Here is a 57,671-nt window from a genome sequence, read left to right as displayed (position 1 = left end):
TCGACCGTCGTGCGGATCAGCTTCTCGCCGAAGCTGACATTCGAGGCGGTACGTACCTCGCCGAACGAGAAGATCACGGTGTTCGCGCGGCCGGCCACCACCTCGCGTTCGACAGCGGCTTGCACACTGACCCCGTCGGGAAGTGTGTCGGCAACGATCTCGAAGGTGTAGGTGCCCGGTGCCACGGCCAGTTCCCAACGGCCGTTCGATGCCGATTCTCCGGTGGCGACTTCCGTGCCGGAAGAATCGAGCGCACGGACGGTGACGCCCTCGAGGCGTGTGCCGCCGTTGTTGAGATTGCCGCTGACGGGGACAGCGTTGTCGGGAACCGGTGCTGTCGGTGTTGCGGATGCTGTCGGGGTCGGCGGTGTAGGGGAAGTGGTCGGTTCCTGAGCCGAAGCAGTTCCGGCCAGGCTGAGTAATGCGAAGAACGTCAGTAATGCAAAGGCCAGTAGTCGGCTGAGTGTCGCGAGGGTCTGCCGTTTCACTACGGGTGGGGCCACGTACGTCCTCCGAGCGGGTCGGGAATAGCGCGTCTGGACAAAGGTGCCGCGCAGCAGAGGGATTGTTTCGCTGCTGCGATTTCCGGACTCTAACGGCTCCGTTCGCTTCAGATGGGGTTCTGAGATTTCCGGGATGTTTCGGTTCCGTATCGAAGGCCGAAGGCTGCATCAATTGTCCGATTCTTGTGTCTGTTCCTGCGTAAACAACGGCGAAGGCGTCGATGTCGGTCGCGATCCCTAGACTGATGAACCGTGAGCCCCGCAACCACAACTCGGTCCAGCACGTCCACCGCTCCAGCCGGCACCACCGGCAAGGCGGACGATCGCCCTCTTCTGATGCTTCTTGACGGGCATTCGTTGGCGTTTCGCGCCTTCTACGCGCTGCCTGCAGAGAACTTCAAGACGCACAGTGGGCAGGCCACCAACGCGGTGTACGGCTTCACGTCGATGTTGATCAACCTTCTTCGTGACGAGCAGCCCACCCACTTGGCCGCGGCTTTCGACGTGTCGCGTCAGACGTTTCGCGCCGACCTGTTCCCCGAATACAAGGCGCAGCGCGCGAAGGCTCCGGACGAATTCAAGGGCCAGATCGACATCACCAAGGACGTTCTCGGCGCGCTGGGCATCCCGGTCATGGCCGAGGAAGGTTTCGAGGCCGACGACGTGATCGCCACCTTGACCACGCAGGCGGAGGCACTCGGATACCGGGTTCTCGTCGTGACCGGCGACCGCGACTCGCTGCAGCTGGTGACCGACAACGTCACTGTGCTTTACCCGAAGAAGGGTGTCTCGGAGCTCACCCGATTCACGCCGACGGCCGTCGAGGAGAAGTACAGCCTCACTCCGTCGCAGTATCCGGATTTTGCTGCCCTGCGCGGCGACCCGAGTGACAACCTCCCCGGTATCCCCGGCGTCGGCGAGAAGACCGCTACCAAGTGGATCCGTGAGTACGGCGACCTGCAGGGACTGGTCGACAACGTGGACAAGGTCCGCGGCAAGGTGGGCGACTCACTGCGGGAGAACCTCGCGAACGTCCTGCTCAATCGTCAGCTCACCGAAATGGTTCGCGACGTTCCCTTGCCGTACACGCCCGAGCAGTTGGTGTTGGCCCCGTGGGACCGCGAGAAGATTCATGCGTTGTTCGACGATCTCGAGTTCAAGGTTCTCCGCGATCGACTGTTCGCGACCCTGTCGTCGTCCGAGCCCGAAGCAGAGGAAGGGTTCGAGGTCAGCGGCGACGCACTCGCCCCGGGTGCGGTTGCCGCGTGGCTCGACGCCCACGCACGAACCGGTGAGCGTCACGGCGTGACGGTGCTCGGAACCAGAACTCCGTTCGCCGGCGACGTCACTGCACTCGCGATCGCGGCCTCCGACGGTGAATGTGCATACATCGCGGCGTCGACGGCAACACCGGAAGACGAAGCAGCTCTCGGTGATTGGCTCGCCGACGCATCGCAGCCGAAGGCGCTGCACGAAGCCAAGTGGGCGATCCATGCTCTGCGTGGGCGTGGTTGGACGCTCGGTGGACTGACCAGCGACACTGCTCTGGCCGCGTACCTCGTCCGGCCGGGCCAGCGCAGCTTCAATCTCGACGACCTCTCGCTCCGCTACCTCAAGCGTGAACTGCGCGCCGAAACATCCGGCCAGGAACAGCTTTCACTGCTCGACGACACCGAGCAGCTCGATGCCGAAGCGGCCGAGACCGCGATGCTCAGCGCTCAGGCCGTTCTCGACTTGGCAGCTGCACTCGACACCGAGTTGGAGTCGATCGAGTCCAAGTCGCTCCTCTCCGACATGGAACTGCCGTTGACGATCGAGCTCGCTCAGATCGAGGCCACCGGCATCGCCGTCGACAGCGCGCATCTGCACGATCTTCAGAGCCGTTTCGCCTCCCAGGTCGCCGACGCCGCAAACTCCGCCTACGAGGTGATCGACAAGCAGATCAACCTGGGTTCGCCGAAGCAACTGCAGGTGGTCTTGTTCGAAGAACTCGACATGCCCAAGACGAAGAAGACGAAGACGGGCTACACCACCGACGCCGAGGCGTTGCAGGGTCTGTTCGACAAGACAGGACACCCGTTCCTCGAACACCTTCTCGCGCATCGTGATGCGACGCGTATGAAGGTGACCGTCGACGGTCTTCTCAAGGCCGTAGCCGAAGACGGACGCATTCACACGACGTTCAATCAGACGGTTGCCGCGACCGGACGCCTGTCGTCGACCGATCCGAACTTGCAGAACATCCCGGTGCGAAACGACGCGGGGCGCGAGATTCGCGACGGATTCGTAGTCGGGCAGGGGTTCGACGTTCTGCTCACTGCCGACTACAGCCAGATCGAAATGCGCATCATGGCGCACGTGTCAGGCGACGAGGGGCTGATCGAGGCATTCAACACCGGTGAGGACCTGCACAGTTTTGTCGGCTCGCGTGCATTCGGTGTACCGATCGAAGAGGTGACTCCTGAACTGCGTCGCCGGGTCAAGGCGATGTCGTACGGTCTGGCCTACGGGCTCAGTGCCTACGGATTGGCGTCGCAGCTGAAGATTTCGACCGAAGAAGCGAAGCAGCAGATGGATGCGTACTTCGCTCGTTTCGGCGGCGTGCGGGATTACCTCCACGCGGTGGTCGAGCAGGCACGTAAGGACGGCTACACCTCGACGCTCTACGGTCGTCGTCGCTACCTGCCGGACCTCAACAGCGACAACCGTCAGCGTCGTGAGGTTGCCGAACGTGCTGCCCTCAATGCGCCGATCCAGGGCACTGCGGCCGACATCATCAAGGTGGCGATGATCAACGTGCAGAAGGCTCTCGCCGACGCCGGATTGAAGTCGCGCATGCTGTTGCAGGTGCACGACGAATTGGTGCTCGAAGTGGTTGCCTCCGAGTTGGAGGAGGTCACCGCGCTGGTCAAGGACAAGATGGCCACAGCCATCGAGCTGTCGGTACCTCTGGATGTTTCGGTGGGAACCGGTCGAAGCTGGGACAGCGCGGCTCACTAGGGAGCAACGAAAAAGGCTGGGCCGGAATCGACTTCGATTCCGGCCCAGCCTTTTCACGCTATTCAGCAGATGCGGTCTGCTCTGCGATCTGCTTGCGGACCTCGTCCATGTCGAGTGCCTTGACCTGAGTGACGAGCTCCTCGAGCTGAGCGGCGGGAAGCGCGCCGGCCTGGTTGAACACGAGTACGCCTTCGCGGAAGGCCATGATCGTGGGGATGGAGCGGATGTTGGCGGCCGCTGCGATTCCCTGCTCGGCCTCGGTGTCGACCTTGGCGTGAACGACGTCGGCATGCTTCTCCGAAGAGGCTTCGAACGTCGGTGCGAACTGGCGGCACGGGCCGCACCAGGAGGCCCAGAAGTCCACGAGGACGACGTCGCTGCCGTTGATCGTTTCGTCGAAGTTCTGCTGGGTGAGTGTCTGGGTGGCCACAGGGGTCCTTTCCATTGTGCGGGCTGTTGGTGTGTGCAACGCCCCGGAACCGCTGATTCTTCCCTGAGCCGATTTCAGCTTGCGTTCTCGGTCGCCCGAAACGTCCGGCGGTAGGCCTGCGGCGTGGTGCAACGCAGACGAATGAAGTGCTGGCGAAGCACGGCACCGCCGCCGAATCCGACGCGTTCTGCGATGACGTCGACGGAGAGGTCGGAATTCTCGAGGAGATGTTGGGCGGCCAGTACTCGCTGATCGCTGAGCCAGCGGGCGGGGGTTGTTCCCGTTTCCGCTTGGAAACGGCGCGCGAACGTGCGCGCGGACATGTTCGCGCGGGCTGCGACCATGCCCACAGTGAGGTCGAGGGCGAGGTTCTCCGTCATCCAGTCGAGGAGCGGGGCAAGGGTTGCACTCGGCGTCGAGGCGAGGGGAGTGGCAACGTACTGGGCTTGCCCACCGTCACGATGGGGCGGCACCACCATCCTTCTCGCGATGCCATTGGCAACGCGAGAACCCTGTTCTTTTCGGACGATGTGCAGGCACAGGTCAATTCCTGCCGCGGTGCCTGCGCTGGTGAACACCGGATCTTCGTCCACGTACAACACGTCCGGATCGACCTTGGCTTCCGGATACGTCTGGGCAAGCCTCTCTGCATGCCGCCAATGCGTCGTGCATCGCCTTCCGTCCAGTAGTCCAGCCGCCCCGAGGACAAACGCTCCGGTGCACAGACTCGCCACCTTGGCGCCCCGGGCTACGGCCTCGTTGAGTTTGACCAACAGGGGATCGACACTCGAGTCGGGACTCGGTGAGCACATGTACGCGTCGCCGGCGTCGTAGGTTCCGCCGGCGGACACGACGATGAGATCGGCGTCGTCGAGAGAATCGAGGTTGTACGGAACATCGATGTTGTACCCGAACCGCGTTCGGATCGGACCCGGAACTGCGGCGATCAGAGAGAAGTCGTACGTGGGGAGGCCGTCGTCGGATCGGTCGAAGCCGAAGACTTCACATGCCACGCCGAGTTCGAACGCCTCGGTCATCGGCATCAGTGGGACCACCACTTTCGCGAGCATCTTTCGAGTGTGACAGAAAAACAGGAAAGTGGCAGAAAATCGTCCAAGTCTGGCTTTTCTGCCACTACTGCCACGTGGGACATTCCGTCAGGCTGGACACATGGCAATCATCGTCGTCAGCGTCTTGGTCCTACTGGTCCTGAACGTACTAGCTCTTGCCGGCCGAACGCCCGACACTCGTCACGACGTCAGTCCGCACGGAGACTTCACCCTTTGAGGGCAAGTCTGGCCTTTCAATACACCGCAGCTGCGGTGGTGTGGGGAGCCAGTTTCCTCTTCATGAAGATCGGGCTCGAAGGTCTGTCCTTCACGCAGGTAGTTCTGTGGCGCTTGGTCTTCGGTGCGCTCGCGCTGGTTCTCGTGTCAGCGGTCAGCCGGATCGGCCTACCGAGGGACTTTCGCGTCTGGAAACACATGGCTTTTCTCGCAGCGACACAATGCATCGTGCCGTGGCTGCTGTTCAGTTGGGCGGAGCAAAACATGTCCTCGGGACTCGCGAGCATCTACAACGCCACCACACCACTGATGACTATGGCTGTCTCCCTTGCCTTTCTGCCGGGGGAGACGCTGACGCGATACAAATCGCTGGGGTTGCTTCTCGGATTCGGTGGGGTGCTGATCGTATTGGCGCCGTGGAATCTCGGCGTCGGCGGAAGTGTCAGTTCTCAGGTCGCTTGCCTGGGAGCGACTGCATCGTACGGGATTTCGTTTGTCTACCTCAGACGTTTCGTGCTTCCTCTCGGCGTCGACACCCGCACAGTCGCGCTATTACAGATCAGTATCGGAGCTTTCGTGATGGTTCTGGCCTCACCGGTCATCGCGAATACACCGATGCACCTGACGCCGGCAATTGTCCTGTCGATGATCGCTCTGGGCGCACTGGGGACCGGGCTCGCATTCATCTGGAACACCAATGTCGTTCAGGAGTGGGGGCCGACTGCGGCGTCCACCGTCACTTATCTCAGTCCAGTGGTGGGCGTCGCTCTCGGCGCAATAGTCTTGAACGAAAGCGTTGGCTGGAATCAGCCGGTTGGTGCACTCGCGGTGATCGCGGGAATCCTGGTGACCCGACGTGCAACCCGCTCTGTCACAGCGGCGGCGTCAGTAACCATTCCGTCTTCTGTTCGCCGTCCCAGCGCCTGATCGCGCCGCAGCGCCCTTGAATCACGTCGGTGCCCAGCAGGGCGATGGCTTCACCCAGACGTGCAGGTTCGACGCGTCGGGCGAGCGTTACATGAGGCGTCCACGCGCCGGGCTCGACGTGGGCGGGAAGTGCCGTCGAGCCAACTGTTGACTCGGCTATTTCTCGGTGCAGGTGAAGGAGTGCGCGCGAAGGAATGACCGAGCGCGCCAAGACCATCTGCTTGCCGCCGAACACGACGTAGCCACCGAGTCGGACCTCGAAGTCCAGGGCCGAGAAGCGCCGCTTCAACAGTTCGTCGATCTCCGCGGGGATCTCACGGGCGACGAACAGCGTGATGTGCGGACGGTTGGACGGGCTGTGATGAGAGGCCTGACTCGGTAAACCGGCGTCGGCGAGTAGCTGCCATTGTGCTCGCACTGCCGACTCACTCACTGGATCGAGGAGCAATTCCACCGACTGGACCATGGTGAGCAATGATTGCCTGATGACAGGTGCGAGCGCAATCGGTACTTCGGCCATGCGGCTGGGGCTCATGCACGGCGACGGAATCGGCCACGAAATCGTCCCGGCGACACGGCAGATCGTGGATGCGGCGTTGTCAGCGGTTCATGCTCCGCCCGTCGAGTGGGTCGAGCTTCCGCTCGGGAGTACGGCCATAGACAGCCACGGCACGCCGATTCCCGACGAGACCATCGATGGGTTGGGGCAGCTGCAGGGTTGGATTCTCGGACCCCACGACAGTGCGTCCTATCCGGAGAGGTTTCGCGGACAACTCACACCCGGCGGCGTCATCCGGAAGAAGTTCGAGCTGTTCGCGAACATTCGGCCGGCAGCGGCGTTCCCCGGTGTCAAGGCAATGGTCCCCGACATGGATCTGGTGATCGTCCGCGAGAACACCGAGGGGTTGTACGCGGATCGGAACATGGCAGTCGGCAGCGGCGAGTTCATGCCGACGCCCGACATCGCGCTGGCCGTCGGTGTGTTCACCCGCGCTGCGTGTGAACGGATCGCACGCACTGCCTTCGCGTTGGCGTCGCGACGGCGCAATCACGTCACGATCGTCCACAAAGCCAACGTCCTCACACTGACCACCGGCCTGTTCCGTGACGCCTGCCGAACCGTCGCTGCGGAGTACCCACACGTAGTCGTCGACGACGAGCACGTCGACGCGATGGCGGCGCACCTCGTTCGACGCGGCGGAGACTTCGACGTCGTGGTGACCGAAAACATGTTCGGCGACATTTTGTCGGATCTGGCGGGCGAGCTGTCCGGTTCACTCGGAACCGCGCCGTCGATCAACGCTTCCGAGACGCAGGTCATGGCTCAGGCTGCGCACGGTGCAGCACCCGACATCGCCGGGAAGAATCGGGCGAACCCGACGGCACTGTTCCTCTCGAGTGCAATGATGCTCGACTGGCTCGATGATGCGCGTGGCGATCGGTTGTTGTCTGCGGCAGCACGCCGCATTTCAGACGCGGTTCGCACGACCATCGCGTCGGGCATCGCGACCGCCGACCTCGGCGGTTTGGCATCGACCAGCGAATTTTCCGAAGTCGTGTACGCACACACTCTGCGTCGCTGATTCTTGTACGACAGGCCGGAATCTTGCGAAGTCGGCGACGGTGGAACTCCTGCCGTAACCTACCGTTCGACTGAATTTCGGATGGACGTTGCAAGTGCGGCGATCGACGAGTGGAGAGCAGAGTCGTGGTCGATGAAAACGCACGGGCACCAAGGCCACGTGGCGTGAGTTATGGCTCGAGCAGTGGCGGGCGTATCCGCGCCAACGTGGTGCGAGTCCTGTTGGTGGGCTTGATCGTCGCATTGTGCGGCGGATGTGTCACCAACAACGAGGGTCTCGTTCCGGAAGGGCCGCCACTTGATGTCCAGAAGGTGCCCGAGATCGCCGCACTTCTGCCGTCCAAGGTCACGGATTCGGGCAAACTGCAGGTCGGGGTCAACATTCCTTACGCGCCAAACGAATTCAAGGACGCGGACGGCAACATCGTCGGTTTCGACGTCGACCTGATGAATGCCGTTGCCGCCGTGCTCGGGGTCGAAGCTGTCTTCAACCAAGCCGACTTTGACAAGATCATCCCCGCTATTCAGTCGGGAAGCTACGACCTCGGCATGTCTTCGTTCACCGACTCCAAGGAGCGCGAGAAGACGGTCGACTTTGTCACGTACTACAGCGCGGGTATCCAGTGGGCCCAGCGGCCGGACAAGCCAGTCGATCCGAACAATGCGTGCGGGCTTCGGGTGGCGGTGCAGACCACGACCACCGAGGACATCGACGAGGTGCCTGCCAAGAGCGAGGCCTGCGTGGCCGAGGGCAAACCCCCGATCGACAAGATCAAGTACGACAGCCAGGACGACGCGGCCAACGCGCTCATTCTCGGTCGAGTCGACGCGCTGTCCGCTGATTCACCAGTGACCGGCTATGCGATCAAACGGAGCAAGGGCCGGATGGAAGCTGCGGGAGAACCCTTCGATTCGGCGCCTTACGGCTGGCCGATCGTGAAGGGCTCCGCCCTCGGTCCCGCCCTGCAGCAGGCAATGCAGTACCTGATCGACAACGGTGTCTATCAACAGATCGCGCAGACCTGGAGTGTCGAGGCCGGCGTCATCGAAGTATCCAAGATCAACGGCGCGGAAAGCTGATGAACATGACAACAACTGAGACCGGCGATCCGGTGCCGATCAAGGCGATTCCACTACGCAGACCTGGTCGTTGGATTGCCGCGGTCGTCGTCGTGGTCCTCTTCGGACTGTTCGTTTACGGCGCGGCGACCAACGAAGCCTTTGCATGGGGGACTTACGGTCAGTATCTGTTCGACAAACGCATCTCCGCTGGTGCGTGGACAACGATCCAGCTGACGGTGCTGGCAATGGTGATCGCGATCGTCCTCGGTGTGATTCTGGCAGTCATGCGACTCTCTCCCAACCCGGTGCTTCGCGCCGCGGCTTGGGGCTATCTGTGGATCTTTCGAGGAACACCTGTCTACGTGCAGTTGGTCTTCTGGGGCCTGTTCCCGTCGATTTACAAGAGCATCGATCTCGGTATTCCCTTCGTACATCAGTTTGCGCACATCAATCTCCAGGACTTGCAGGCAGCGTTTCTGTTTGCCGTGATCGGTTTGGCATTGAACGAGGCCGCCTACATGGCCGAGATCGTCCGCGCCGGCGTGAGTTCGGTCAACGAGGGCCAGACCGAAGCATCTGTTGCATTGGGTATGACGTGGAGTCAGACGATGCGACGAACCGTTCTACCGCAGGCGATGCGCGTCATCATTCCGCCGACCGGTAACGAGGTCATCAGCATGCTCAAGACCACCTCGCTCGTGACGGCGGTCCCTTACAGCTTCGAGTTGTACGGTCGAGCGCGCGATATCTCGGGCGCCAACTTCGAGCCGATTCCCCTGTTGATGGTGGCGGCGACGTGGTACCTCGCAATCACGAGTCTGCTCATGATCGGGCAGTACTACGTCGAGCGTCACTATTCGAAGGGCGCAACCCGAGCACTGACCACACGCCAACTTCAGGCACTGGCCGACGCGCAAGGAAAAGCTACGGTAGTGGAAACGCTTCCGGATACCCCCGGAGGAGAACGCAAATGACCCCCATGGTGAAAGCAGACCGAGTTTGTAAGAACTTCGGCGCATTGGAGGTCCTGAAAGGGATTTCGCTCGAAATCGACCCCGGTCAGGTCCTGTGTCTCGTCGGGCCGTCCGGGTCGGGCAAGTCGACGTTCTTGCGCTGCATCAATCACCTCGAGCAGGTCAACGCCGGCCGACTGTACGTCGACGGCGACCTGGTGGGCTACTCGGAGAAGAACGGAAAACTGTACGAACTTCACCCGCGAGCAGCGGCCAAACAACGCCGCGACATCGGGATGGTGTTTCAGCACTTCAATCTGTTCCCGCACCGCACCGCTCTCGAGAACATCATCGAAGCGCCGACGCAGGTGAAGCGCGTCAGTAAGAAGAAGGCTGTCGAACGAGCGAAGGACCTCCTCGATCAGGTCGGGTTGAGCGCCAAAGCCAACGCCTACCCGGCCCAGTTGTCGGGTGGTCAGCAGCAAAGAGTTGCCATCGCCCGCGCCCTCGCGATGGACCCGAAGCTCATGCTGTTCGACGAGCCGACGTCCGCGCTCGACCCCGAACTGGTCGGTGAAGTTCTCACCGTGATGAAGCAGTTGGCCAAAGAAGGTATGACGATGGTGGTCGTCACCCACGAGATGGGATTCGCCCGCGAGGTCGCCGACCAGTTGGTGTTCATGGACGGGGGAGTTGTGGTCGAGGCAGGCGAGCCGCGGGAACTCCTGGCCAATCCTCAGCACGACCGGACCAAGGCTTTCCTGTCGAAGCTGCTGTAGCCGTCAGGGTTTGACGGCGCTGAAAATTGCAGTGCCCGGAAAGAGTTGGCCGCGCAGGGGACTCCACTGTCCCCATTCGCGGTCCAACCACTCCGGCCATTCGGGCTCGATGATGTCGCGCACCTGAAGTCCGGCGGCGACGATCTCACGAACCCGGTCGCCGATGGTGCGGTGATGCTCGACGTAGGTGGGGACTCCGTTGTCATCGACCTCGACATACGGGGTGCGGTCGAAGTAGGGGAGGGTCGCGGTCAAGCCCTTCGGCCCGGGATCGTCGGGGAAGATCCATCGAATCGGATGGTTGACGGCAAAGACCCACGATCCGCCGGGACGCAGAACCCGGGCGACTTCGTTCATCACTCGCTGCGAATCGGCAACGAACGGGACGGCGCCGAACGCGGAACAAACGATGTCGAAACTCCCGCCGGCAAACGGCAGGAGTTCCGCACTTGCCTGAATCAACGGGACTGCCGGTCCGCCGGCATTCATCGCGTCCTGCCCGCGGGCGAGCATCCCCATCGAGATGTCGAGACCGACGGCCCGAGCACCATGTCCGGCGAGCCATCGGGCACACGGCGCCGAGCCGCAACCGACTTCCAATATGTCTTTGTCGACTATGTCGCCGAGCAAGTGGTGATCGCCCTCGTGCAGCCCTTCGGGGCACCAGACGAATTCACCTTCCGCGCTGTTCACGCCCAGAAACTCGCCGTGGGTTCGGTGGTAATCGTCGGCGTCGGCGTCCCACCACGCACGGCTGGCGCGGTCGCTGGAACTCGAATCGACACGGACTCGGCCGACGCCGCTGGTACCGAGAATGGAATTGGCAGCGGCATGGCGCTCGTCAGACATGAACAACACAGTAGAACGGGTGATGCGGGCGCAGGGTACCCGGGTTTGCCCGGCAAGATAGCCGACGCGTAGTCTTACTCACGCGAGTGTCTGTCATCCGACCGATTGTCTATATGAGATCTTTACCAAGGTCTCGGAATCAGTCGGACCGAGGGAGCTCGCGGTGCGCTTCCGCGGTGTGGAATGTGATCCGGTATTCGGTTGTTCGTTATTGATGCAGCTGGGTACTTCGATCTAGTACTTCACAAAGTACTTCCAACATTTGTACGCCACAGTCGCGCATCTCGTCCGACAAAATCCATCAACCGACCACAACTCGTCCGGAGCAATTCAACATATGCCCTCCACAACCGTCACCTCGCCGCAGGTTGCCATTAACGACATTGGCTCCGCCGAGGACTTCCTCGCCGCCATCGATGCCACGATCAAGTACTTCAACGATGGCGACATCGTCGAAGGAACCATCGTCAAGGTCGACCGCGACGAGGTTCTGCTCGACATCGGTTACAAGACCGAAGGCGTCATCCCTTCTCGTGAGCTCTCCATCAAGCACGACGTCGACCCCAATGAGGTCGTCTCCGTGGGAGATGCGGTCGAGGCTCTCGTCCTCACCAAGGAGGACAAAGAAGGTCGACTGATCCTGTCGAAGAAGCGCGCTCAGTACGAGCGTGCCTGGGGCACCATCGAGGAGCTCAAGGAGAAGGACGAGGCCGTCAAGGGCACCGTCATCGAGGTCGTCAAGGGCGGCCTCATCCTTGACATCGGTCTTCGTGGCTTCCTCCCCGCTTCGCTCGTCGAAATGCGTCGCGTCCGCGACCTCCAGCCGTACGTCGGCAAGGAGATCGAGGCCAAGATCATCGAGCTCGACAAGAACCGCAACAACGTGGTCCTGTCGCGCCGCGCATGGCTCGAGCAGACTCAGTCCGAGGTTCGCAGCGAATTCCTGCACCAGCTCCAGAAGGGCCAGGTCCGCAAGGGCGTCGTGTCCTCCATCGTCAACTTCGGTGCATTCGTGGACCTGGGCGGCGTAGACGGTCTGGTTCACGTTTCCGAGCTGTCTTGGAAGCACATCGATCACCCGTCCGAGGTTGTCGAGGTCGGCACCGAGGTCACCGTCGAGGTTCTCGACGTCGACCTGGACCGCGAGCGCGTCTCCCTGTCGCTCAAGGCAACGCAGGAAGATCCGTGGCGTCAGTTCGCCCGCACGCACGCCATCGGCCAGATCGTGCCCGGCAAGGTCACGAAGCTGGTTCCGTTCGGTGCATTCGTGCGCGTCGAAGAGGGAATCGAAGGCCTCGTTCACATCTCGGAGCTCGCTGAGCGCCACGTCGAGGTTCCGGACCAGGTTGTCGGCGTCGGCGACGATGCACTCGTCAAGGTCATCGACATCGACCTCGAGCGTCGTCGTATCTCGCTGTCGCTGAAGCAGGCCAACGAGGATTACAACGCCGAGTTCGATCCGTCCAAGTACGGCATGGCAGACTCGTACGACGAGCAGGGCAACTACATCTTCCCCGAGGGCTTCGATCCCGAGACCAACGAATGGCTCGAGGGCTTCGACAAGCAGCGTGAAGAGTGGGAGAACCGCTACGCCGAGGCTGAGCGTCGCCACAAGATGCACACCGCTCAGATGGAGAAGACCGCTGCAGACGAGGCCGCTGAGGCTGCCACCGCTGCTGCCGGCTACTCCTCGGAGACGGCTGCTGCAGACGACGCCGAGGCTCCGGCTGCTGCCGGCTCCGCTCCGGCCGAGTCCGCTGGCGGATCGCTTGCCAGCGATGCACAGCTCGCCGCACTTCGCGAGAAGCTGTCGGGCAACGCATAAGGATTACCGCTTGATCTGATCAGGCGAGATCTGTGAAGAACCCCGCCCCTGCACGTGCAGGGGCGGGGTTCTTTTCTCTGCCAGGTGTCACTTGCGAGCGAAGAATCAATTCAGTGAGTGAACACAAAAATGACCGGCACCGAAGGGTTGCCGGTCTTTTTGTACTTCGTGAAGAGAACTCAGTTTGCGGGAGCAGGCACCCAGTAGGTGGCGGTCGCTTCGGCTGTGCGCTTACGCATCGACGCGAAGCTGTGTCGGCCTTGGCTCACGAGCATCGTGAACCACGTACGACGGTGCTCTGCCAGGGCAAAAGCAACTTCGGGAAACTCTATGCAGTGCACGCCGTTCGGCATTCCGAGGCGGTGCTGACCGTGATGGTCGCGATCTGCTCGCATGGCGTCCACTTTCTCGAGAAGGTGCAGGTACAGGTGCGTTCGCTAGAACATAACCGCACGGTCACCGAAATTGTGGTATTTGAGCCTCGAACGCCCCGGCGTGTTCGATCAGTAGGCGTGTCTGAATCTCTCGGGCGCGGAGATGAGAGACTGTCGAGTGTGTTGAGAGTTGGCCTCACTGGAGGCATCGGAGCCGGTAAGTCGACAGTGTCGAAAATCCTCAGCGAACTGGGAGCCGTCATCGTCGACGCCGACCTGATCGCCCGAGAAGTGGTCGAGCCCGGTACTCCGGGACTTGCCGCTCTGGTCGATGCATTCGGCGACGGGATTCTGTCCGAGGACGGCAGCCTCAACCGACCCGCGCTGGCGTCGTTGGCGTTTGCCGACGACACGTCACGCGGAACTCTCAACGGCATCCTCCACCCACTGATCGGTGCGCGGACGATGGAGCAGATTTCGTCTGCGCCGTCGGATGCAGTGCTCGTTCAAGATATTCCGCTGTTGGTCGAGGGTTCGATGGCGCCGGCATTCAATCTGGTCGTCATCGTTTACGTCGACGAGGAGGAACGAGTTCGGCGCTTGGTGGGCTCGCGCGGCATGCCTGAATCCGACGCTCGTGCGCGCATCGCAGCGCAGGCAAATGACGATCAGCGTCGTGCTGTTGCCGACGTGTGGCTCGACAACAGCGGAGAGCCGGGTTCACTCGACGACGTGGTCCGCGACTTGTGGGCGAATCGACTTGTTCCCTTCGAGAAGAACCTCCGCGAGGGCACGGTAGTGCGCGCACTGCCCGAGCTGACTCCAGCCGACCCGTCGTGGCCGGCGCAGGCCGAACGAATCATCGGCCGGTTGTCGTTGGCGTCCGGTGACCGTGCGCGCCGTATCGATCACATCGGATCGACCGCAGTGCCTGGTCTCGATGCCAAGGACGTGATCGACATTCAGATCACTGTCGAGCACCTCGGCGTTGCCGACGACCTCGCGGAAGATCTGGCCGCTGCCGGGTTCCCCCGGATCGAGCACATCGTCGCCGACGACCCGAAACCGTCGTACCTCGGTGGCGAGACCGATCCGGCGGTGTGGGCGAAGCGAATTCACGGAAGCGCCGATCCAGGGCGCCGCGCGAACATCCACATTCGGGTGGATGGTTGGCCGGGTCAGCAGTTCGCGATCCTCTTCCGTGACTGGCTTCGCGCCGACGCAGCGGCGCGTGCCGAATATGCCGAACTCAAGGTCAAGGCAGCCGAGAGTGCCGCCGGCATCGACGACTACGCCGCTGCGATCGATGCCTACCTGGGAGTCAAGACGCCGTGGTTCGACGCCGCTTTCCACCGGGCATGGGAGTGGGCCGAGAAATCAGGCTGGTCCCTCTAACCACTCAGCGCCACGTGACCGGCATGCCCACCGAGGTGAGCCAGGCGTCGAGATCGTGACCGTGGGCGGCGATGCCCTCGATAGCGCGGGCCGCGTTCAGCATCGCACGCTCTGACGTCTTCGGGTCGAGAATCCCGGCGGTGTTCGCCTCGAGCAATTCGTCGACGTCGAGCAATTCGACGCTGCGTCCGGTCTGCACGATCAGGTCGAGGTAGTGGTCCTCGGACGTCCAGACCTGGTCGCCGCGGATGAAGTCGCCGATGTCGACATAGAAATCCCAGTCTCGGATGTGTTCCGGGGTGAAGTGCAGGATCGACGCCCGAATTCCGAGTTCGGGAATGATCCAGGACTCCAGGTAGTGAAACCGGGGATGGTCGGCGTGACGCGCCATGTACAACCCCCACGGTTCTTCGCGGTAGTGCTCGACCGGGCGAACGAAGCCCTTGGGATCGACGTTGGTGCGAGCTGCGATGTCGAAGGTTTCGACCTTCGGCCGGTGAATGTGGGGACGTTCCTCGCTCATGGTCGAAGAACCTACCGCCGAACTGCATTTTCGGCTGAACGCGGACGAGCGGGCATTGTGTCGGTAGGTGCGCTTACCCTGGTTTCATGGCGTTTGCTTCCGAACATCCCGTGGTCGCGCATTCCGAGTTTCGGCCGGTTGGTGACATCGAGCGCTCAGACGCGCGCTTCGAGGTCGTCAGCCCGTACGAACCGGCAGGCGATCAGCCGGCAGCTATCGCCGAGCTGGAGAAACGGATCAACGAGGGGGAGAAGGACGTAGTCCTCCTCGGTGCGACCGGTACCGGTAAGTCGGCCACGACTGCGTGGTTGATCGAGAAGCTGCAGCGCCCAGCTCTGGTGATGGCTCCGAACAAGACTTTGGCGGCTCAGCTCGCGAACGAGCTTCGGGAAATGCTACCCAACAACGCGGTCGAGTACTTCGTCTCGTACTACGACTACTACCAACCCGAGGCGTACATCGCCCAGACGGACACCTACATCGAGAAGGATTCGTCCGTCAACGACGATGTCGAGCGGCTGCGCCACTCGGCGACGTCCAGCCTTCTGTCACGACGGGACGTGGTCGTGGTGGCCTCGGTGTCGTGCATCTACGGCCTCGGTACACCGCAGTCGTACCTCGATCGCTCGATTCAGCTGGACGTCGGTGTGGAGGTACCGCGGGATGCGTTCCTGCGTCTGCTCGTCGACGTTCAGTACAACCGCAACGACATGGCGTTCACGCGAGGTTCGTTCCGCGTACGCGGCGACACGGTCGAGATCATTCCGTCGTACGAAGAGCTGGCGGTCCGCATCGAATTCTTCGGTGACGAGATCGAGGCACTGTACTACCTCCATCCACTGACCGGTGACATCGTTCGCCAGGTCGACACGGTTCGTATCTTCCCGGCGACGCACTACGTCGCCGGCCCTGAACGCATGGAGCGTGCCGCCAAGGACATCGAGGCGGAACTCGAAGAGCGACTCGCCGAGCTCGAAGGCAAGGGCAAGCTCCTCGAGGCTCAGCGTCTGCGCATGCGTACGCAGTACGACCTCGAGATGATCAAACAGGTCGGATTCTGCTCCGGCATCGAGAACTACTCGCGCCACATCGACGGCCGTGGCCCTGGAACTGCCCCCGCAACCTTGATCGACTACTTCCCGGAAGATTTCCTTCTGGTCATCGACGAGTCGCACGTGACGGTTCCTCAGATCGGCGCCATGTACGAGGGCGATATGTCGCGCAAGCGAAACCTGGTCGAGTTCGGATTCCGGCTACCGTCGGCAACAGATAACCGCCCTCTGACTTGGGAAGAATTCAGTCAGCGGATCGGTCAGACCGTCTACTTGTCGGCGACACCAGGTAAGTACGAGTTGGGTCAGTCCGGCGGTGAGTTCGTCGAGCAGGTGATCCGCCCGACCGGATTGATCGATCCCGAGGTCATCGTCAAACCCACCAAGGGACAGATCGACGATCTCGTTCACGAAATCCGCGAGCGAGCGGAACGTGACGAGCGTGTGCTGGTCACGACGTTGACCAAGAAGATGTCGGAAGATCTGACCGATTACCTGCTCGAACTCGGTATTCGCGTCCGCTACCTGCACTCGGATATCGATACGCTCCGGCGAGTCGAGTTGCTCCGTCAGCTCCGCCTGGGGGAGTACGACGTGCTGGTCGGCATCAACCTCCTGCGTGAGGGACTCGACCTTCCCGAGGTGTCGCTGGTCGCGATTCTCGATGCCGACAAAGAAGGTTTCCTACGTAGCTCCACCAGCCTCATTCAGACGATCGGCCGAGCGGCTCGAAATGTATCCGGTCAAGTGCACATGTATGCGGACAAGATCACCGCTTCCATGGCGCAGGCCATCGAGGAAACCGAGCGACGACGCGAGAAGCAGGTCGCCTACAACGAGAAGATGGGCGTCGACCCACAACCTCTACGCAAGAAGATCGCGGACATTCTCGATCAGGTGTACGAGGAGGCAGAGGACACTGCGGCGTCCGTGGACGTCGGTGGTTCGGGTCGCAATGCGACGCGTGGTCGGCGTGCGCAGGGTGAGGCCGGTCGTGCGGTCAGTGCGGGTGTGTACGAGGGGCGCGACACCAAATCGATGCCTCGGGCCGAATTGGCAGATCTGGTCAAGGAACTCACCGATCAGATGATGAACGCTGCACGTGACCTTCAGTTCGAGTTGGCTGGGCGATTGCGAGACGAAATCTCGGATTTGAAGAAGGAGCTTCGAGGAATGGACGCCGCGGGTCTCAAGTAGGTCGCCTCGCGTGCGTTCGTGCTTTCGACCGCTACGGTTTCAGGTATGGATGCACAGACTGCAGGCAAGACCGCGCGGACTCTCGAACTTCTCCATTCCTTGGCGTACTTCGTCCCGGAGACGGAGAAGGAACTTGTCGGCGTCGGGTTGGAGCCTGGCCGAATGGTGTACTTTGCCGGGCGATCAGCTCCGCTCGGCGCTCCACCCGCGACTGTCGTCACGGCCACCTTCTTCAACTTCAATCCTGAATTGATCGCCAGTGTCATCCCACGTGCCTGGGAATTGGCAAGGCCCACAGAGGTTGTCGCCGCGCGGTATCGGGCAATCGACGCGGCGTACGTCCGCCTGTTCGGTGCAGACGTGACAGGATCGGCGGACATGGCCGAGGCCGCCGAACTCGTGTCGATCGCTGCCCAGAACATTCCTGGAGTGGACGGCCGCCCTCTGTACGCGGGTTGGGCGTCGCTCGACTGGCCGGCCGAGCCGCACCTGCGTTTCTGGCACGCGCTGACACTGCTGCGTGAGTATCGCGGTGACGGCCACATTGCGGCCCTTCAGACCGCGGGATTGAACGGCCTGGACGCGTTGATCACGCACACCGCGACGGGAATCGGGTTTCAGCGCAAATTCGCGCAGACTCGTCGCGGATGGTCGCAGGAACAGTGGGACGAGGCCGTCGAGAGTTTGAAGGACCGCGAACTGCTGGATCGTTCGTCCGGTGCGCTGACCGAGGACGGGCAGGACTTGCGTGACGTCGTCGAAGACCTGACGGACGACCTCGCTTTGGCTCCGTGGGATGCGCTGGGTGAGGAGGGTGCCAAGCGGTTGCTGGAATTGGCGACGCCGTGGCGTACCGCCCTGGTCGAGCAGGAAGTATTTCCGGCGGCGCTGTTCGGGCCCCGCTTTGGCAAACTTCGCTGAGTGGTCACCACCGAACAAATGTGTCTGTGACGAAGAATCACATTCACTGTGGGCTTGTGGCGTGTACTGCAAATAACACTATCCGCGGCACAATCCCGCTAATGTCAGCGCAGCGGTTGTCGAGCGGGCGCAACAGCGTTGCGCCCGGTGCCGGCCGTACCGTCCGTCCCGTAACCATGGAGGAATGAATGAGTGCCTACCGGACCGTTGTCGTAGGAACCGATGGCTCCGAGTCGTCACTGAAGGCAGTCGACAGAGCTGCCGCCATTGCCAGTGGCTCGGACGCTCAGCTCGTCATCGCGTGTGCGTACTACCCGGCTGATCCCAAGGACGTGAGCGCTGCCGCTGATGCGTTGGGTAACGAGGCCTACCAGGTCACCGGTTCCGCTCCGACCTACGAGATCCTTCGCACCGCTCGTGAGCGCGCACATGCCCAGGGGGCAAAGGATGTTGTCGAGCGCGCCGTCGTCGGCGCTCCCGTCGAATCGCTTCTCGCTTTGCTCGACGAGGTGAAGGGCGACTTGCTGGTCGTCGGAAATCGCGGATTGAACACGTTGACCGGGCGTCTACTCGGATCGGTGCCTTCCGATGCCGCTCGCAAGGCGACGTCCGATGTCCTGATCGTGCACACCGTTCGCTGAACTACCGGCAGTAGTCGGCCTCGGCCGCATCGACGAACACTTCAGCCAGCTGATCGGCGCTGGGGGGTGTTGTCGATGCGGCCGAGCCGTTTCCGGAGGTGACCATTGGTTCGCTTGCTCCGTTCAGCGATACCGCCCGCAGATTCGCGATGATCATCGCTCGATCCGTTCCGGCCGCGAGCTGCTGGCAGACGCCGTCACCGAGCGCCTGCAACATGTCGTCGGAAAAGGCGGGCGTGACCCCGGTAGACGCAAGCGCCGCCCGCAGCCGATCTGCCTCGTCTACCGGTTTTTCTGTCGGTGCGGCAGCAACAGCAGCGATGTCGTCGCTGCCGGCAGCAGCCGTCGAACTCGAATCATCCTCTGAGCAACCGGCTGTCACCGCCGCAAGCATCCCGACGCCGATCACCACGCGAGCGATCTTGCGGATGGGTGCGGCGGAACTTGCGGGCAGGCCAAGCACGAGGGGTCATTCCTTCAGTCGTCGACACAAATTGGAGTGACACCACCATTCGTGGTGTCACGCACGAACCTACTCCGTGATGCTCACGAATCGAAGGCCAACTCTGCTGCTTCGACGCCGTCGAGAACCGAGGGGAGCGACTCGACGTGAATGATGCCGAGCCTCTGGGTAGCGCGGGTCAATGCGACGTAGAGGTCGTTCGTTCCGCGTGGTGACTCGTCGAGAATGTCGGCAGGTTCGACGATCAACACTGTGTCGAACTCGAGTCCCTTGACGTCCTTGACGGACAGGACGCTTACGGTGTCACTCGCAATGCCCGCCAGATCGGCAACGACCTCGGAACCGGCGATCACTGCGGTGATACCGGGATGCGACTCGGACTCGATGCAACGGCGCACGGTCGATTCCAATTCTTCGGCCGTGGTCTTGAGCGCCCACGGCGCGAATCCGCTGTCGCGTACCGACCGGGGCACGGATTGCTCCGGGTCGATCTCTTCGAGCACACGGTGCGCGACATCCATGATCTCCGAGGGAGTTCGGTAGTTGACGGTCAGTTCGGTGAGCTTCCAGCGCTTGGCGACGTAAGGCTCGAGAATCTTCTGCCAGGACGAAGTTCCCGCGGGATCACCGGTCTGAGCTGTATCGCCGACCAACGTCATCCAGCGATTCGGTATGCGCCGCATCAGCATTCGCCACGCCATTTCGGAGAGCTCTTGGGCTTCGTCGACGATCACGTGACCGTAGGTCCAGGTTCGGTCGCCGGCAGCGCGTTCTGCCGTGGTCTGGCGCTGGCCCTGATCGTGGCGTTGGGCGAGTTGGCTGGCGTCGATCAAGTCGTACGCCATCAAGATCTCGGGATCCATCTCGTCTTCGAGATCCTGTGGTGCAGACCCGGTGAGGATGTCGAGGGCGCCCTGGGCGTCGGCGATCTGCGCGCGCCATTCACGTTGTGCGCGTTCGCGTTCGGCGGCGTCGTCGACGCCGAGAATCTCGGCCAGTTCGTCGAGCAGGGGAGCATCGGCCGCACTGAAACCCGGTCCGACGCTCTGCAGAAGCTCGTCGCGTTGGGCGTCGTCGAGTTGCGGCGCTGCCTTGGCCAACCTCGCCGGCGACGTCCACAGTTCCGCGAGGATTTGCTGCGGCGACAATTCGGGCCACAGCTTTCCGATGGCGGACATGATGTCAGGGTCCTCACGCATCTCGTCGCGAATGTCGGCGATGTCGTCCCGACTGAGGAGTGACCCACCGTCGACGAGGTTTCCGCCGATGAGTTCGGCCATCTGCAGTGCCAACGCCTCGATGACTGCTGCCACGAAGATCGGGCGCGCCAGGTTGTGTGGGCGACGCGACGACCGAGCACGCCCGCGCGCCTTCGTGACAGTCTTTCGATCCAGCTTCAAGTCGTACGTGTCGAATCGAAGGGTAATCGGCTTCGACGGAACTTCCTGCCGATCCCGGACGGCGTTCTTGAGCACGTCGAGGATCGCGAGGGAACCCTTGATCTCACCGGCGGCGAGGGAATCCGTACGAGTCGCACGCACTCCGGGGTACAGGTCCCCGATCGTCGAGAGTAGAACTCCGGTCTCACCGAGTGAAGGAAGGACCTGGCTGATGTAGTCGAGGAACGTCGCGTTCGGCCCGATGATGAGAACACCGGCCTTGGCCAGTTGCTGACGGTAGGTGTAGAGCAAGAAGGCGGCACGGTGAAGGGCGACTGCGGTTTTACCGGTACCCGGACCGCCCTGGACGACCAAAACGCTCTTGTGCTCGGAGCGGATGATGGCATCCTGCTCACTCTGAATGGTCTCGACGATGTCGTTCATCTGACCCGTACGCGCTGCGTTCAGAGCGTCCAGGAGTGCGCTCTCACCGGCGACGCCACCGGCTTCGGTCACCACGCCGGCGGCTCGGGCAGCGTCGAGGTCCAGGTATTCGTCGTTGATTCCGGTGACTGTTCGGCTCCGACTGCGGATATGGCGTCGTCGCTTGACGCCCTCAGGTGCCGCGGGCGTCGCCAGATAGAACGGGCGTGCCATCGGAGCTCGCCAGTCGAGCAGTAGCGTTTCGTAGTCGTTGTCGGTGTCCAGAATTCCGAGTCGGCCGACGTAGCGTCGCTCGTCGTCGAAGTCGATGCGTCCGAAACACATTCCGTTCTCGGCTGCGTCGTACTTGGCGAGATCTTCGGTGTACATGGCATTGAAGGATTCGCGTTCACTGCGTGCTTGCGGGGTTCCGCCGGTCTCGAGGAGCACCGTGCTCAAGCGAGTTTGGGCATACTTTCGAAGATCGTCGAGACGGGAGTACAACATCGTCACGTACTGCTGCTCGAGCTCTTGCTCGTTCAGTGACGGGTCCGCGTCGGGCAAAGGATCTCCTAGGCTTGATGAGAAATTCACGCGCTGCAAAAGCGCCAAGACAGTCTAGTTCCCCCAGATGAACTGCCGCATAGATACAGGTCAGGCCACCCGAAGGTGGCCTGACCGTGTTTTCGGTGCACTCAGTGCGTCAATTCGTCCTTCTTGGCGCGAGCCTTTTCGAGCGCCTTCTCGGCGCGCTTTCGGGCACGCTTACCCAGCACCTCGGTCTGCTCCGACGCCGTTTCGGCCCACTCGTTGCTCTTTTCGAGCGCGAGTTCGGCGAACTCGGAGCTGCGCTTGCTCGCCAGCTCGCCAGCTCTGCCAGTTCGGCGCTGCGCTCGCGTGCGGTCTCGGCCAGTTCGGAGCCGCGCTTCTGCGCGACTTCGAGGATGTCCGGGCCGCGTTCCTTGGCGACCTCTCCGAATTCCGCGGCTCGCTTGCTCGCGATCTCCGCGAACTCGGAGCTGCGCTCCTTCGCAAGTTCGAGCCAATCCGTGCCGTGTGCCTTCGCGGTTTCGGCAAGCTCGGAACCGCGTTCGGATGCCACCGACAGAGCATGCTCGACGCGATCGCTCGTGTGATCGGTCTGCGATGTGACCAATGGAAGTGCCGCGGCGATAGACGCCTGGGCTTTCTTCGCGGCGCGACGGCCGCGCCAGCCGAGCGACGGCTTGCCCTCGGTGTCGACGGAGGCGATCATCAGTCCGCCGAGCAAGCTGACGTTCTTGATGAAGTTGGTGCGCTGCATCGCTCGCAGTGACGGATCGGTTTCGTTCCAGAAGTCGTGACCGGCAAGCGTGGTCGGTACCAGGCTCCCCGCGAGCACCAACGACGCGAGCCGCGGCGCCTTGCCGGTGGCCAGCAGGGCACCGCCGCCGATCTGGACGGCGGCGTTGATCTTGACGAGTGTTTCCGGATCAGCAGGCACCTTCTGCGTCACTGCTCCTGGCAGCGTCTCGACGGATTTGTCGATCAGCGGTGACGCTTTGGCTGCTCGCTGAGCAGGGTTGCGCAAAGCATCGATTCCCCCGGCGATGAAGATCGTGGAAAGCAGTGGACGAGCAATTCGACGTACCAGCATGTTTCAAGCCTCCCGATGTAGGTTCGTTTTCCACCCTAGCGATCTCACAAGGAATTGGTCCGGTTCGGCGATCCCGGCACGCCTGACCCGGTTGACGGATTCCTGGTCGCCGAAACGCGCTGTACTGCGACGATGACTTCTCCACTGATCCGGACACACCGTTCTGAAGTATCCGTTACCGCGTATCCGCATACGGCGTGTTCGAAGGTGTCACAGTATGCGCACCGTTCGAGCACGATGGTGTTGTGACCACCAAGATGACTCAGAACTTCGGCTCGACCCTTCCCACCGGCTGGGGACAGCTGTCGGACGAGGAGAACGAGAGAAACTGGGCGATCTTTCGTGACCGCTTTGGGTTCACGTCCGGCATCGACGCACGATCTTGGCCCGCCATCGCCGAGCCCATCCCGTCCGTGGTCTTCGATTTGGGTGCGGCACCAGCTGCGACTCCAGGGGCGTGGGCCGCTCGCGTGGATGCGATCAACGCCGAAGCGTTGCGCTGTTTTGTCACCGATTGGAACGACGATCCCAACTTCGTCGTTCTGGATTGGCAGCATCCGGGCTACACCTTCGACGCGGAGGCACACGCTGCTGCGAAGGAGCTTGCGGAGTAGCGTGTCCCGGTCCATCCGAACGGTGACTACTACATATTCAGTCGGGACGACTTCACGGAAGGGACCTTCGGCCATCCGTGGGAACGCACGCTGTGTGTTCGGGGAACGGATGGTCGAAGGACTGGGCCGGACTCTGTCGACCTGGCTTCCGCGACTTCGAGTCAACGGTGAACAGGTCGACAGCCAAGTCGGTTGGCGGGGTCCAGTACGGAACAGGTGAAACGTCACCAACCGCGTTCGCGCCACTCCGCCAGGTGCGGGCGCTCGGCGCCGAGCGTCGTGTCCTTGCCATGCCCGGGGTAGACGACGGTCGCGTCGTCGTACCTTCCGAACAGCTTGTTTTCCACGTCGTCGAGCAGAGAAGTGAACTTCTCGGGGTCGGCGGTCTTGCCTACTCCGCCGGGGAAGAGTGAGTCGCCGGTGAAGAGGTGAACCTGTCCGCTCGGTTCGGTGAGAGCCAGCGCGATGGAGCCGGGCGTGTGGCCGGACAGGTGAATGACGTCGAGGCTCAAGTTGCCAACGGTCACCTTGTCGCCGTCTTCGAGGAGCACGTCCGGGGTGACGGGAAGGACCTCTGCGTCGAGGGGGTGCGCGGCGGTCGGCACCTTGGTTGCGGCGTGAACGTCTTCGAGGGCCAACCAGTGATCGCCGTGCTGGTGGGTGGTGACGATGGAATCGAAAACAGGTGCTTCCTGTTCGATGAGCGCGATGATCTTCTCGGCTTCGTTGGCCGCATCGATCAGGAGAGATTTCCCGGTCGTGGAACAGACGACGAGGTAAGTGTTGTTGTCCATGGGGCCGACCGACATCTTCGTGATGACGGCGCCTTCGACTGTGCGCCGCTGAGGGGCAGAATCGGGGGAGACCTGACCGGTGTAGGAGTCGTCGATCACGATGGGCTGATTCGTCATGAAACGCAGGCTACCTTCGAATAGGGGCAGGTAGAGCGATGGGCTCGCCTGGTGAGAAAAACGTGTCGGTGGCTCGGCCTACGATGACGATCGCTCGAGGACTCGCGTTTGCGAGGCCACTCGAGACTTCTCCGGGGGGACGGCCCCGGACGATTGACAATGAAGGGAATTGGTGTGGCGGATCGCCTGATCGTGCGGGGTGCGCGTGAGCACAATCTGCGAGGAGTCGATCTCGACCTCCCGCGAGACAGCCTGATCGTCTTCACCGGGTTGTCCGGCTCCGGCAAGTCCAGCCTCGCGTTCGACACGATCTTCGCCGAAGGTCAGCGCCGCTACGTCGAGTCGCTCTCGGCATACGCGCGTCAGTTCCTCGGTCAGATGGACAAGCCGGATGTGGACTTCATCGAGGGATTGTCTCCTGCGGTGTCGATCGACCAGAAGTCGACCAACCGCAACCCCCGTTCGACGGTGGGCACCATTACCGAGGTCTACGACTACCTCCGACTTCTCTATGCCCGCGCAGGTTCGGCGCACTGCCCGGTGTGTGGTGAGAAGATCGCACGTCAGACGCCCCAGCAGATCGTCGACCAGGTGCTCGAGATGGAGGAGGGCATCAAGTTCCAGGTCCTCGCACCAGTGGTCCGTACTCGTAAGGGCGAGTTCGTCGATCTCTTCGATCAGCTCAACACCCAGGGCTACTCGCGAGTGCGCGTCGACGGTGTCGTCCATTCGCTGGCCGATCCGCCGAAGCTCAAGAAGCAGGAAAAGCACGACATCGAAGTAGTGGTCGACCGATTGCAGGTCAAGGCGAGTTCGAAGCAGCGCCTGACCGACTCGGTCGAGACCGCACTTCGCTTGGCTGAAGGCATCGTGGTCCTCGACTTCGTCGACCGTGAAGAAAATGCACCTGATCGTGAGCGTCGTTTCTCCGAGAAGTTGGCCTGCCCGAATGGCCACGCACTCGCGATCGACGATCTCGAACCGCGCTCGTTCTCCTTCAACTCGCCCTACGGCGCCTGCCCGGAATGCACCGGCCTCGGTATCCGCAAGGAGGTCGACCCGGATCTGGTGGTTCCCGATCCCGACCTGAGTCTCGAAGACGGAGCAATCGCGCCGTGGTCGATGGGCCAGAGTTCGGAGTACTTCGGACGTTTGCTGTCCGGCCTCGGCGACATTCTCGGATTCGACATGAAGACGCCGTGGAACAAGTTGCCGGCGAAGGCCCGTAAAGCAATCCTCGAAGGCAGCGAGGAGCAGGTTCACGTCCGTTACAAGAACCGGTACGGCCGTACCCGTTCTTACTACGCGGAGTTCGAAGGTGTGATGCCGTTCCTGCATCGCCGGCTCGAGCAGACCGAATCGGATCAGATGAAGGAACGGTACGACGGGTACATGCGCGACACCCCGTGCCCGGCGTGTGGTGGTGCTCGGCTGCGCCCGGAAATCCTGTCGGTAACTATCGCGGCTGGGGACTTCGGCAGTAAGTCCATCGCCGAGGTCTGTGAACTGTCGATCTCCGATTGCGCGGACTTCTTGAACAGCCTCACTCTCGGCTCGCGCGAAGAGGCGATTGCGGGTCAGGTCCTCAAGGAAGTTCAGGCACGACTCGGGTTCCTGCTCGACGTCGGCTTGGAATACCTTTCCCTCTCGCGTGCCGCTGGCACGTTGTCCGGTGGCGAGGCCCAGCGAATCCGCTTGGCAACGCAGATCGGTTCCGGACTCGTCGGCGTGCTGTACGTACTCGACGAGCCGTCCATCGGCCTGCATCAGCGTGACAATCGACGACTGATCGAAACCCTGACGCGCTTGCGCGACCTCGGCAACACGCTGATCGTCGTCGAGCACGACGAAGACACTATCCGCACGTCCGACTGGGTAGTCGACATCGGACCGTACGCCGGCGAGCACGGCGGCAAGGTCGTCCACAGCGGGCCATACGAAGAACTGCTGACGTGTGAAGAGTCTTTGACCGGCGCCTACCTGTCGGGTCGCAGCTTCATCGAGGTTCCGGCCATTCGTCGGCCGGTGGATCGCAAACGCCAGGTCACGGTCGTCGGAGCTCGCGAGCACAATCTCGACGGCATCGACGTGAGTTTCCCGCTGGGTGTTCTCACCGCTGTCACCGGTGTCTCCGGTTCGGGCAAGTCGACGTTGGTCAACGACATTCTCGCGACCGTCATGGCGAACAAGCTCAACGGTGCACGCCAGGTGCCTGGCCGTCACACACGAATCAACGGACTCGATCAGCTGGACAAGCTCGTGCAGGTCGATCAGTCTCCGATCGGCCGGACTCCGCGATCGAATGCGGCGACGTACACCGGTGTGTTCGACAAGATTCGAACCCTGTTCGCGGCCACGACGGAAGCGAAAGTCCGCGGTTACCAGCCCGGCCGATTCTCGTTCAATGTCAAGGGTGGACGCTGCGAGGCGTGCTCCGGCGACGGAACCTTGAAGATCGAGATGAACTTCCTGCCGGACGTGTACGTGCCCTGCGAGGTATGCCACGGCGCTCGGTACAACCGCGAAACGCTCGAGGTCCACTACAAGGGCAAGTCGATCGCCGAGGTACTCGACATGCCTATCGAGGAAGCAGCCGAGTTCTTCCAGCCGGTCACCTCAATTCACCGGTACCTCAAGACGCTGGTCGACGTCGGCCTGGGCTATGTCCGACTGGGTCAGCCGGCTCCGACTCTGTCCGGTGGTGAAGCGCAGCGCGTCAAGCTCGCCGCCGAATTGCAGAAGCGGTCCACCGGTCGCACGGTGTACATCCTCGACGAGCCCACCACGGGTCTGCATTTCGAGGACATCCGAAAGCTCCTGATCGTGATCAACGGTCTGGTCGACAAGGGCAACAGCGTGATCGTGATCGAGCACAACCTCGACGTGATCAAGACGTCGGACTGGGTCGTCGACATGGGGCCCGAAGGTGGATCCGGCGGCGGAACCGTTGTGGCGCAAGGTACCCCGGAGGACGTTGCCGCGGTCCCCGAGAGCTACACGGGCAAGTTCCTCAGTGAGGTTCTCACCGCACAGCACGCGCCGGTCAAGGCCAAGCCGATCACCAAGAAGCGTGCAACGAAGGCAGTTGCCGCAAAGAAGGCGGCGACACGGAAGAAAGCTGCTTCCGTGAGCTAGTAGAAGGTGAGCAAGTAGAAGTCGGTCAGTGATGCCGGGTCGGAATCCGATCCGGCATCACTGCTTTGTCGATCAGGAAGCGGCGGCCTCGAGGATCACCTGGGCGACGTCTTCGGGGCGCGACCACATCGGCCAATGGCCGGTCGGGAGGTCGACGTACGTCACGGGAAGTTTCGCCAGTTCGGCGGCCATCGGATGACCTCCGTCGGCCATCTGGGCAATCACCGCGGACGGGAACGTGCTGCAAACGACGGTTGACGGCACCTGGTAGCGCTTTTCGTTCGTCAGGACAATCGGCTCACGCGCCGGCCCGGCCGGTTCGGGGACGGCGTTGGCGCGAAACGCCTCGAGAGCCTTCTCGTCGAGTCCTTCGAGGCTGCTGCCGTCTGCTTCAAGTTCTGCCCACGTCGGCAGCGGTATCTCGACGACGTCAGCGGCCAGATCCGGTCGCAGCGCTGCGCCGTCGGGCATGGGGCCCGAGTCGACGTAGACGATCCGAGCGACGCGATCCGGGATGCGATCGGTGACGGCGTACCCCACCGGGCCGGCGCCGCTGTGTACGACCAAGACCGTGCGCTCGTCGGAGTCCGATACGGCGTCGACGACTGCACGGACGTGAGCGTCGAAGGTGACCGCTGATCGATCTGTGTCTACTGCGTCGAGCCCGGGCAGTGTCAGGCTGGTCACGCGGGTGTCGGAACGTTCGAGGTGTGGGAGTACTGCATCCCAAGCCCATGAACCGAGCCAGAATCCGGGAACAAGAACGATGTGAGTTTTCATGGACTCACAGTGCACCCGGGTTGGTGACAACAGAGTGTCACCAATTATGTCACCGTTTGGTATCGGAATCTGAGACACTGGTGAACGTGAATCGAGCTGCGAGATTGCATGCTCTCGTCGAGGAACTTCGGCGACAGGGCGATCGAGGGACTACGTGCTCCCGATTGTCCGAGGAATTCGGTGTCACCACCCGGACGATCAAGAGGGATATCGAGACGCTGATGATGTCGGGTGCGGCGATCGAAGCGCGCTCAGGCCCCGGGGGTGGTTACCGACTCGTAGGTCGCGCTACGCTACCGCCGGTGAATTTCACTGTTCCGCAAGCAGTTTCGATCGCGTTGGCCTTGACGGCGATGGGTGATGCTCCGTTTGCGCCGGATGGGCGAGCAGCGCTGGCGAAACTGCTCGATGTGATGGACGAGGAGAGTCGTCGCAAGGTCGCGGAGCTCGGTGGCCGCGTGTGGATTCGCGGTGACGGCGGGGCTCTGACGGATTCGCGCGCGAACCGGCAGGCCGTCGAGCAGGGTCTCGAGCAGAGTCGCGTCGTGTCGTTGCACTACGTGGATGGGGACGGTGCGGAGACGGTGCGGGCAGTTGAGCCGCACATTCTGGCGCAGGACCGTGGTCAGTGGTTTCTCATCGGCTGGTGTCGCGAGCGCGACGCCGTGCGGTGGTTTCGACTCGATCGAATGCGTCGGGCCACGCTGACGAACGATCACTTCACACCACGCGATTCGACCGTCTTCGGGCAACCGCCCGAAGACGCTCGGCCTGTTTCTCCCCGTAGGTGAGTGACTCAGTCGATCATGTTGCGGGCTGCGGCAACGGAATCCGTGATCAGTTCGGTCAGGGCCGTCATATCGACGTCGCTCAGCCGTTTGACGTACAGGCAGCCCTTGCCGATTTTGTGCTTGCCGAGGCGAGCGAGCGTGTCGGTGTAGTCGTCGAAGTTCAGCGACAAGTACAACGTGAGCGCGGTGGCCCTGGGGGAGAATCCGATCAGTGGGGTGTCACCTTCGTGGCCACTCGCATATCGGTAGTGCCGTGCCCCGAATCCGATGATGCTCGAGCCCCACATGACAGCAGGCTCGCCGGTTGCGGCCGACAGCAGGGAGATCAGCTCCACGGCGTCGGCGCGTTTGCGGTCGTCGACGCGTGAAATGAATGCGTCGACGTCCTCGGGCGTGGGTTGAGTCTTGTTGGCGGTTGCCAACTCAGTAGACCGGACCGGTGAACTTCTCGCCCGGTCCCTTTCCTGGCTCGTCCGGGTGCGAGGACGCCTCACGGAAGGCGCGCTGCAGGGCTTGGAGGCCTTCACGGATGGGTCCGGCATGAGGGCCGAGGTATTCGACCGACGCAGTCACGAGTCCGGCAAGTGCCGTGATGACGCGACGCGCTTCGTCGAGGTCCAGGTAGGGGCTGGAAGACGGATCGGCGTCGGAGAGGCCGAGTTTTTCGGCAGCCGAACTCATCAGCATCACTGCAGCGCGGCTGATGACCTCGACCGCGGGAACTTCGGAGAGTTCGCGGACGTCGGGGTTCGCGCCGTCGGTGTTCTGTTCTGCCTCGAAGTTCTCACTCATGGATGTAAGGATTCCATCAGGCCGTGACGGTGTTGAATCGGGCCTCTCCCGGCAGCACTGGGAGCGGCACCGATTTCTTTCATCTGTGGCGACCTGTTATTCTTGTTGCAACGACCGCCTCCGACTTGTTCGGGGGCAGCAAGTGGAGTCCGACTCCCACCTCTGCGCGGCAGGTGAAACTGCAGTTCAGTGGTTCCGGTCACCTGTTATCGGAGATCATTCTTCGTCAGGTTCCTCGCTCAGTCGAGGAGATAGGTTTCGGCGTGAGCTGGATCTTATGTGATCGGTCGACATCGGGCCCCGCGGATGAGCAATCATCACAGCGGGGCTTTTTTGTTGGGGTGCGGGCGGTACGGGCTGCGTGCGGTCATGAAGACCGCACCGTTCAACCTAGGAGGCCCCATCAGCACTGAGACCCGCATCAACGATCGTATCCGCGTTCCCGAGGTTCGTTTGGTCGGACCTGGCGGCGAACAGGTAGGCATCGTGCGTGTTGAAGATGCACTCCGCTTGGCCCTTGAGGCCGACCTCGACCTGGTCGAGGTAGCTCCTGACGCCCGTCCACCGGTCTGCAAGATCATGGACTACGGCAAGTTCAAGTACGAGGCTGCACAGAAGGCACGTGAGTCACGTAAGAACCAGCAGCTGACGGTCATCAAGGAGCAGAAGCTCCGACCCAAGATCGACGACCACGACTACGAGACCAAGAAGCGCAACGTCGTTCGCTTCCTCGAAGCCGGTTCCAAGGTCAAGGTCACGATCATGTTCCGCGGACGTGAGCAGTCACGCCCCGAACTCGGCTACCGCCTTCTGCAGCGTCTGGGAGCAGACGTCGCAGATCTCGGATTCGTCGAAACCTCGGCAAAGCAGGACGGCCGAAACATGACGATGGTCCTGGCGCCGCACAAGGGCGCCAAGACTCGTGTCAAGGCGCAGGAGAGCGCTCAGGCGCCAGTGGCTCAGGCTGCTCCGCGTCCGGCTCCGGCCGCACCGGCTTCCAGTGAAGCAGCTCCGGAAGCACCGGCGACCGGCGATGCCGCTCCCGAGGCTCCGGCCAGCTAGTCGATTTCCCAAGATCCACCACGTAACAAGAACTGAGGACTCCATGCCCAAGATGAAGAGCCACAGCGGCGCCTCGAAGCGATTCAAGGTGTCCGGCAGCGGAAAGCTCATGCGCCAGAAGGCCGGCCGTCGCCACCTTCTCGAGCACAAGTCCAGCAGGGTTACCCGTCGTCTCGACGGTGTCGCTGTTGTCAGCCCTGACGACGCTCCGCGCATCAAGCGCATGCTCGGCATCTGAGTCGCCCCCTTACTGACCACCCGGGGCCGTACTTTCAGCCCCTAGATTGACAGGATTTTTCAAGTGGCACGCGTAAAGAGGGCGGTCAACGCCCAGAAGAAGCGTCGTTCAATTCTTGCTGCATCCAGCGGCTACCGTGGACAGCGTTCGCGTCTGTACACCAAGGCCAAGGAGCAGCAGCTCCACTCGCTCACCTACGCGTACCGCGACCGTCGTGCGCGCAAGGGCGAGTTCCGCAAGCTGTGGATCACGCGTATCAACGCTGCAGCTCGTGCAAACGACATCACGTACAACCGCCTCATCCAGGGCCTGCGTCTGGCAGAGGTCGACGTCGACCGCAAGATCCTGGCCGAGCTCGCTGTCTCCGATGCCGAGGCCTTTGCCGGCCTGGTCGCACTCGCGAAGGCCGCTTTGCCGGCTGACGTGAACGCTCCTGCCGGAGAAGCAGCCTGATTCACGCATCACAGCAACGGCCCGTGGACCCGCTCACCGAGCGGACTCCGCGGGTCGTTTCTGCTGTCAAGCTCCTGCGCACAGCAGAACGACGCAAAGCAGGACGTTTCCTCGTCGAGGGCGAGAACTCGGTCACCGAACTGTTGAACGGTGCACTCTCGAATGGCGAGGCCCGCCCGGTACACGACCTCTTCTACACCGAGGACGCAGCCGAGCGCTATCAGCACGTCATCGATCGGGCGCTGACCGCTGGAGTTCGTGTTGCTCTTGTGACCGATCGAGCAATCAAAGCTCTGAGCGATACCGTCACGCCGCCCGGTCTCGTTGCCGTCAGCGATCTACTGGATGTACCGCTGAGCGCAGCCGTCCATCAGGAGACCCGCCTGCTCGCAGTGCCGGTCGAGGTCAACGAACCAGGTAACGCGGGCACCGTCATTCGCATCGCCGACGCAGTGGGTGCCGATGCGGCAATCCTCGCCGGCGACAGCGTCGATCCGCACAACGGCAAGGTCGTTCGTTCGTCGGCGGGCAGCCTGTTTCACCTGCCAGTCGTCCGCGATCGAGACACAGTGTCGGTGATCGAGCAGATTCGCGCAGCAGGCATTCAGATTCTCGCGACTGCAGCTGACGGCGAGGTCGATCTCGACGAGGCCGACGAGTTGCTGAGCAAGCCGACGGCCTGGCTGTTCGGTAACGAAGCTCACGGTCTCGATCCGGCGATCGCCGCGCAGGCTGATCATCGGGTCAGGATTCCGATCCATGGCCGCGCCGAAAGCTTGAACCTCGCGACAGCGGCGGCAATTTGCCTGTACGCAAGCGCGCGGGTGCAAAATCGCGCCACCGATCACGGCTGAAAACGCACGCGAAGACCTCACGGAATCCCATTTGCGGAAGCCTGAGACAATACAAGAGCAGAGACAATGCTCGAGCGAGTTCGAATGCTCGCTCGCAGTACAAGAAGTAAGCAGTACAAGAAGCACGCAGTACGAGAAGTAAACCGAGAAGCGACAGGAGCGTCACAGCCGTGGCCAAAAATGAGGGCGCGACACCGCCGGAGGTCGACGCGAGTGTACTCACCGAAGAGGCGTTGACCGCTGCGGCTGAGAACGCCGAGAAGGCGCTGGCGGACGCCGCTGACCTGGACGCGCTGGCGCACGTCAAGGTGGAGCACCTGGGGGACAAGTCCCCAATCGCCCTCGCGCGCCGGGGTCTCGGCAGCCTTCCGGGCAAGGAAAAGGCGGACGCCGGTAAGCGCGTCAACATCTTCCGCACTCGGATCAACAACGCGTACGACGCTCGTCGTGAGGTCCTCCTCGCCGAGCGTGACGCCGCGGTGTTGGTTGCCGAGGCAATCGACGTCACTCTGCCCTCCGATCGCCACCCCGTCGGGGCGCGACACCCGATCAGCCTGATTTCCGAGCAGGTCGCCGACGTATTCGTCGCGATGGGTTGGGAAGTTGCCGAGGGGCCGGAGGTGGAGACCGAGCACTTCAACTTCGACGCGCTCAACTTCTTGCCGGATCACCCTGCCCGCACGATGCAGGACACCTTCCACCTGGCACCCGAGAACTCTCGCCAGGTGCTGCGTACCCACACCTCGCCGGTGCAGGTCCGCACGATGCTCTCGCGTGAGGTACCGATCTACGTGGTGTGCCCGGGCCGCACGTTCCGCACCGACGAACTCGATGCGACGCACACGCCTGTCTTCTCGCAGGTCGAGGGCCTGGCCGTCGACAAGGGCCTGACCATGGCCAACCTGCGCGGGACTCTCGACGCGTTCGCTCGCGCCCTTTTCGGCCCCGAGACGCGTACCCGTATGCGCCCCAACTACTTCCCGTTCACGGAACCGTCGGCCGAGGTCGACGTCTGGTTCGCGAACAAGAAGGGCGGCGCAGGCTGGGTCGAGTGGGGCGGCTGCGGCATGGTCAACCCGAACGTTCTGCGCGCCAGCGGTATCGATCCCGACGAGTACTCGGGTTTCGCATTCGGCATGGGCCTCGAGCGGACCCTGCAGTTCCGCAACGGTATCCCGGACATGCGCGACATCGTCGAAGGTGACGTGCGTTTCACGCTGCCCTTCGGTGTCGCAGGCTGACCGATCCGGTCCGCGGAACCTTCACAAAGACTTATCGACAAACGAGAGAGCTGAGCAGACGTGCGAGTAGCGCAATCCTGGCTGACCGAGATCCTGCAGCGGGCAACTCCCAACTGGGAGGTGACCCCGGAAGAGCTGGACGCCGGGTTCGTCCGGGTGGGACTCGAAGTCGAGGAACTCGACACACTCGAGGCGATCGACGGCCCGTTGGTCGTCGGCAAGGTCGTCTCCATCACCGAACTGACCGAGTTCAAGAAGCCGATCCGCTTCTGCCAGGTCGAGGTCGGCGAACCCGAGCCCCGTGGCATCGTCTGTGGCGCGCGCAATTTCAACGAGGGTGACCTCGTCGTCGTTGCGTTGCCGGGCGCGGTGCTGCCCGGCGGATTCGAAATCGCCACTCGCAAGACGTACGGCCAGGTGTCCGACGGCATGATCTGCTCCGTCTCGGAACTCGGTATCGGCAAAGACCATTCGGGCATCTTGGTGCTCGAGCCTGGTACCGCCGAACCCGGCGCAGATGGCAACGAGTTGCTCGGTCTCGGTGACACGATCATCGAACTGAACATCACCCCGGACCGTGGCTACTGCTTCTCGGTCCGCGGTCTCACGCGAGAGCTCGCGTGCGGCTTCGATCTCGAATATGCCGATCCCGCTTCGGTTCCCGCGCACCCGGCTGAGGGTGAAGCCTGGCCGGTGCGCCTCGAACCGGAGTCCAAGGCTTCGCGTTTCGTGATGCGGAAGATCACGGGTATCGATCCGCAGGCAGTGAGCCCGTGGTGGCTGCAGCGTCGACTTCTGCTCTCGGGTGTTCGCCCGATCTCGCCGGCCGTCGACGTCACCAACTACGTGATGCTCGAACTCGGTCAGCCTCTGCACGCGTTCGATGCGACCTCGGTGCAGGGCGACCTGGTGGTCCGTCGCGCCAAGGCGGGGGAGAAGCTGACGACGCTCGACGACGTCGAACGCACGCTCGATCCCGAAGACGTTGTCATCGCCGACGATTCCGGAGTCATCTCGCTGGCTGCCGTCATGGGCGGCGCAACCACCGAGGTGGGAACGGCAACGACGGACATCCTCCTCGAAGGAGCTACTTGGGATCCGCTCGCAGTCTTCAAGACGGCGCGCCGGCACAAGCTGCCGAGTGAGGCGAGCAAGCGTTTCGAGCGCGTCGTCGATCCGGCAATTCCGCTCGCGGCCGTCGACCGCGCAGCCGCTCTGCTGGTCGAGATTGCCGGCGGACGGATCGAACCGGTCCTGACCGACGTGGGCGATGTTGCCCCTCGCGCTGCCATTCGCATGGATATCGACCTGCCCGACCGTGTCGCCGGAGTCACGTACCCCAACGGCACCGCAGCTCGCCGCCTCACCCAGGTTGGCTGCAACGTCGAGGTCGGCGTCAGCGAAGAGGGACACGGCCAGTTGGTCGCGACTCCGCCGTCGTGGCGTCCGGACCTGGTGCAGCCTGCGGACCTCGTCGAGGAAGTTCTTCGCCTCGAAGGTCTCGAGCAGATCCCGTCGGTGCTTCCCGCCGCTCCGGCCGGACGCGGATTGACTCCGTCGCAGCGACGTAAGCGCACGGTGTCGAAGGCCGTGGCTCACGCCGGTTACGTAGAGGTCCTTCCTCCGGTCTTTCTGCCCACCAACGTCTTCGACGTCTGGGGCCTCGACGCGGATGATCCGCGCCGCAACACCAGCAAGGTCCTCAACCCGCTCGAAGCCGATCGTCCGGAGTTGGCGACCACGCTGCTCCCGGGTCTGCTGGAGATCCTGGCTCGCAACGCTTCTCGCGGTCAGCGGGATCTTTCGCTGTACGGCATCGCGCAGGTCGTCCTGCCGGGCCCCGACACCAAGCCGGTGGATGCATTGCCGGTGGATCGTCGCCCGACGGACGAGCAGATCGCGAACCTGATCGCGTCGTTGCCGGCTCAGCCCGTGCACATCGCTGCAGTGTTGAGTGGTTTGCGTGAGCCGAGCGGCCCCTGGGGTCCTGGCCGTCAGGCCGAGGCTTCGGACACTTTTGCAGCAGTGCGGGTCATTGCAGCTGCAGCAGGCGTCGAGGTGGAACTGCGTGCGGCGCAGTACCTGCCGTGGCATCCCGGCCGTTGCGCCGAGGTTGTCGTTGACGGCAACGTAGTCGGTCATGCGGGCGAACTGCATCCGGCTGTTCTCGAGCGTGCGGGATTGCCTGCGCGCACTTGTGCACTGGAGATCGACCTCGACGCTTTGCCGTTGGTCGAGAACCTGCCGGCGCCGCGCATTTCGCCCTTCCCCGCAGTGCTCCAGGACGTGGCGGTTGTTGTCGATCGCGATATTCCTGCGGCGAAGGTCCAGGAAGCTCTGCGTTCCGGCGGCGGCGAACTTCTCGAAGACATTCGCCTCTTCGACGTCTTCGAGGGCGAGCAGGTCGGTGAAGGCCGCAAATCGCTCGCGTTCGCGTTGCGATTCCGTGGTGTCGACCGGACGCTGACCGAGGACGAGGCCAGTGCCGCGCGTGATGCGGCAGTGGAGGCGGCTTCCAAGGCCGTCGGTGCGCAGATGCGCGGCTGATTTCCTCAACTGATCACAGAGCCCACGTCCATCCCAGGTGGTCGTGGGCTCTGTCGTGTTATCGGCTTTTCGACTGAGGTGAATCGGAAAGCCACACATCTGGCGCAACGGTGTCCGTCCGTCGCCCTTGCTGGTCGAGCACGTGGCCGAGCAGTTTGCGCAGATACAGCACGATGGATCGTTCCGTGACGCAAAGACCCGGAATCTCCTTGCGCAGACGAGTTTCGAATGCATCGAGTTCTGCAGGAGAATGCAGCCACAACTGAACCACCAGGTTGTCGGGGCCGACTACAGCGAAGCAGTTTCGAACTTCCGACGCCCGACTCAGCACTCGTCCCGCCGTATCGAGAAGCTCGGGTTCGACGCGGCACCACAAAGTGGCGAGCACGGGAAGGCCGGCCAGCGGCCGCGCGAATTCACACCGCAGCGCCACCAACCCCGAAGACGTGAGCCGGTCGATCTGGCGTTTGCACGCAGCGGGACTGACACCGATCGCGTCGGCCAACTCCTTCATGGGAGTGCGCCCGTCGTAAGCGAGCTTCGTCAGAACCTTGCGATCCTGTTCGGATATCCCGGTCGGCCGAGCGCGCACGGCAGGACGGTTTTCGCTGGTGGTCAGCACACCCTTCTCGGACGGTGCCAGCGCATTGAGTCTCCATCGCCCACCTTCGGTGAACCAGCGTGTGATGATCGAGGTTCGTGTCGCCAGTACACCGTCGATCGTTGCGACGTCTTCCGAGATGAAGCGCGACATCGACGCCAGATCCGCGGTACCGGCTGTGACGAGCAGATCTGCTCTGCCCGTTGATGCTTCGATGGTCACGGCGTGGGCCGAGCGAGTCAGCCGTGCCGCGACCGTGTCGAGAAGAGCAGGTGAGCAATCGATTTCGATGATCGCTGTGACGATGCTGCCCAGCACCTGTGGCCCTGGAGTGACCGTGACCCAGGCCAACGACGATTCGGAGAGTCGATTCCAACGACGGGCGAGAGTCGCGGCGTCGAGTTCGAGTGGTTCGGCCAACGAAAGCCACTTCGATCGCGGTGCGAGCTGGAGCGCATTGATTATCCTCAGATCGATTTCATCTATCCTGCGACCGTTGCCGGCATCTGGTGCACTCATAACGTCATTATCCGGCATATTGCTGCAAGATTCGGACTATCTGCGACGCTCGACGGATGATCACAGAGGAGAAGTACGCGCTGATCGGAGCGGGCCCGTCTGGATTGGCCGGCGCGCGAAACCTCGATCGGGCCGGGATAGCGTTCGACGGCTTCGAGAGCCACGACGACGTCGGTGGGCTCTGGGACATCGACAACCCGCACAGCACCGTCTACGAGTCGGCGCACCTCATCTCTTCGAAGGGCACCACCGCATTCGCGGAGTTCCCGATGGCGGATTCGGTGGCCGACTACCCGAGCCACGTCGAACTTGCCGATTATTTCCGCGACTACGCCGATACTCACGATCTTCGCAGGCACTTTGCCTTCGGCACTACCGTCGCCGACGTTTCGCCGGTCGATTCGCTGTGGCAGGTCACCACGCGCAGTCGCAGCGGTGAGACAACAGTCGCGCGGTATCGAGGCGTGATCATCGCGAACGGAACGCTGTCGAAGCCGAACATGCCGACTTTCCGGGGCGACTTCACCGGCACGTTGATGCACACGAGCCAGTACCGCAGCGCCGAGATCTTCCGCGGGAAGAAGGTACTGGTCATCGGGGCGGGCAACAGTGGATGCGACATCGCCGTCGATGCCGTCCACCAGGCCGAGTGCGTCGACCTGAGCGTTCGGCGAGGCTACTACTTCGTCCCCAAGTATCTGTTCGGCCGACCCTCGGACACCTTGAATCAGGGAAAGCCGTTGCCGCCGTGGATCAAACAACGCGTCGACACCTTGGTACTCAAGCAGTTCACGGGTGATCCGGTGCGGTTCGGATTTCCGGCACCGGACTACAAGATCTACGAATCGCATCCGGTCGTGAACTCGTTGATCCTGCACCACATCGGGCACGGTGATGTGCACGTGCGCGCCGACGTCGACCGGTTCGAGGGGAAGACGGTGCGGTTTGTCGACGGATCGTCTGCCGACTACGACCTCGTTCTCTGCGCCACGGGGTATCACCTCGACTATCCCTTCATCGCGCGCGAGGACTTGGACTGGTCGGGCGCTGCCCCGGACCTGTTCCTCAACGTCGCGAGTCGCCGCCACGACAATCTCTTTGTTCTCGGCATGGTCGAAGCATCCGGTCTCGGGTGGCAGGGCCGTTTCGAGCAGGCCGAGTTGGTGGCCAAATTGATCACCGCACGTACCGAAGCCCCCGCCGCGGCGCGGGAATTCTCGGCGGCGGCGGCCGGTCCTCCTCCCGATCTGTCCGGGGGATACAAGTACCTGAAGTTGGGACGAATGGCCTACTACGTGAACAAGGACGCCTACCGATCGGCGATCAAGCGACACATCGGACTGCTTGATGCCGCTCTGACGAAGGGAGGACAGTGATTGCCGATCGACGACGTGGTGCTCAACTTCAACCCGGGATCGTTGATTATCCTCAACGTGGTGCTGGCCGCGATCATGCTGGGGATCGCCCTCGACACTTCGGTCGACGACTTTCGTCGTGCGCTCACCAAACCCAAGGCGATGGCGGTGGGTATTGCTGCGCAGTTCGTGCTGTTGCCGGCAGTGACTTTTCTCCTGACGCTGATTCTCTCGCCGGCTCCGTCGGTAGCACTCGGCATGATCCTGGTGGCGTGCTGCCCGCCAGGGAACATCTCGAACGTCCTGACTCACCGGGCGGGCGGCGACGTCGCACTCTCGGTGTCCATGACGGCGGTGTCGAACGTCCTCGCGATCTTCCTCATGCCGCTCAATCTTGCGTTCTGGGGGAGCCGACGCCCGGAGACCGACGCTCTGTTGCAGTCCGTGAACCTGAATGCGCTCGAGATGGTCGCGCAAATCGCCCTGATCATCGGTGTGCCGTTCGTTCTCGGCATCTGGGCGGCACGAAGGTTTCCGGAGATCGCCGCGAAAGCGCAGCCTTGGGTGAAAAACGGTTCGTTGGTGGCGTTGTTGATCTTCATCGTCGCGGGGGTGTCGGGGAATGCGTCGTACTTCGTCGACTACATCGGGGTGGTACTGCTCGCGGTCTTCCTGCACGACACGGTTGCCCTCGCACTGGGATACTTCTGCGGCGCCGTCACCGGGTTGAACGAATACAGCCGTCGCGCCGTCTCTTTCGAGGTCGGCATCCGCAATGCCGGGCTGGGGCTTGGCCTGGTGTTCACGTTCTTCGACGGTCTCGGTGGCATGGCCGTCGTGGCCGGCTGGTGGGGGATCTGGGACATCATCGCCGGGTTGGCTCTGGCGACGATCTGGTCCAAGCGACGCGCCCGAAAGGCGGTACCGGCATGACCGTCGCACTCGTCACGGGCGGAAACGGGTTCCTGGGTACCGCTGTCATCGACGCACTGATCGCGCAGGGCATCACCGTCGTCTGTGTCGACCTCACGGTCAAGGACACGCCGGACGATCGCATCCGCCGCGTCAGGGCGGACGTCTGCGACCCCACAGAATTGGGGCGGGTGTTCGGTCAGTACCGACCGAACGTCGTGATCCACCTTGCGTCCATCGTGAATCCCGGCAAGACCACGACAGCAGAGCAGGAGTACCGCGTCGACGTCGACGGGACACGAAACGTGCTCGCGGCCTGCGTCGAACACGGGGTTGGACGGATCGTCGTGTCTTCGTCCGGAGCGGCGTACGGCTACCACTCCGACAACCCACCGTGGATCACCGAGGACGTACCTGTCCGAGGCAACGACGAATTCAGATACAGTCGCCACAAACGCCTGGTCGAAGAGATGCTCGCCGAATATCGCGTCGAACACCCGGAGTTGGAACAGGTTGTCTTCCGGATCGGCACGATCTTGGGTGAGAGCGTCGACAATCAGATCACCGCGTTGTTCGATCGCCGCAAGCTGCTCAAGGTTGCCGGGAGCGACAGCCCCTTCGTCTTCGTCTGGCACACCGATGTCGCGGGCGCCTTTGCGGAGGCCGTGACCGGAAACCAAGTGGGCATCTTCAATGTCGCGGGCGACGGCGTGCTGACCGTCGACGAGTTGGCTTCCCGGATGGGCAAGAGCACGGTGACGCTTCCTGCATGGTTGTTGCGAGGCGTTCTACGCGTCGGACGGCGATTGGGCGTAACGGAACACGGTCCGGAGCGCGTCGGATTTCTCCAGTACCGACCGGTTCTCGACAATCGGCGGCTCAAGGAACAGTTCGGATACGTCCCCGAATATTCGAGCGAGGAAGCGTTTGCCGCGTATCTCGCGTCACGCTGACCCCTTCGACGGACGGTCGTGGAAGGATCGGAATTGTCCGTCGGCGTTTTCGAGAAGGGACTCACAGTGTCACGAAATGATGGGCCCGAACATGATGGGTCCGAGCACGATGGTTCCGTGCACCAGGTAGTCGAGGCCGCCAGTGCACTCGACGACAAGGACTTCCTCGCGGTCGTCCGCGCAGTGGTCGAGCGTCGTCCGAGTTTGTCGGTCCTTCTTTCCGTGGTGGACACCGCTGCCGCGAGCCTCGAGCCGCACCGTGTAGAGGACGACAACACGATCACCGACGCCGAAGAAGTCGAACTGCCCGACACCGTTGTGGAGGTCGACGAGATCATCGACGTCCCGGTGGTACTTGCGACCGACCCGAGAATTCCCGAACCCGACTACACCGAAGGGGGAGTCCCCACTTTCGACCGTGTTCGGGAGAAGATAGAGGGGCGCTTCGGTACTTCCATAGGTTCGGCCGAATTGGCACACGAGAGTCCTGCCGGAAAGTCCGTGGACGAGCAGTGGGACGAGCGCCAGAAGGCCGCAAAAGCCAAGCTCGAGGAGATCCGGCGATCCATGGGTAAGTAATTATGCATTCCGATGCACAATGATGCATACTGTGTGACATGACTGAAGGTGGTACGACCGAGAACACACGCAAGCCGATCAGAGTCGCCGTTGCCGGCGCCAGTGGGTACGCCGGTGGTGAGGTTCTGCGTCTGCTCCTCGGGCACCCCTCCTATGTCGACGGCAGTCTGGTGATCGGTTCGCTGACCGCCGGTGGCAACGCCGGTTCGACGCTCGGTGAGCATCATCCGCACTTGCTCCCACTCTCGTCGCGGGTACTCGAAGAGACCACTGTCGAAATCCTCTCGGGTCACGACGTTGTCTTCCTCGGTCTCCCGCACGGAAATTCGGCTCAGTACGCCAAGTTGCTACCCGAATCGACGGTCATCATCGACTGCGGCGCGGACTTCCGGCTGCAGGATCCCGCAGCCTGGGAGAAGTACTACAAGAGTACTCATGCCGGTACCTGGCCCTACGGTCTTCCTGAATTGCCCGGTGCCCGTGAGAAATTGGTAGGCGCAACCCGCATTGCCGTTCCGGGCTGCTACCCGACGGCTGCGAGCCTCGCGCTGGCCCCCGCCGTTGCCGCGGGGATCGTGGACTCACACGTGAACGTGGTTGCGGTCAGTGGCACTTCGGGCGCCGGCCGGGCACCGAAGGCTGATCTGCTGGGTTCCGAGGTCATGGGCTCCGTCCGTGCGTACGGTGTCGGAGGTGTCCATCGCCACACCCCTGAGATCATTCAGAATCTTTCGGCCGCAGGCGGCAAGGACATCAGTGTTTCCTTCACTCCAGTCCTCGCGCCCATGCCGCGCGGCATCCTCGCGACCTGCACGGCAGCCACCACGGCCACCGAAGAGCAAGCGCGCGAAATCTACGACAAGGCATACAACGACGAGCCGTTCATCCACGTACTGCCTGCCGGAGTCTTCCCGCAGACCGGTGCCGTGATCGGATCCAATGCCGTACAGATCGGGGTCACCGTTGACGCCGACGCCGGTCAGCTCGTTGTCATCTCGGCAATCGACAATCTCACCAAGGGCACCGCCGGTGGCGCGGTGCAATCGATGAATCTCGCCCTTGGCCTACCCGAGACCGCAGGTCTCTCTACCGTGGGAGTAGCTCCGTGAGCACCGACAATCCGCAGCAGATCGACAACGCAACCGAGCCTGACGCGACCGTTGCAGACGTGGTTCACGTCGCCGGGGGACGTCTGCTCCGCACGCAGGGCGTCACCGCACCTGCCGGATTCCGCGGTGCCGGAATTGCTGCCGGTATCAAGAAGAGTGGCAAGTCGGACCTCGCATTGGTGCTCAACGAGGGACCCGATCTGGCCGCTGCCGGCGTCTTCACCCTGAACAAGGTCAAGGCAGCTCCGGTGCTCTGGTCTCAGCAGGTCCTGACGACGGGCAAGCTGCGCGCGGTGGTCCTCAACTCGGGCGGCGCGAACGCCTGCACGGGCGCGGGTGGATTCCAGGATGCACACAAGACTGCCGAGGAAGTTGCTTCGGCACTGAGTAATTGGGGCACCGAGACGGGCGCGATCGAGGTCGCTGTCTGTTCGACCGGACTTATCGGTGACCGCTTGCCCATGGACAAGCTGATCCCCGGTGTCACCGAGGTGGTGCACGAACTCGCTGGCGGAATCTCCGGCGGCACCGACGCGGCATACGCGATCATGACCACCGATACCGTGCCGAAGCAGGCGTCGCTGCACCACGCGAACAAATGGAACGTCGGCGGAATGGCCAAGGGCGCAGGCATGCTCGCGCCTGCGCTGGCCACGATGCTGTGCGTCGTCACGACCGATGCTGTCGCAACGGCGGATCAGCTCGATACCGCTCTGCGCGCCGCCACCCACCTGAGCTTCGATCGCCTCGACGTCGACGGCGCCACGTCCACCAACGACACAGTGCTCCTGTTGGCTTCCGGCGCCAGCGGTGTCACGCCGACGCAGGACGAACTGAACGCCGCAGTGCTGGCCGTGTGTGATGATCTCGCGGATCAGTTGATGGCAGACGCCGAGGGTGTCACCAAGCGGGTCAAGGTGACGGTTCGCGGCGCGGCGTCCGAGTCCGATGCGTTGATCGGCGCCCGGACCATCGCCCGCGACAGCCTGGTCAAGACAGCGCTTTTCGGTTCCGATCCCAATTGGGGTCGCGTTCTCGCCGCAGTGGGTATCGCTCCCATCGAGCTCGATCCCGATCGAATCAGTGTGTCCTTCAACGGGAGTCCCGTCTGCATCGACGGCGTCGGTGCTCCGGGGGCGCGTGAGGTGGACCTGAGTGGGATCGACATCGAACTCGACATCGATCTGGGAATCGGCAACGAGTCCGTGAGCATTCGCACCACGGACCTCTCGCATGCTTACGTCGAAGAGAACTCGGCGTATTCGTCATGACCGAGACGTATCCCGTGATCAGCGAGCATCAGAAGGCGCATGTCCTCGCCGACGCGCTGCCGTGGCTGCAGCGATTCCGAGACAAGGTGGTCGTGGTCAAGTACGGCGGAAACGCCATGATCGACGAGACGCTCAAAACGGCATTTGCCGCCGACATGGCGTTCCTGCGGACTGTCGGCATCCATCCCGTCGTCGTGCACGGCGGTGGCCCGCAGATCAACGCGATGCTGGCGCGCCTTGGCATGAAGGGTGAGTTCCGCGGTGGCTTCCGGGTCACGACGCCCGAGGTGATGGACGTCGTGCGGATGGTGCTTTTCGGTCAGGTCGGCCGTGAACTCGTCGGCTTGATCAACGCGCACGGTCCGTACGCGGTCGGTATCTCCGGTGAAGATGCGCACCTGTTCACCGCTACTCGACGCACTGTTGCGGTCGAGGGGGAGCAGACCGACATCGGGCTGGTCGGGGACGTCACCACCGTGAACCCAGACGCGGTACTCGATCTCATTGCGGCAGGACGTATTCCGGTGGTCTCGACCATCGCGCCCGACGCCGACGGCGTCGTCCACAACATCAACGCCGATACCGCTGCTGCCGCACTGGCCGAGGCGATCGGTGCCGAGAAGCTCGTTGTCCTCACCGACGTCGAGGGCCTGTACACCGATTGGCCGGACCGAGCCTCGCTGGCCACCGAGATCGACACCGACGCCCTGGCCCAGTTGTTGCCGAGTCTCGACGCCGGCATGGTGCCCAAGATGGAGGCCTGCCTTCGCGCGGTGCGCGGAGGTGTGCCGTCGGCGCACGTGATCGACGGTCGGCTCGAACATTCAGTCCTACTCGAACTTTTCACCGGTGAAGGAATCGGCACGATGGTCGTGCCGGGTCCCTCCGTCGCCGGTCCCCAGCAGGGAGCTAGCTCATGAGCACGATCGATCTGCAGCAGCGGTGGTCCGCTTCGCTGATGAACAATTACGGCGTACCCCGGGTTGCTCTCGTCCGCGGTGACGGCGCCGTACTCACCGACGCCGACGGCAAGCAGTACGTCGACTTCCTGGCCGGAATCGCCGTCAACATCCTCGGACACGGACATCCGGCCGTCGTCGAAGCCGTCACTACTCAGTTGTCGACACTCGGCCACGTGTCCAACCTGTACGCCAGCGAGCCGGTCGTCGAGTTGGCGGAGCAGTTGCTCGCTCATCTCGGCAACGTCACCGGGCGCGCGTTCTTCTGCAACTCCGGTACCGAGGCGAACGAGGCTGCCTTCAAGCTCGCTCGCGCCACCGGCCGGAAGAAGATCATCGCAGCCGAAGGCTCCTTCCACGGTCGCACGATGGGCGCACTCGCTCTGACGGGTCAGCCGGCCAAGCGGGCGCCGTTCGAACCGATGCCCGCCGGTGTCGAGTTCGTGCCGTACGGCGACGTCGAGGCACTCGAGCAGGCCGTCGATTCCGACACCGCCGCTGTGTTCCTCGAACCGATCATGGGTGAGGGCGGCGTCGTGGTGCCACCCGAGGGATACCTCGTCGAGGCTCGGCGGATCACCGCCGAGCGCGGTGCACTTCTCGTGCTCGACGAAGTGCAGACCGGCATCGGCCGGACCGGCTGGTTCTACGCCCATCAGGCAGTCGGCATCGTGCCGGACGTCATCACCCTCGCGAAGGGACTCGGTGGCGGAATGCCGATCGGCGCCTGCATCGCGACCGGGGCAACGGCCGAGTTGTTCGGACCGGGTAAGCACGGTACGACGTTCGGTGGCAATCCGGTGTGTGCTGCGGCGGCACTTGCCGTGCTGAAAACCATTGCAGCGGAAGACCTGATCTCACGCGCCGACAGTTTGGGTAAATCCATCTCGGCGGGCATCGAAGATCTAGGCCATCCGTTGGTCGACTACGTACGGGGATCAGGACTGTTGCTGGGTGTCGTGCTGACCGAGGACGTCGCGCCGGCGGTGGAAAACGCAGCGCGCGAAGCCGGGTACCTTGTGAATGCAGCGCAACCCGGAGTGATCCGGTTGGCGCCGCCGCTCATCCTCACGGACGAGCAGGCCGAAACCTTCGTGGCAGCACTACCTGCCATCTTCGACAGCGCACTATCGGCTGACCAGCCGGGGGAGAAGTGACTACCGTGGTGAAACACTTTCTCAGGGACGACGATCTGACTCCTGCGCAGCAGGCCGAAGTTCTCGAACTCGCAGCGATTCTCAAGAAGGACCCGTTCGCTCGGCGTCCGCTCGAGGGTCCCCGCGGAGTCGGTGTCATCTTCGAGAAGAACTCGACGCGTACACGTTTCTCGTTCGAGATGGGCATCGCACAGATGGGCGGCCACGCTGTCGTCGTAGACGGGCGCAGCACTCAACTCGGTCGTGAAGAGACCTTGGCGGACACCGGACGCGTTCTCTCCCGCTACGTCGACGCCGTCGTGTGGCGCACGTTCGGCCAGAAGCGCCTGGAGCAAATGGCTACGGGCGCAACGATTCCCATCGTCAATGCATTGTCCGACGAATTTCATCCCTGTCAGGTTCTGGCCGATCTGCAAACGCTGATCGAACAGAAGGGTGAGCTCAAGGGGCTGAAGCTGACCTACCTGGGCGACGGCGCCAACAACATGGCTCACTCGCTGATGCTCGGCGGAGTGACCGCAGGCATCGATGTCACCATCGCAAGCCCCGCCGGCTTCGAACCGGCGGACTGGGTCGTGGCAGCAGCACGCAAACGCGCCGAGGAAACCGGCGCGACCATCACCCTGACGCAGGACCCACAGGCCGGCGTCGTCGGCGCCGACGCGTTGGTCACCGACACCTGGACCTCGATGGGTCAGGAGAACGACGGGCTCGATCGGGTCGGACCTTTCCGTCCGTTCCAGATCAACAAGGAGCTGCTCGCAAAGGCAGATCCGAAGGCCGTCGTCCTGCACTGCCTGCCCGCGCATCGCGGCGAAGAAGTCACCGACGAGGTTCTCGACGGACCCCAGAGCGTCGTCTGGGACGAGGCGGAGAACCGTCTGCACGCCCAGAAGGCGTTGCTCGTGTGGCTGTTGGAACAGCGAACCCAACTGGACCAGGCGTGAGCGTCGCTCCCACTCGGGCCGGTCGCCAGTCGCGCATCATCGCGCTGCTGGCGGCGCACCCCGTCCGAAGTCAGACGGAGCTGGCGGCGTTGCTCGGTGCCGAGGGCATCGAAGCGACGCAGGCCACTCTCTCTCGTGACCTCGAAGAGTTGGGAGCGGTGAAACTGCGCGCCGCCGACGGCGGCGCCGGTGTTTACGTGGTGCCGGAGGACGGGAACCCGGTACGCGGTGTGTCCGGCGGTACCGACCGTCTCTCACGGCTGTTGGGTGAGCTGTTGGTCTCCACCGATTTCAGCGGCAACATGGCGATTCTCCGGACACCGCCGGGGGCCGCGCACTACCTCGCGAGCGCACTGGATCGGTCCTCGATGCCGGACATCGTGGGCACGATCGCCGGAGATGACACCATCTTCGTGGTGGCCCGGGAACCGCTTTCCGGAGCGGAACTCGCGGCCATGATCGAATCGCTCGCCTGACCCCTTATTCTTTGATAGAGATTTTCAACCGAAGGAGCACAAAAACCATGGCCGATCGCGTCGTACTCGCCTACTCGGGCGGGCTGGACACTTCTGTTGCCATCAGTTGGATCGGTAAGGAGACGGGCGCTGAAGTTGTCGCCGTCGCCATCGATCTGGGGCAGGGTGGCGAGGACATGGAGGTCGTGCGTCAGCGCGCGATCGACTGCGGCGCAGTCGAATCCGTTGTCGTCGACGCCCGCGACGAGTTCGCGGACGAATACTGCCTGCCGACCATCGCGGCCAACGCCCTGTACATGGACCGCTACCCGCTCGTCTCGGCCATCAGCCGTCCGCTGATCGTCAAGCACATCGTCGAAGCTGCACGCTCGCACGGCGGCACCATCGTCTCGCACGGTTGCACCGGTAAGGGCAACGACCAGGTTCGCTTCGAGGTCGGATTCGGCGCCCTCGCACCCGACCTGCAGGTCATCGCACCGGTCCGCGACTACGCCTGGACCCGCGAGAAGGCCATCGCCTTCGCCGAAGAGAACAACATCCCGATCAACGTCTCCAAGAAGTCGCCGTTCTCGATCGACCAGAACGTCTGGGGCCGCGCCGTCGAGACCGGATTCCTCGAGGATCTGTGGAACGCGCCGACGAAGGACGTCTACGACTACACCCAGGACCCGACGGTCAACTGGAACGCACCCGACGAGCTCATCATCAGCTTCGACAAGGGCCGCCCGGTCGCCATCGACGGCCGCCCGGTGTCGGTTCTCGAAGCCATTCAGGAACTGAACAAGCGCGCAGGCGCTCAGGGCGTCGGCCGTCTCGACGTCGTCGAGGACCGTCTCGTGGGCATCAAGAGCCGTGAGATCTACGAAGCTCCCGGCGCGATGGTTCTCATCACCGCACACCAGGAACTCGAGCACGTCACCCTCGAACGCGAACTCGGTCGCTACAAGCGTCAGATGGAGCAGCGTTGGTCCGAGCTGGTCTACGACGGCCTCTGGTTCTCGCCCCTCAAGGACGCACTGGACACGTTCGTCAACAAGACGCAGGAACGCGTTACCGGCGACATCCGTCTCTTCCTGCACGGTGGAGCCATCACCGTCAACGGTCGTCGCAGCCCGGAGTCGCTCTACGACTTCAACCTCGCGACGTACGACGAGGGCGACAGCTTCGACCAGTCCGCATCGAAGGGCTTCGTCGAGATCCACGGTCTGTCGTCGAAGGTCGCCGCGAAGCGCGATCTGGGACTCTGAGCCATGACGGCTCGCGGTGACGGAGACGCTCAAAAACACGGCACCAACGAAGGTGCGCTGTGGGGCGGGCGGTTCGAGTCCGGACCGGCCGCTGCCATGGCGGCGCTGAGCAAGTCGACTCACTTCGACTGGGTCCTCGCTCCGTACGACGTGCGGGCGTCGCAGGCGCATGCGCGTGTGCTGAACAAGGCCGGTCTGCTCAGCGAAGCCGATCTCGTGACAATGCTCGACGGTCTCGACCGTCTGGCGGCAGATGTCGCCAGTGGCGCCTTCGGGCCCAGTGATTCGGACGAGGACGTACACGGCGCACTCGAGCGTGGTCTGATCGAGCGTGTCGGGCCTGAGGTCGGTGGACGCCTGCGTGCTGGACGTTCACGAAACGACCAGGTGGCCACGCTGTTCCGCATGTGGCTTCGCGATGCGGTCCGCCGCATCTCCACCGGAGTTCTCGACGTGGTCGATGCTTTGGCGACTCAGGCCGGGGCGCATCCGGATGCCGTGATGCCGGGCAAGACGCACCTGCAGGCGGCTCAGCCGGTCCTGTTGGCGCATCACCTGCTCGCTCACGCACATCCACTGTTGCGGGACGTGCAGCGCCTTCGCGACTTCGACGTGCGAGCTGCGGTGTCCCCGTACGGTTCCGGTGCACTGGCCGGTTCCTCGCTCGGTCTCGACCCCGAAGCCATTGCAGCGGAATTGAAGTTCGACAGCTCGGCCGAGAACTCGATCGACGCAACGGCTTCGCGTGATTTTGCGGCCGAGGCAGCGTTCGTGCTTGCGATGATCGGTGTCGATCTCTCCCGTATGGCGGAAGAGATCATCATCTGGAGCACACCGGAGTTCGGCTACATCACGCTTGCCGACGCATGGTCGACGGGATCGTCGATCATGCCGCAGAAGAAGAATCCGGATGTCTCGGAACTGACGCGCGGTAAGTCGGGTCGTTTGATCGGCAACCTGACCGGATTGTTGGCGACGCTCAAGGCTCAGCCGCTGGCGTACAACCGCGATCTGCAAGAGGACAAGGAACCGGTTTTCGACTCGGTTGCGCAGCTCGAGATGCTGCTCCCGGCCATCACCGGTCTGGTGCAGACGCTCGAGTTCCACACCGAGCGCATGGCGGAACTAGCTCCGGCAGGGTTCACGTTGGCCACCGACATCGCGGAGTGGATGGTGCGTCAGGGCGTGCCGTTCCGGGTTGCCCACGAGGCTGCCGGAGCGTGTGTGCGTGTCGCCGAAGCACGAGGGGTCGGACTCGAAGATCTCACAGACGAGGAGCTGGCCGGCGTCGACAGCGCGCTGACACCCGCTGTTCGTGAGGTGCTGACAGTCGAGGGTTCCATTGCTTCGCGCAACGCGCGAGGCGGCACTGCGGGGGTGCGGGTTGCCGAGCAGCTGGACGGAGTCAAAGCAGTGGCGCAGTCACTGCGGGAATGGACCCTGTGACCTCGCGGTCACGAGTGTTGTCGCTCTCTTTTCGGCAGTAGTCCTTCGGTCGTACGCGGTCAGGTAGCAGAATTTGCTCCCTGACCGCGTACGCGTATTCGTCGTCAGTAGGCTTGTCGCGCGCGGGAAAAATGAGACTGACGTCACATGGTGAGTAACTTGGGAGTGAAATGGTGGGATTGAATTCCAAGTCTGTGCTGGGCCCGATTCGTCGGGTGGTTGCGACAGCACAAAACGGCCTCGAGGTCGTCCGGTTGGGTGGGCTGGAAACGGATGCGACCACGTCGCCGTTCGAGATCGTCGAACGCGCAGCGATGTATCGGCTACGGCGCTACTTCCCGGACAGTGACCCGGAAACCGTCGGCGCACCGATCTTGCTGATCCCGCCGATGATGATGTCGGCGAACGTGTACGACGTGACCCGTGACCAGGGCGCTGTGGGAATTCTGCACGAGATGGGCCTTGATCCCTGGGTCGTCGATTTCGGTTCGCCCGACTCCGAAGAGGGCGGTTGGGATCGTAACCTCGCCGATCACATCATCGCTCTCAGCGACATCGTCGATCACATCCACCGTCACACCGGAAAAGATGTTCACATCTCCGGTTATTCGCAGGGTGGCATGTTCGCCTATCAGGCTGCCGCGTATCGGCGTAGTCGAAACATCGCCAGCGTCATCACCTTCGGCAGTCCGGTCGACACACTCGCCGCGCTACCCTTCGGCATCCCGGCGGGATTGGCAACCAAGGGTGCAGATTTCCTCGCCGATCACGTCTTCAATCGCCTGGCGGTCACCGGGTGGATGGCCCGTACCGGGTTCCAGTTGCTCGATCCCGTGAAGACGCTGAAGATGCGCGTCGACTTTCTGCTTCAACTGCACGACCGTGAGGCGTTGCTTCCGCGGGAGCAGCAACGCCGCTTCCTCGCGACCGAGGGTTGGGTCGCGTGGTCGGGGCCCGCGGTAGCCGAACTGCTCAAGCAGTTCATCGTGCACAACCGAATGATGACCGGTGGGTTCGTCATCAAGGATCAATTGGTCTCGCTCGCCGAGATCACCTGCCCCATCCTGGCATTCGTCGGCGAGGTCGACGACATCGGCCAGCCGCAAGCGGTTCGAGGCATCAGTCAAGCCGCTCCGCGGGCGAAGGTCTACGAATCTACCTTGCGTGCAGGTCATTTCGGTTTGGTTGTCGGTTCCACCGCGGCCAATCACACCTGGCCGACCACCGGTGAATTCGTGCAGTGGACCGAGACGGGTGGACCCCTCCCGGACCGTATCGCGAACATGGTCTACGGCGCCGACCTCGAAGACCAGACCGGTGTGTCGATCAGCAATCGGATCATCCACACCGTCGCCTCGGTCGCTGAAGTAGGTGCAGGAGTCACCAAGGGAATCAGTGACCTTGCCGCCGGTGCGTTGCGCGGCACTTTCGAATTGTCGGGAGAAGCGGCACGAGCGTTGCCACGTCTGGCTCGACTCAACCAGATTCAGCCGCACACCAAGATCTCGCTGAGCCAGTTGCTGGCGGAGCAGCGTCGAAAGGCGCCGAACGGCGAGTGCTTCCTTTTCGACAATCGCGTGCACACGTATGAAGCGGTCAACGCGCGTATCGACAATGTCGTGCGTGGATTGATCTCCGTGGGAGTGCGTCCGGCAGCGCATGTCGGTGTCCTGATGGAGACCCGCCCCAGCGCACTCGCGGCCATCGCGGCCCTGTCGCGACTTGGTGCCGTCGCGGTCATGCTTCCGCCAGGCTCCGACATAACGGCGGCGGTCAAGCTGGGGTCGGTCGATCGGATCATCACCGATCCGGAAAACGTCGATGCTGCAGTGGTTACCGGTCGGCCGGTACTGGTGCTCGGCGGCGGCGATGCCCGTGGCCTCGAGGTGGATCCGTCACACGACGTGATCGATCTCGAACAAATCGATCCGACGAAGGTCAATCTGCCCGGGTGGTACCGACCGGATCCCGGTGTCGCCCGCGAACTCGCCTTCATCATCTTTGCGGAATCCGGCGGTGTGCTCGAGGCCAAGCAGATCACCAACTACCGGTGGGCACTGTCGGCCTTCGGCACGGCCACGGCGGCAGATCTCGATCGCGGTGACACCGTGTACTGCCTTGCACCACTCCATCATTCGTCGAGTCTGCTCGCGACCATCGGTGGTGCCATGGCCGGTGGCTCACGCATTGCGCTCTCACGTGGACTGAACCCCGCGAGGTTCGTCGAGGAAATCCACCGCTACGGCGTGACGGTCGTGAGTTACACGTGGTCGATGGTGCGCGAGATACTCGACGAGGATCTTCTTCTCATCGACGGTAGTCATCCGGTCCGCCTGTTCATCGGTTCGGGCATGCCCCATGGTCTGTGGAAGCGGACAACGGAGGCGTTCGACCCCGCGCAGGTACTCGAGTTCTATGCGTCGACCGAAGGCGACGTGATTCTTGCCAATGTTGCAGGCTCCAAAGTTGGTTCCAAGGGGCGCCCGCTGCCGGGTAGCGCGCAGGTGCGGTTGGCGGCATACGACCCGCTGAGTGGTCGGCTCCTCGAGAACGGAAACGGATTTGTCCGTGAGTGCGCCGAAGACGAGGTCGGATTGCTGCTCGGGCGTGCGGGATTCACCGCCGATCTCTCTGGCGGAGCCATGCGAGGTCTCTTCCAAGCCGGCGATTCGTGGATTCCCACCGAAAATCTCTTCCGCCGGGACGCCGACGGCGACTACTGGCTGATCGACCACAAGAACACGGTCATTTCCACGGTCCGCGGTCCCGTGTTCACCCAGCCGATCGTCGACGCGTTGTCGAGTGTGGCGCGGGTGGATCTTGCCGTCGCATACGGAGTCGGTGACGCGCCGCATCAGCTCGCGGTCGCTGCCGTGACATGGCGTCCGGGGCGGCAGTTCCGTTCTGCCGAGCTTGCAGAGGCCCTCTCGCGCATCGCTTTCGACGCTCGTCCGGATATCGTGCACGTGGTTGACGAGATCCCGGTGGGTTCGTCGTACCGTCCGAGCTCCACTGCGTTGGCTGCGGCCGGATTGCCGGCGCCGGGGCCACGGACCTGGTTCCTCGATTCCGAGTCGCAGTCGTACAAGCGGCTGACCAAGGCAATTGCCGCGCAGTTGATGCCGACGAGGGTGAGCACCGGAGCACGGTAGCCTGAGGGCATTCTGTTTGATCGGTTCGAGAGGACACACGTGGCTATTGATTCGACGTTGCTCAGCATTTTGGCCTGCCCCCAGGACAAAGGCCCGCTGTTGCTGGTCGGGGACGAGTTGCTCTACAACCCGCGCCTGCGTCGTGCCTACCCGATCGAGAACGGCATTCCCGTTCTGTTGATCGACGAGGCACGCGATGTAGCGGACGACGAGCACGAAAAGTTGCTCGCACGGGCTGAAGGCTAGATCGGCAACTCACCGGTCAGGTACCGCTGGAGGTTCGGCGCCACCAGCGGTACCAAAGCGTCGACGCTCAATGATGCGAGTGGTTCGAGTCCGAGCACATATCGCGTGACAAGCAGTCCGGCCATCTGAGATGCCACCAATTCCGCTCTGATCAAGCCGGTACCAGGTGGTGTGTCCACCCGCGGAATGATGTCGCGCAATACGACATCGAGCAGAAAGCTCTGGATCAACTGCGATCCGTCGCCGGAAATGGCTGATCGAAAAGCCGCCAGAATCGCCGGCTGGTGTTCCGAATCCCATAGCCCGATCACCGCCCGGAGAAGGCTTTCGCCGAGGTTTTCGGTCGGGGAGGTGTGAACCGGTCCCAATACCTGGACTGGATCGATCGGTAGCGCGATCGCAGCGGTGAACAACTGCTCCTTGCTTCCGAAATGATGATGAATCATGGCCGGATCGACGTCAGCGGCCGCAGCTATCGATCGAACAGTTGTTCGTCGAAAACCGTTCTGGGAGAACGCCCGTCGCGCCGAATCGAGGATCTGCGCGCGAGTCTCCGACTTGCCCGGTCGTCGCCCCGAACGAATCGGTACCGGACTCGTGTCCTTGTCGGTCATGGAGTGCGGCGATCGAGTGTGGCCGCGGCCAGCGATAGCGCGGCGGCGGCGAAGCCCGCCATGACGGCGAGATCACGCCACATCTGACCCGTCGCGTCGGCATGCATCGACACTTGCTGAAGTGCGTCGACGGCGTAGCTCAAGGGGAGGACGTTGCTGATCCATTCGAGCCAGGTCGGCAATTGGTCGCGCGGTACCAGGAGTCCGCAGAGGAAGAGCTGTGGAACCACAACTACCGGCATGAATTGCACCGCTTGGAACTCGGTCTTCGCGAATGCGCTGGCCAACAGGCCTAGCGCAACGCCCAGTATTGCGCCGAGAACTGCAATGACGATGACCCAGGCAAGACTGCCGGCGATGGTGAGTCCGAGGAATCCGAAAGCAACCGCGCACGCGAGGGCTGCCTGAGCGGCGGCGGAGAGCGAAAATGCCGCCCCGTATCCGGCGAGAAGGTCGAGTTTGCCCATCGGTGTGGTGAGCAGGCGTTCGAGTGTGCCTGAACTGCGTTCGCGTTGCATCGCGATGGACGTGACCAGGAACATGACGACAAACGGCAAGATTCCCAACATCGTGATCGCCACTCGTTGGAAGAGCGAAACCTGGCCGGGTGGCGTCGGGACGTCTTGGTAGAGGAAATAGAGCAGAATCATCAGTAACGACGGGACCAACAAGATCATGGCCACCGTGCGGTGATCTTGGCGGAGCTGAAGCAGAATGCGTACGGTCGTAGCACCGAAGATCCTGATGCTCATGATATTTCGCCTCCGACGGGTGAAGTCCGAATCAGCTCGAGAAAGGCGTCCTCGAGCCGTTCACATCTGGTTTTGGCGCGCAATTCATCGGGTGTGAGTTGAGCGAGGAGGTGCCCGTCTCGCATCAGGATCAGCTCAGCGCAGTGGTCGGCCTCATCCATGACGTGGCTGGAGACCAACAGGGTGGTTCCGCTGCGAGCAAGGTCAGCGAATCGTTCCCACAATTCGACACGAAGCACCGGATCGAGGCCGACGGTCGGTTCGTCGAGGATCAACACATCAGGTGACGCCACCAACGCGCAAGCCAGCGAGACTCGCCCGCGTTGACCACCAGACAGATCGGCGGCGGTCTGGTCGGCGTATCGGCTCAATCCGACGGCGTCGACCGCTGCTGCGACGTCGGCGCCGGACTTGCCGTAAAGAGCGCCGAAGTACTGGACGTTTCGAGTGACCGTCAGGTCGCCGTACACGCTGGGGGATTGGGTGACATATCCGACCCGGTGGCGAAGAGCAACGGAACCGGCGAGATCGCCCAGCACTCTGACCTCACCACTTTCGACGATCTGTGTTCCGACAATCGCGCGCATCAGGGTTGTCTTGCCGCAGCCGGACGGGCCGAGCAGTCCGGTGATCGATCCTGCTGATACCTGCAGGTCAAGCGAGTGAAGAACTTCGTGCTTGCCGCGAACGACTCGTAGTCCGCGGATATCTATTGCCGGCGTTGTGGTCACGGTTCGCCTCGTTTCAATAATTCATCACTTGTTGAATTATGCGACTCGGCCGACCGATGAGTCAACGGCGTGGGCACAATCGAAGGGTGAGCATCGAGACCTTGGAAAATGTGGAGAACCCGTTGGAAGCGGGCCTGACAATTCTCGGCTCGACCCTGACCGTCGACGACATCTCGCTGAGGATCGTCGAGGTCGAGGCGTACGGAGGGGAGAAGGACGGGCCATGGCCGGATCCGGCAGCACATTCGTATCGGGGGAGAACGCCGCGGAACAGCGTGATGTTCGGGCGGGCGGGGCGTCTCTACGTCTACCGCAGCTATGGAATGCACTTTTGTATGAACATCTCGTACGGCCCGGATGGTGTCGCGGGTGGTGTTCTGCTCCGAGCGGCCGAAATCGAGGCCGGTCACGATGTGGTGTCTGCTCGGAGATCGCCGGATCGACCATCTCACCAATGGGCCAGAGGGCCGGGTAATCTCGGTGCTTCTGTCGCAATCACGTTGGCGGACAACGGAACAGACGTGTTCAACCCTGCCTCGCGGATTCGGCTCGAATTGGGGGAGTCGAAGGAATCGGTCAGTGGACCGCGGGTGGGGGTCAGTACCGCGGCGGAGGTTCCGTGGCGCCTGTGGATTCCGGACTCGCGAGCGGTGTCCGCGTATCGCCGAAGCCCGCGAGCGCCGGTCATTTCGTGAAGATGGGATGATCGAGTCCGTGACTGAGAATATTCTCGACGAACTGACCTGGCGCGGGCTGATCGCCCAATCAACCGATCTCGACGCTTTGCGTAAAGATCTCGAGGCCGGACCGGTCACGTTGTATGCGGGCTTCGACCCGACAGGACCGAGCCTGCACGCAGGTCACCTGGTTCCGCTCCTCGCGCTCAAGCGGTTTCAGCGCGCCGGCAACCGCCCGATCGTTCTTGCCGGCGGTGCAACGGGCCTGATCGGAGACCCCCGTGACGTCGGGGAACGGACGATGAACTCCGCCGATACCGTCGCGGACTGGGCAGGTCGCATCCGTGGTCAGCTCGAACGATTCGTGGATTTCGACGATTCGCCGACGAGCGCGGTCATCGAGAACAACATGAACTGGACCGGCAAGATGTCGGCCATCGACTTCCTGCGTGATGTCGGCAAACACTTCTCCGTGAACGTCATGCTTGCGCGTGACACCGTGAAGCGTCGTCTCGAGTCGGACGGGATGTCGTACACCGAGTTCAGCTACATGCTGCTCCAGGCCAACGACTACCTGCACTTGCGACGCGACCTCGGCTGCACTCTGCAGGTCGGCGGGTCCGATCAGTGGGGCAACATCATTGCCGGCGTCGAACTCAACCGTCGTGTCGACGGTGAGAGCGTTCATGCAATGACGGTTCCGCTGGTGACCTCGGCCGATGGCAAAAAGTTCGGAAAGTCGACCGGTGGCGGAAGTTTGTGGCTCGACCCCGAGATGACCAGCCCGTACGCCTGGTACCAGTACTTCGTGAACACCGGCGACGCCGACGTGATCAAGTACCTGCGCTGGTTCACCTTCCTGACTGCGGACGAACTCGCAGAGTTGGAGACTGCAACGGCAGAGCGGCCGCATGCGCGAGAAGCGCAGAAGCGACTTGCCGCGGAGATGACGACCTTGGTTCACGGGGAACACAACACCCGTGCTGTCGAGCTCGCCAGTCAGGCGTTGTTCGGCAAGGCGGAGCTGGCGGAACTCGACGAGTCGACGCTAGCCGCGGCGCTGAAAGAAGCATCGGTCAGCGAATTGGCGCCGGGGGAGCCGCGCACGATCATCGATCTGCTCGTGACGAGCGGCTTGTGCGAGAGCAAGGGGGCCGCTCGACGCGCCGTGAAAGAGGGCGGTGCTTCGGTGAACAACCAGAAGGTGTCGGCCGACGACTGGGAGCCCACCGCATCCGATCTGCTTCACGGCAGCTGGTTGGTCGTCCGGCGCGGAAAGCGCAACTTCGCCGGCGTGAGAATCCTTCCGAACTGACGTGTGTGGGGTCACAGTTGTCTTGCGGGGCTCCT

The 57,671-nt window shown here is 62.6% G+C and carries 52 protein-coding genes and 2 pseudogenes (1 of these 54 running past the window's edge); 36 read left to right on the top strand and 18 right to left on the bottom strand.

The window, feature by feature from the left end; genetic code table 11:
• Positions 1-452, bottom strand: the 5' portion of a protein-coding gene (locus M0639_RS15655) for a branched-chain amino acid ABC transporter permease (RefSeq protein WP_037120375.1). The gene continues 859 nt to the left of window position 1, outside the view; only the first 452 of its 1,311 coding nucleotides appear in the window; it begins with the start codon at positions 450-452; its stop codon lies beyond the left edge, outside the window.
• 303 nt (positions 453-755) lie between these two features.
• Here M0639_RS15655 and polA point away from each other — a divergent pair, with 303 nt between their 5' ends.
• Positions 756-3,503 (top strand): DNA polymerase I, encoded by a 2,748-nt coding sequence (gene polA, locus M0639_RS15650; protein WP_064074467.1) that lies wholly within the window; start codon positions 756-758, stop codon positions 3,501-3,503.
• 58 nt (positions 3,504-3,561) lie between these two features.
• Here polA and trxA read toward each other — a convergent pair whose 3' ends face one another.
• Positions 3,562-3,933, bottom strand: a complete 372-nt coding sequence (gene trxA, locus M0639_RS15645; RefSeq protein ID WP_003944106.1) for a thioredoxin — start codon at positions 3,931-3,933, stop codon at positions 3,562-3,564.
• 74 nt (positions 3,934-4,007) lie between these two features.
• Positions 4,008-5,003: a helix-turn-helix domain-containing protein gene (locus M0639_RS15640; RefSeq protein WP_003944097.1), complete on the bottom strand. Its 996-nt coding sequence runs from the start codon at positions 5,001-5,003 to the stop codon at positions 4,008-4,010.
• A gap of 213 nt (positions 5,004-5,216) precedes the next feature.
• Here M0639_RS15640 and M0639_RS15635 point away from each other — a divergent pair, with 213 nt between their 5' ends.
• Positions 5,217-6,146 carry a DMT family transporter gene (locus M0639_RS15635; RefSeq protein WP_064074468.1) on the top strand — a complete coding sequence of 310 codons (930 nt, stop codon included), beginning with the start codon at positions 5,217-5,219 and terminating at the stop codon, positions 6,144-6,146.
• Here the strand turns inward: M0639_RS15635 and M0639_RS15630 are convergent.
• Positions 6,091-6,666 carry a 2'-5' RNA ligase family protein gene (locus tag M0639_RS15630; RefSeq protein WP_197486171.1) on the bottom strand — a complete coding sequence of 192 codons (576 nt, stop codon included), beginning with the start codon at positions 6,664-6,666 and terminating at the stop codon, positions 6,091-6,093. The genes M0639_RS15635 and M0639_RS15630 overlap by 56 nt on opposite strands.
• Between M0639_RS15630 and M0639_RS15625 the strand changes: the two genes are divergently transcribed.
• The 4 genes from M0639_RS15625 to M0639_RS15610 all read left to right on the top strand — a co-directional run bounded on the left by M0639_RS15625 (position 6,632) and on the right by M0639_RS15610 (position 10,522).
• Entirely contained in the window at positions 6,632-7,729 is a 1,098-nt protein-coding gene (locus M0639_RS15625; RefSeq protein WP_064074469.1) for an isocitrate/isopropylmalate dehydrogenase family protein, read from the top strand. The genes M0639_RS15630 and M0639_RS15625 overlap by 35 nt on opposite strands.
• Before the next feature lie 206 nt (positions 7,730-7,935).
• On the top strand, positions 7,936-8,808 hold the full coding sequence (locus tag M0639_RS15620) for an ABC transporter substrate-binding protein (protein ID WP_024487476.1): 873 nt from the start codon (positions 7,936-7,938) through the stop codon (positions 8,806-8,808).
• Complete coding sequence (locus M0639_RS15615; protein WP_019748635.1) at positions 8,808-9,764, top strand: amino acid ABC transporter permease; 957 nt, start codon at positions 8,808-8,810, stop codon at positions 9,762-9,764. The genes M0639_RS15620 and M0639_RS15615 overlap by 1 nt, the downstream gene beginning before the upstream one ends.
• Positions 9,761-10,522 carry an amino acid ABC transporter ATP-binding protein gene (locus tag M0639_RS15610; protein ID WP_019748634.1) on the top strand — a complete coding sequence of 254 codons (762 nt, stop codon included), beginning with the start codon at positions 9,761-9,763 and terminating at the stop codon, positions 10,520-10,522. Before M0639_RS15615 ends, M0639_RS15610 begins: the two co-directional genes overlap by 4 nt.
• A 3-nt stretch (positions 10,523-10,525) precedes the next feature.
• Here M0639_RS15610 and M0639_RS15605 read toward each other — a convergent pair whose 3' ends face one another.
• Positions 10,526-11,371: a class I SAM-dependent methyltransferase gene (locus M0639_RS15605; RefSeq protein WP_064074472.1), complete on the bottom strand. Its 846-nt coding sequence runs from the start codon at positions 11,369-11,371 to the stop codon at positions 10,526-10,528.
• A gap of 337 nt (positions 11,372-11,708) precedes the next feature.
• Between M0639_RS15605 and rpsA the strand changes: the two genes are divergently transcribed.
• Entirely contained in the window at positions 11,709-13,196 is a 1,488-nt protein-coding gene (gene rpsA, locus M0639_RS15600) for a 30S ribosomal protein S1 (RefSeq protein WP_003944095.1), read from the top strand.
• Positions 13,197-13,375: 179 nt separating this feature from the next.
• On the opposite strand, the gene M0639_RS15595 is transcribed toward rpsA, so the two are convergent.
• Complete coding sequence (locus tag M0639_RS15595; protein ID WP_003944056.1) at positions 13,376-13,591, bottom strand: hypothetical protein; 216 nt, start codon at positions 13,589-13,591, stop codon at positions 13,376-13,378.
• A gap of 159 nt (positions 13,592-13,750) precedes the next feature.
• Here M0639_RS15595 and coaE point away from each other — a divergent pair, with 159 nt between their 5' ends.
• A complete protein-coding gene (gene coaE / locus M0639_RS15590; protein WP_047272286.1) occupies positions 13,751-14,965 on the top strand; it encodes a dephospho-CoA kinase in 1,215 nt (404 codons plus the stop codon).
• Between the two features lie 4 nt (positions 14,966-14,969).
• On the opposite strand, the gene M0639_RS15585 is transcribed toward coaE, so the two are convergent.
• Complete coding sequence (locus M0639_RS15585; RefSeq protein WP_003944071.1) at positions 14,970-15,488, bottom strand: ribonuclease FAU-1 family protein; 519 nt, start codon at positions 15,486-15,488, stop codon at positions 14,970-14,972.
• A gap of 86 nt (positions 15,489-15,574) precedes the next feature.
• Between M0639_RS15585 and uvrB the strand changes: the two genes are divergently transcribed.
• The 3 genes from uvrB to M0639_RS15570 all read left to right on the top strand — a co-directional run bounded on the left by uvrB (position 15,575) and on the right by M0639_RS15570 (position 19,299).
• Positions 15,575-17,737, top strand: coding sequence for an excinuclease ABC subunit UvrB (uvrB, locus tag M0639_RS15580; RefSeq protein ID WP_007728743.1), 2,163 nt, complete (start codon positions 15,575-15,577; stop codon positions 17,735-17,737).
• 45 nt (positions 17,738-17,782) lie between these two features.
• A complete protein-coding gene (locus M0639_RS15575; RefSeq protein WP_007728746.1) occupies positions 17,783-18,658 on the top strand; it encodes an SCO6745 family protein in 876 nt (291 codons plus the stop codon).
• Between the two features lie 188 nt (positions 18,659-18,846).
• Positions 18,847-19,299, top strand: a complete 453-nt coding sequence (locus M0639_RS15570) for a universal stress protein (protein WP_003944055.1) — start codon at positions 18,847-18,849, stop codon at positions 19,297-19,299.
• Position 19,300: 1 nt separating this feature from the next.
• Here M0639_RS15570 and M0639_RS15565 read toward each other — a convergent pair whose 3' ends face one another.
• The 3 genes and pseudogenes from M0639_RS15565 to M0639_RS15555 form a co-directional block, all read right to left on the bottom strand.
• Entirely contained in the window at positions 19,301-19,762 is a 462-nt protein-coding gene (locus M0639_RS15565) for a DUF732 domain-containing protein (protein ID WP_007728747.1), read from the bottom strand.
• An 83-nt stretch (positions 19,763-19,845) separates the two neighbouring features.
• A complete protein-coding gene (locus M0639_RS15560; RefSeq protein WP_064074470.1) occupies positions 19,846-22,128 on the bottom strand; it encodes a HelD family protein in 2,283 nt (760 codons plus the stop codon).
• 131 nt (positions 22,129-22,259) lie between these two features.
• Positions 22,260-23,200: pseudogene (locus tag M0639_RS15555) on the bottom strand (DoxX family protein).
• Positions 23,201-23,457: 257 nt separating this feature from the next.
• Between M0639_RS15555 and M0639_RS15550 the strand changes: the two are divergent.
• A pseudogene (locus M0639_RS15550) lies at positions 23,458-23,985 on the top strand (DUF2716 domain-containing protein).
• 53 nt (positions 23,986-24,038) lie between these two features.
• Here the strand turns inward: M0639_RS15550 and M0639_RS15545 are convergent.
• A complete protein-coding gene (locus tag M0639_RS15545) occupies positions 24,039-24,725 on the bottom strand; it encodes an MBL fold metallo-hydrolase (protein WP_030536735.1) in 687 nt (228 codons plus the stop codon).
• A 174-nt stretch (positions 24,726-24,899) separates the two neighbouring features.
• On the opposite strand from M0639_RS15545, the gene uvrA reads away from it, so the two are divergent.
• On the top strand, positions 24,900-27,860 hold the full coding sequence (gene uvrA, locus M0639_RS15540; protein WP_193595835.1) for an excinuclease ABC subunit UvrA: 2,961 nt from the start codon (positions 24,900-24,902) through the stop codon (positions 27,858-27,860).
• A 72-nt stretch (positions 27,861-27,932) separates the two neighbouring features.
• Here the strand turns inward: uvrA and M0639_RS15535 are convergent, their stop codons facing one another.
• Positions 27,933-28,640, bottom strand: a complete 708-nt coding sequence (locus M0639_RS15535) for an alpha/beta fold hydrolase (protein WP_054187409.1) — start codon at positions 28,638-28,640, stop codon at positions 27,933-27,935.
• 80 nt (positions 28,641-28,720) lie between these two features.
• On the opposite strand from M0639_RS15535, the gene M0639_RS15530 reads away from it, so the two are divergent.
• Complete coding sequence (locus M0639_RS15530) at positions 28,721-29,431, top strand: helix-turn-helix transcriptional regulator (protein ID WP_054827277.1); 711 nt, start codon at positions 28,721-28,723, stop codon at positions 29,429-29,431.
• A gap of 5 nt (positions 29,432-29,436) precedes the next feature.
• Here M0639_RS15530 and M0639_RS15525 read toward each other — a convergent pair whose 3' ends face one another.
• Positions 29,437-29,853 (bottom strand): DUF1801 domain-containing protein, encoded by a 417-nt coding sequence (locus M0639_RS15525; protein WP_003944044.1) that lies wholly within the window; start codon positions 29,851-29,853, stop codon positions 29,437-29,439.
• Position 29,854: 1 nt separating this feature from the next.
• Positions 29,855-30,223 (bottom strand): DUF1844 domain-containing protein, encoded by a 369-nt coding sequence (locus tag M0639_RS15520; protein WP_007736262.1) that lies wholly within the window; start codon positions 30,221-30,223, stop codon positions 29,855-29,857.
• Positions 30,224-30,592: 369 nt separating this feature from the next.
• Between M0639_RS15520 and infC the strand changes: the two genes are divergently transcribed.
• The 6 genes from infC (at position 30,593) to pheT (ending at position 36,618) form a co-directional block, all read left to right on the top strand.
• Entirely contained in the window at positions 30,593-31,285 is a 693-nt protein-coding gene (gene infC, locus M0639_RS15515) for a translation initiation factor IF-3 (RefSeq protein ID WP_003944008.1), read from the top strand.
• Between the two features lie 43 nt (positions 31,286-31,328).
• Entirely contained in the window at positions 31,329-31,523 is a 195-nt protein-coding gene (rpmI, locus tag M0639_RS15510) for a 50S ribosomal protein L35 (protein WP_003944043.1), read from the top strand.
• Between the two features lie 63 nt (positions 31,524-31,586).
• The gene (gene rplT / locus M0639_RS15505; RefSeq protein WP_003944011.1) at positions 31,587-31,976 is read left to right on the top strand and encodes a 50S ribosomal protein L20; all 390 of its coding nucleotides are present in this window, start codon (positions 31,587-31,589) and stop codon (positions 31,974-31,976) included.
• A 23-nt stretch (positions 31,977-31,999) separates the two neighbouring features.
• Positions 32,000-32,830, top strand: a complete 831-nt coding sequence (locus tag M0639_RS15500; RefSeq protein WP_007736261.1) for a TrmH family RNA methyltransferase — start codon at positions 32,000-32,002, stop codon at positions 32,828-32,830.
• 170 nt (positions 32,831-33,000) lie between these two features.
• A complete protein-coding gene (gene pheS / locus M0639_RS15495; RefSeq protein WP_003944109.1) occupies positions 33,001-34,071 on the top strand; it encodes a phenylalanine--tRNA ligase subunit alpha in 1,071 nt (356 codons plus the stop codon).
• A 60-nt stretch (positions 34,072-34,131) separates the two neighbouring features.
• Positions 34,132-36,618 carry a phenylalanine--tRNA ligase subunit beta gene (gene pheT, locus M0639_RS15490; RefSeq protein ID WP_047270468.1) on the top strand — a complete coding sequence of 829 codons (2,487 nt, stop codon included), beginning with the start codon at positions 34,132-34,134 and terminating at the stop codon, positions 36,616-36,618.
• A 58-nt stretch (positions 36,619-36,676) separates the two neighbouring features.
• Here pheT and M0639_RS15485 read toward each other — a convergent pair whose 3' ends face one another.
• On the bottom strand, positions 36,677-37,738 hold the full coding sequence (locus M0639_RS15485; protein ID WP_054801331.1) for an Lrp/AsnC family transcriptional regulator: 1,062 nt from the start codon (positions 37,736-37,738) through the stop codon (positions 36,677-36,679).
• A 56-nt stretch (positions 37,739-37,794) separates the two neighbouring features.
• On the opposite strand from M0639_RS15485, the gene M0639_RS15480 reads away from it, so the two are divergent.
• From M0639_RS15480 to M0639_RS15415, 14 genes are all read left to right on the top strand, one after another.
• On the top strand, positions 37,795-39,114 hold the full coding sequence (locus M0639_RS15480; RefSeq protein ID WP_064075619.1) for a flavin-containing monooxygenase: 1,320 nt from the start codon (positions 37,795-37,797) through the stop codon (positions 39,112-39,114).
• The gene (locus tag M0639_RS15475) at positions 39,115-40,026 is read left to right on the top strand and encodes a bile acid:sodium symporter family protein (RefSeq protein ID WP_064075618.1); all 912 of its coding nucleotides are present in this window, start codon (positions 39,115-39,117) and stop codon (positions 40,024-40,026) included.
• Positions 40,023-40,958 (top strand): SDR family oxidoreductase, encoded by a 936-nt coding sequence (locus M0639_RS15470; RefSeq protein ID WP_064075617.1) that lies wholly within the window; start codon positions 40,023-40,025, stop codon positions 40,956-40,958. The genes M0639_RS15475 and M0639_RS15470 overlap by 4 nt, the downstream gene beginning before the upstream one ends.
• A gap of 117 nt (positions 40,959-41,075) precedes the next feature.
• Positions 41,076-41,537 carry a hypothetical protein gene (locus M0639_RS15465; RefSeq protein WP_021344370.1) on the top strand — a complete coding sequence of 154 codons (462 nt, stop codon included), beginning with the start codon at positions 41,076-41,078 and terminating at the stop codon, positions 41,535-41,537.
• 38 nt (positions 41,538-41,575) lie between these two features.
• Entirely contained in the window at positions 41,576-42,646 is a 1,071-nt protein-coding gene (gene argC, locus M0639_RS15460) for an N-acetyl-gamma-glutamyl-phosphate reductase (RefSeq protein WP_064075616.1), read from the top strand.
• Between the two features lie 20 nt (positions 42,647-42,666).
• On the top strand, positions 42,667-43,917 hold the full coding sequence (argJ, locus tag M0639_RS15455) for a bifunctional glutamate N-acetyltransferase/amino-acid acetyltransferase ArgJ (RefSeq protein WP_064075620.1): 1,251 nt from the start codon (positions 42,667-42,669) through the stop codon (positions 43,915-43,917).
• Entirely contained in the window at positions 43,914-44,837 is a 924-nt protein-coding gene (gene argB, locus M0639_RS15450; RefSeq protein ID WP_054187401.1) for an acetylglutamate kinase, read from the top strand. Before argJ ends, argB begins: the two co-directional genes overlap by 4 nt.
• Positions 44,834-46,033: an acetylornithine transaminase gene (locus tag M0639_RS15445; protein WP_007736227.1), complete on the top strand. Its 1,200-nt coding sequence runs from the start codon at positions 44,834-44,836 to the stop codon at positions 46,031-46,033. Before argB ends, M0639_RS15445 begins: the two co-directional genes overlap by 4 nt.
• The gene (argF, locus tag M0639_RS15440; protein ID WP_064075615.1) at positions 46,030-46,980 is read left to right on the top strand and encodes an ornithine carbamoyltransferase; all 951 of its coding nucleotides are present in this window, start codon (positions 46,030-46,032) and stop codon (positions 46,978-46,980) included. Before M0639_RS15445 ends, argF begins: the two co-directional genes overlap by 4 nt.
• Positions 46,977-47,456 (top strand): arginine repressor, encoded by a 480-nt coding sequence (locus tag M0639_RS15435; protein ID WP_020907875.1) that lies wholly within the window; start codon positions 46,977-46,979, stop codon positions 47,454-47,456. Before argF ends, M0639_RS15435 begins: the two co-directional genes overlap by 4 nt.
• Positions 47,457-47,503: 47 nt before the next feature.
• A complete protein-coding gene (locus M0639_RS15430; protein WP_007736221.1) occupies positions 47,504-48,703 on the top strand; it encodes an argininosuccinate synthase in 1,200 nt (399 codons plus the stop codon).
• 3 nt (positions 48,704-48,706) lie between these two features.
• Positions 48,707-50,149 (top strand): argininosuccinate lyase, encoded by a 1,443-nt coding sequence (gene argH, locus M0639_RS15425; RefSeq protein ID WP_063316067.1) that lies wholly within the window; start codon positions 48,707-48,709, stop codon positions 50,147-50,149.
• A 170-nt stretch (positions 50,150-50,319) separates the two neighbouring features.
• Positions 50,320-53,301, top strand: coding sequence for an acyl-CoA synthetase (locus M0639_RS15420; RefSeq protein ID WP_064075614.1), 2,982 nt, complete (start codon positions 50,320-50,322; stop codon positions 53,299-53,301).
• A 39-nt stretch (positions 53,302-53,340) separates the two neighbouring features.
• Positions 53,341-53,547 carry a Trm112 family protein gene (locus M0639_RS15415; RefSeq protein ID WP_003944045.1) on the top strand — a complete coding sequence of 69 codons (207 nt, stop codon included), beginning with the start codon at positions 53,341-53,343 and terminating at the stop codon, positions 53,545-53,547.
• On the opposite strand, the gene M0639_RS15410 is transcribed toward M0639_RS15415, so the two are convergent.
• Genes M0639_RS15410 through M0639_RS15400 form a run of 3 tightly spaced genes read right to left on the bottom strand, consistent with a single transcriptional unit; the run spans position 53,544 to position 55,644 of the window.
• On the bottom strand, positions 53,544-54,161 hold the full coding sequence (locus M0639_RS15410; RefSeq protein ID WP_054801333.1) for a TetR/AcrR family transcriptional regulator: 618 nt from the start codon (positions 54,159-54,161) through the stop codon (positions 53,544-53,546). The two genes, M0639_RS15415 and M0639_RS15410, sit on opposite strands and share 4 nt — an antisense overlap.
• Positions 54,158-54,913 carry an ABC transporter permease gene (locus tag M0639_RS15405; protein WP_003944033.1) on the bottom strand — a complete coding sequence of 252 codons (756 nt, stop codon included), beginning with the start codon at positions 54,911-54,913 and terminating at the stop codon, positions 54,158-54,160. The genes M0639_RS15410 and M0639_RS15405 overlap by 4 nt, the downstream gene beginning before the upstream one ends.
• On the bottom strand, positions 54,910-55,644 hold the full coding sequence (locus tag M0639_RS15400; protein WP_007736198.1) for an ABC transporter ATP-binding protein: 735 nt from the start codon (positions 55,642-55,644) through the stop codon (positions 54,910-54,912). Before M0639_RS15400 ends, M0639_RS15405 begins: the two co-directional genes overlap by 4 nt.
• 86 nt (positions 55,645-55,730) lie before the next feature.
• Here M0639_RS15400 and M0639_RS15395 point away from each other — a divergent pair, with 86 nt between their 5' ends.
• Together M0639_RS15395 and tyrS are read left to right on the top strand one after the other, a co-directional pair.
• Positions 55,731-56,339 carry a DNA-3-methyladenine glycosylase gene (locus M0639_RS15395; protein ID WP_064075613.1) on the top strand — a complete coding sequence of 203 codons (609 nt, stop codon included), beginning with the start codon at positions 55,731-55,733 and terminating at the stop codon, positions 56,337-56,339.
• 19 nt (positions 56,340-56,358) lie between these two features.
• Entirely contained in the window at positions 56,359-57,636 is a 1,278-nt protein-coding gene (gene tyrS, locus M0639_RS15390) for a tyrosine--tRNA ligase (protein ID WP_007736194.1), read from the top strand.
• Positions 57,637-57,671: the final 35 nt, after the last annotated feature.

Source organism: Rhodococcus qingshengii JCM 15477 (assembly GCF_023221595.1).
GTDB classification, from domain to species: Bacteria; Actinomycetota; Actinomycetes; order Mycobacteriales; family Mycobacteriaceae; genus Rhodococcus_F; species Rhodococcus_F qingshengii.
Note: the sequence above shows the minus strand (reverse complement) of the source record. Positions and strands in the feature narration are given on the sequence as shown.

What these genes read in the sequence shown, in the direction of transcription:
- M0639_RS15625 (WP_064074469.1), top strand. Translation starts at nt 6,632, where the DNA reads ATGACAGGTGCGAGCGCAATCGGTACTTCGGCCATGCGGCTGGGGCTC.
- rpmI (WP_003944043.1), top strand. Translation starts at nt 31,329, where the DNA reads ATGCCCAAGATGAAGAGCCACAGCGGCGCCTCGAAGCGATTCAAGGTG.
- M0639_RS15570 (WP_003944055.1), top strand. Translation starts at nt 18,847, where the DNA reads ATGAGTGCCTACCGGACCGTTGTCGTAGGAACCGATGGCTCCGAGTCG.
- M0639_RS15615 (WP_019748635.1), top strand. Translation starts at nt 8,808, where the DNA reads ATGAACATGACAACAACTGAGACCGGCGATCCGGTGCCGATCAAGGCG.
- argC (WP_064075616.1), top strand. Translation starts at nt 41,576, where the DNA reads ATGACTGAAGGTGGTACGACCGAGAACACACGCAAGCCGATCAGAGTC.
- M0639_RS15630 (WP_197486171.1), bottom strand. Translation starts at nt 6,666, where the DNA reads ATGGCCGAAGTACCGATTGCGCTCGCACCTGTCATCAGGCAATCATTG.
- M0639_RS15480 (WP_064075619.1), top strand. Translation starts at nt 37,795, where the DNA reads ATGATCACAGAGGAGAAGTACGCGCTGATCGGAGCGGGCCCGTCTGGA.
- M0639_RS15545 (WP_030536735.1), bottom strand. Translation starts at nt 24,725, where the DNA reads ATGACGAATCAGCCCATCGTGATCGACGACTCCTACACCGGTCAGGTC.
- M0639_RS15445 (WP_007736227.1), top strand. Translation starts at nt 44,834, where the DNA reads ATGAGCACGATCGATCTGCAGCAGCGGTGGTCCGCTTCGCTGATGAAC.
- M0639_RS15585 (WP_003944071.1), bottom strand. Translation starts at nt 15,488, where the DNA reads ATGAGCGAGGAACGTCCCCACATTCACCGGCCGAAGGTCGAAACCTTC.
- M0639_RS15610 (WP_019748634.1), top strand. Translation starts at nt 9,761, where the DNA reads ATGACCCCCATGGTGAAAGCAGACCGAGTTTGTAAGAACTTCGGCGCA.
- M0639_RS15410 (WP_054801333.1), bottom strand. Translation starts at nt 54,161, where the DNA reads ATGACCGACAAGGACACGAGTCCGGTACCGATTCGTTCGGGGCGACGA.
- argH (WP_063316067.1), top strand. Translation starts at nt 48,707, where the DNA reads ATGACGGCTCGCGGTGACGGAGACGCTCAAAAACACGGCACCAACGAA.
- M0639_RS15470 (WP_064075617.1), top strand. Translation starts at nt 40,023, where the DNA reads ATGACCGTCGCACTCGTCACGGGCGGAAACGGGTTCCTGGGTACCGCT.
- infC (WP_003944008.1), top strand. Translation starts at nt 30,593, where the DNA reads ATGAAGACCGCACCGTTCAACCTAGGAGGCCCCATCAGCACTGAGACC.
- M0639_RS15535 (WP_054187409.1), bottom strand. Translation starts at nt 28,640, where the DNA reads ATGAAAACTCACATCGTTCTTGTTCCCGGATTCTGGCTCGGTTCATGG.
- M0639_RS15605 (WP_064074472.1), bottom strand. Translation starts at nt 11,371, where the DNA reads ATGTCTGACGAGCGCCATGCCGCTGCCAATTCCATTCTCGGTACCAGC.
- uvrB (WP_007728743.1), top strand. Translation starts at nt 15,575, where the DNA reads ATGGCGTTTGCTTCCGAACATCCCGTGGTCGCGCATTCCGAGTTTCGG.
- M0639_RS15640 (WP_003944097.1), bottom strand. Translation starts at nt 5,003, where the DNA reads ATGCTCGCGAAAGTGGTGGTCCCACTGATGCCGATGACCGAGGCGTTC.
- M0639_RS15430 (WP_007736221.1), top strand. Translation starts at nt 47,504, where the DNA reads ATGGCCGATCGCGTCGTACTCGCCTACTCGGGCGGGCTGGACACTTCT.
- M0639_RS15575 (WP_007728746.1), top strand. Translation starts at nt 17,783, where the DNA reads ATGGATGCACAGACTGCAGGCAAGACCGCGCGGACTCTCGAACTTCTC.
- M0639_RS15485 (WP_054801331.1), bottom strand. Translation starts at nt 37,738, where the DNA reads ATGAGTGCACCAGATGCCGGCAACGGTCGCAGGATAGATGAAATCGAT.
- M0639_RS15405 (WP_003944033.1), bottom strand. Translation starts at nt 54,913, where the DNA reads ATGAGCATCAGGATCTTCGGTGCTACGACCGTACGCATTCTGCTTCAG.
- argB (WP_054187401.1), top strand. Translation starts at nt 43,914, where the DNA reads ATGACCGAGACGTATCCCGTGATCAGCGAGCATCAGAAGGCGCATGTC.
- M0639_RS15520 (WP_007736262.1), bottom strand. Translation starts at nt 30,223, where the DNA reads ATGAGTGAGAACTTCGAGGCAGAACAGAACACCGACGGCGCGAACCCC.
- M0639_RS15420 (WP_064075614.1), top strand. Translation starts at nt 50,320, where the DNA reads ATGGTGGGATTGAATTCCAAGTCTGTGCTGGGCCCGATTCGTCGGGTG.
- rpsA (WP_003944095.1), top strand. Translation starts at nt 11,709, where the DNA reads ATGCCCTCCACAACCGTCACCTCGCCGCAGGTTGCCATTAACGACATT.
- M0639_RS15595 (WP_003944056.1), bottom strand. Translation starts at nt 13,591, where the DNA reads ATGCGAGCAGATCGCGACCATCACGGTCAGCACCGCCTCGGAATGCCG.